This is a genomic window from Streptomyces sp. NPDC002265, assembly GCF_040296125.1.
Lineage (GTDB): Bacteria > Actinomycetota > Actinomycetes > Streptomycetales > Streptomycetaceae > Streptomyces.
On sequence record NZ_JBEOWS010000038.1, the window covers coordinates 1 to 43,115 of the forward strand.

The following is a 43,115-nucleotide window of genomic DNA, read 5'->3' on the forward strand; positions in this document are numbered from 1 at the left end:
AACCAGTTCGTTTGGGGCGAGCCCGGCCGGGCCGCTCAGTCGGTCCGGCCCTGCTGCGGGTACACCAGCCCCACGCCGTGGGCGAGCCGGGCCACCGCGAGCCGGAAGAACGGCTCCCGATCCTCCACGACCCGGTTGAACTGCCCGAACAGCTCGAAGCCGATCAGCCCGTAGAGCTGCGCCCAGGCCGCGACGAGTGCCGTGACCACCTCCGGCGGCAGATCGGGGGCGAGGTCGGCGGTCATCCGCTCGGCCTCGGCGCGCAGTTCGGCCGGCAGCGGCGGCTTGGCCACCCCGAGTCCCCGGTGCGCGTCCCGCACGATGCCGATGAGGAGGAGGCCGACCCGCGCGGCGGCCGGAACGGTCGTCTGCGGCGCGGAGTATCCCGGCACGGGCGACCCGTAGATCAGCGCGTACTCGTGCGGGTGGGCGAGCGCCCAGGCGCGCGCGGCCTCGCACACCGCGGTCCATCTGCGCAGCGGACCGGCCTCGGCGACCGCGGCCTCCGCGGCCTCCGCGCTCTCGCCCAGGGAGTTGTAGGCGTCGATGATGAGGGCGGTGAGCAGGTCGTCACGGCTGGGGAAGTAGCGGTACAGCGCGGACGAGACCATCCCCAGCTCGCGCGCCACGGCCCGCAGCGAGAGCTTCGCGGCGCCGTCCGCCGCGAGCTGTCTGCGCGCCTCGTCCTTGATTGCCGCGGTGACTTCGACCCTGGCGCGGGCGCGGGCGCCACGGGTCGCTCCGCCCGGGGCACCGCCTCCAGGGCCGTGTCCCGTGCCGTGTCCGGTGCTGTCTCCGGTGCCGTGTGGGGGGTTGCTCATACGAGCGAGTGTCCCACGTTTTGGGAGCAGTGCACACAACCGAGAGCACTGCAACGAAGCAAGAGCACCGCCATGAAATGAGAGCGCCGCAAAAAAACGAGAGCAGTGCTCTTGCTATGGAACACCGATCTCCGGCAGACTGCCTATCAAGCGAGAGCAGTGCTCACGCAATGCGCTCCCCGAGAGCTTCCAGGAGGAAGTAGCCATGTCCACGCACGCCATGAAGCCCGGCTGGTTCACCATCAACGTCTTCAACCGTGCCGTCGCCTGGATCACCCGCCGCGGCATCAGCGTCTGGGGCTCTCGGGTACTGGCGGTCCGCGGCCGCAAGAGCGGCGAGTGGCGGACCACCCCCGTGAACCTCCTGACGGTGGACGGCCGTCAGTACCTGCTCGCCCCTCGCGGTCACGTCCAGTGGACGCACAACATGCGGGCGGCCGGCGGCGGTGAACTGCGCCTGGGCAAGAACGTCGACGAGTTCACCGCGACCGAGGTCGCCGACGACGACAAGGTCCCGCTGCTGCGCGCCTACCTCAAGCGCTGGAAGGCCGAGGTAGGCGTCTTCTTCAAGGGCGTCGGGCCCGACTCCCCCGACGCCGAACTGCGCCGGATCGCTCCGGACCACCCGGTCTTCCTCATCAGCCTCAAGAGCTGAACGAGCATCAGGAGCCGGTCTCGTCCGCCTCGCGGACCTCGTCCGCCTCGCGCGCCTCGGCGCCCTCGCCGTCCGCGACAGCGGCGCCGCCCCCGGCGCTCGCACCGCGCGCACCACGCTTGTTGCCCGTATCAGCCACACCGTCGGCGTCGGCCGCGCCACTCGCCGCGTCCGCCGTGGGCCGGCGGTCCAGCGCGGTCAGGGCGCGCTGGGCGAGGGGGTGGCCGCGCATGAGCTCACCCAGGGTCGTCGCGCCCCGGGTGATGTCCGCGAACGCCCGCCAGGCGGGCCGGAATCCCGTGAGAGCCGCGTGGAAGACGCCGGGCCGCCGCTCGAACACCGCCAGCATCCGCTTGCCGACGCTCATCTCCACACCCAGCCCGGCCTTGATCGCGAAGGCGTAGTTCAGGGCCTGCCTGCGGGTGTCCACGCCGTCGTGCGCCTCGGCGATGCGGACCGCCCATTCGCCCGCGAGCCGTCCGGAGCGCAGCGCGAACGAGATGCCCTCGCGCGTCCACGGCTCCAGCAGCCCGGCCGCGTCCCCGCACACCAGGACCCGACCGCGCGACAGCGGCGAGTCGTCGGCCCGGCAGCGGGTCAGATGCCCCGAGGAGATGCTCGGTTCGAAGCCCGCGAGGCCGAGCCGGGCGATGAAGTCCTCCAGATAGCGCTTGGTCGCGGCGCCTTCGCCACGGGCCGAGATCACACCGACCGTCAGCGTGTCGCCCTTGGGGAACACCCAGCCGTAGCTGCCGGGCATCGGTCCCCAGTCGATGAGGACCCGCCCCCGCCAGTCCTCGGCGACCGTGTCCGGCACCGGGATCTCCGCCTCCAGGCCGAGGTCCACCTGGTCGAGCTTGACTCCGACATGCGCCCCTATGCGGCTGGCGCTGCCGTCCGCGCCGACCACCGCCCGCGCGAGCACCGTCTCGCCGCCCTGGAGGACGACGGCGACCGTGCGCCGGTCCGGTACGGCCGAACCGTGCTGCTCGACCCGCTGCACGGTGACGCCGGTCCGCAGCTCGGCGCCCGCCTTCTGGGCGTGCTCGACCAGCTGCTGGTCGAACTCGGGCCGGTTGATCAGCCCGAACAGCATCCGCTTGGAGCGCCGGGTCCGGGTGAACCGGCCGTTGTTCGAGAACGTGACCGCGTGCACCCGGTCCTGCAACGGCAGTTCGAAGCCGGGCGGCAGGCTGTCCCGCGACGGTCCGATGATGCCGCCGCCGCACGTTTTGTAGCGGGGCAGCTCCGCTTTCTCCAGCAACAGGACGCGCCGCCCCGCGACCGCCGCCGCGTAGGCGGCCGAGGCCCCCGCGGGTCCCGCGCCCACCACGACGACGTCCCACACCTGCCGCACGTCGTCCGCCGAAGAGTTCTCGGAGTTCTCGCTGCTCACGATGGTCTACTGCTCCCGATCAAGCCGCTGCCGCACCTGTCCCCCGCATCCTACGGCGGCCGTGGCCCCGGACCGCTGTGGGAGTATCGGAGGCGTTTGCGCCCTGCACCCCAGGTGCGCATACGCTGACACGATCATCCGTACTCACACGTACAACGTCGCACCCACGAGGAGCGTGCCCATGTCGTCGAATCCGGTCGCCGAGACCGTCGCCTCGCTGATGCCCAGGGCGAAGGCCGAGCTCACCGAACTGGTGGCTTTCAAGTCGGTGGCGGACTTCGACCAGTTCCCCAAGAGCGAGAGCGAGGGCGCCGCGAACTGGATCGCCGACGCCCTGCGCGCCGAGGGCTTCACGGACGTGGAACTGCTCGACACCCCCGACGGTACGCAGTCGGTCTACGGCTACCTGCCCGGCCCTGAGGGCGCCAGGACCGTCCTGCTGTACGCCCACTACGACGTGCAGCCGCCGCTGGACGAGGCCGCCTGGTCCACCCCGCCGTTCGAACTGACCGAGCGCAACGGCCGTTGGTACGGCCGCGGCGCCGCCGACTGCAAGGGCGGCGTGATCATGCACCTGCTCGCCCTGCGTGCGCTGAAGGCGAACGGCGGTGTCCCGGTGCACGTCAAGGTGATCGCCGAGGGCTCGGAGGAGATGGGCACGGGCGGCCTGGAGCGGTACGCCGAGCAGCACCCGGACCTCCTGGCCGCCGACACGATCGTCATCGGCGACGCGGGCAACTTCCGCGTCGGCCTGCCGACCGTCACCACCACCCTGCGCGGCATGACGATGCTCAACGTGCAGGTCGAGACGCTCGAGGGCAACCTGCACTCGGGCCAGTTCGGCGGCGCCGCGCCCGATGCGCTGGGCGCGCTGATCCGCGTACTGGACTCGCTGCGCGCCGAGGACGGTTCGACGACGATCGACGGGCTCGCCCCGACGTCCCCGTGGGACGGACTCCAGTACGACGAGGAGCAGTTCCGCAAGGACGCCAAGGTGCTCGACGGCGTCGGACTGATCGGCTCCGGCACGGTCGCCGACCGCATCTGGGCCCGTCCGGCCGTCACGGTGCTGGGCATCGACTGCCCGCCGGTCGTCGGCGCGACCCCGTCCGTGCAGGCGAGCGCGCGGGCCAAGGTGAGCCTGCGGGTGCCGCCGGGCGTCGACGCGGCCGAGGCGACCAAGCTGCTCCAGGCCCACCTGGAGGCGCGCACGCCGTGGGGCGCGCGGGTGCGTACGGAGCAGGTCGGCCAGGGCCAGGCGTTCAGCGCCGAGACGTCCAGCCCGGCGTACACGGCGATGGCCGAGGCGATGGCGGTGGCGTACCCGGGTCAGCAGATGCAGTACGCCGGCCAGGGCGGCTCCATCCCGCTGTGCAACACCCTCGCCTCCCTCTACCCGGACGCGGAGATCCTGCTCATCGGTCTGAGCGAGCCGGAGGCGCAGATCCACGCGGCGGACGAGAGCGTGTCCCCCGACGAGCTGGAGCGGCTGTCGGTGGCCGAGGCGCTGTTCCTGCTCAACTACGCGGCCGGCTGAGCCACCCGGTCCACACCGGTGGGCCCCTCGCCTTGGGGCGAATCACAGGGGCCCACCGTCACATCTGCGGGCGGGACGGCACGCCGACCGCCGTACCGGGCCGCACACCGGTCCCCGGTCATCGGCCGCTCCAGGCCGTGCGTCGGTCACCGGCCGCCGTGCCGGCCCGTACGTCAGCCGCCGACCGGTGTACCCGCCTCCAGATACAGGGCCGCGCCGCGTTCCTTCGCGCGCAGGGCCCAGCGCAGCCGCTCGTAGCGGACGGGCGGGAGCAGGTCGGCGGCCTCCTGTTCGGTGACGAAGCGCCAGGCGCGCAGTTCGGGGCCGGGCAGCAGCAGCCCGGCGGCGCGGTCCGGGGCGAGCCGGCCGCCGTCGAAGAGCAGCCGCAGGCCGCCGTAGCCGGGCGGTACGGGCCGTTCCCAGTCGACGACGAGGAGGCGGGGCATCTCGTCGAGGTGTACCCCGGTCTCCTCCGCCACTTCGCGTACCCCCGCCTGGGCCGGGGCCTCGCCGGGTTCGACGACGCCGCCGGGGAACTCCCAGCCGGCCTTGTAGGTCGGGTCGACCAGGAGCACTCGGTCCTGGTCGTCGAAGAGCAGCACGCCCGCGGCGGTCGTCTCGGCCGTCGGTTCGGGTGTCTGCACGATGGCGCAGGTGGCCACGGCCCCGCTGCCGACGGCCTCGGCGATACGGACGGCCGTCTCGTACGGGGTGAGGGCACTGGTGTCGACGAGGTGCGCGTCGGCGGTGAGCCAGCCGGCGAGCGCGGCGCGGTAGGGCTCGATGTGGTCGTACGACCACTGGCGTACCCGTATCTCGCCGTCGGGCAGGTCCGGTGGAAGTTCGCGGTCGGCTATGCGCTCGCGCAGGATCGTTTCAGCCGGGGCGAGCAGGACATGGCGCACCGCGAGCCGCCGGGCGGCGAGACCGCCGAAGATCTCGTCGCGGTACTCCTGTCGCAGCAGGGTCATGGGGACCACCAGGGTGCCGCCGAGCTCGGCGAGCATCGCGGCCGCGGTGTCGATCACGAGTCTCCGCCAGATCGGCAGGTCCTGGAAGTCGCCGACCTCGGCGAGGTGTTTGGCCGGCAGCAGATGTGTGAGTGCCGCCCCGATGACTTCGGGGTCGAAGAGTGTGCTGTTCGGGATCAGTTCGATCAGTTCCCGCGCGGTCGCGCTCTTCCCCGCGCCGAACGCACCGTTGATCCAGACGATCACGGTTCCCCCTCTTCCGTTGGCCCCCTGTGGCTTGCCCGCTCCACCCTGCCACGGAAACCAGCTCCCGTTGAGGGTGCCCGGACGCGGGCCCGGAGCCCCGGTGCGGGGCTCCGGCACAGGTTGCCGCGGGAGACCGGTCCTGGGGAACCGGCGCCGGCCGCGCGCCGCGGCCGTCAGCCGCCGTGCCCCAGGGGGTTCTCGCCGAGGTCGACGCTCTCACCGGCCACGACGTGGTCGAGGGTGCCGACGGTGTCCCGTACGTTCAGGTCGGTCAGATCCTCGGCGGCCGCGCTGTGGGACGGGGTGATCGCGGCGACCACGAACCCGGTGGCGAGGGAGGCGATGGCAAGCATGCTGCGCTTCTTCATGCCCGGCTCAACTCCGCAGGGGGGCGCGGGGTCACGCCCTTGTCCGGACGAACGCACCCGACGGCCCCGCGACGTCCGCCCCGGCGGTCGCCGTGGGTCCGTCAGACCCCGGCGGTCGCCGTGCCCGCCGCCCCCGCGAGTGCGGCCGCGGCCGCTCCCACCAGGCCGGCGTCCGTGCCCATCTGGGCCGGTGCCACGGTCAGGCGCTGCACGAAGGACAGGGTCGCGTAGTCGCCGAGGGCCTTGCGCAGCGGCGCGAAGAGCACCTCCCCCGCCTTGCCCACTCCCCCGCCGACGACGGCGATGTCGATCTCCACGAGCGTCGCGGTGGCCGCGATCCCGGCCGCCAGGGCCTGCGCCGCCCGTTCGAAGGAGGCCACGGCGACCGGGTCCCCGGCCCGCGCGGCGGCGGCCACCGCGGCGGCGGAGGTGTCGCCGTCCGGGCCGGGGCGCCAGCCGTTCTCCAGGGCCCGGCGGGCGATGTTGGGGCCGCTCGCGATGCGCTCCACGCACCCGCGCGCGCCGCACGGGCACAGGTCGCCGTCCAGATCCACGCTGATGTGACCGATGTGGCCCGCGTTGCCGGTGGGGCCGGGGTGGAGCTGGCCGTTGAGGACCAGACCGCCGCCGACGCCGGTGGAGACGACCATGCACAGCGCGTTGGCGTGGCCGCGGGCCGCGCCCTGCCAGTGCTCGGCCGCGGTGATCGCCACCCCGTCGCCGATCAGCTCGACGGGCAGGCCCCCGGTCGTCGCCCGGACCCGTTCGACGAGCGGGAAGTCGCGCCAGCCGGGCACGTTCACCGGGCTCACCGTGCCCGCGCCCGCGTCCACCGGACCCGCGCTGCCGATGCCGACGGCGCGGGTACGCTCCCACAGCGGCGACGCGCCGAGTTCGCCGAGGACCTCCTCGACGGCCCGCATCACGGTGTCGCCGTCCTCCCGCGCGGGCGTCGGGCGCTGCGCCCGCACCAGGATCGTGCCGTGGCCGTCGACCAGCGCTCCGGCGATCTTGGTGCCGCCGATGTCGAGCGCGGCCACGAGGTGGGTGTGCATCAGTGTCGGATCTCCCCGTCAACCATGAGAAAAGGCTGGCCGGTCCAGCGTTGGGGGACGTGGGCCGAGATTGCGGTGGACAGTCTCTCCCGCATCTGACAACGTTGTCCAGGCCCTATGCTCGACGCCACATCCTCATACATGCCCGTGGAGCGATGCACACCCCCCGTGGCCGACAGGACAGGACGTACCGTGCCCGACACGCCCCGCCGATCCGAGAGCCGTTACGGCAACCGTCCGACCATGAAGGACGTGGCCGCACGCGCCGGGGTAGGACTGAAGACGGTCTCCCGCGTCGTCAACGGCGAGCAGGGGGTCACTCCGGAGACCGAGCGCCGGGTCCAGGAGGCGATCGACTCCCTCGGCTTCCGGCGCAACGACAGCGCACGGGTGCTGCGCAAGGGCCGCACCGCGAGCATAGGCCTGGTGCTGGAGGACCTGGCCGACCCGTTCTACGGACCGCTCAGCCGCTCGGTCGAGGAGGTGGCCCGCGCGCACGGCGCCCTGCTGATCAACGGCTCCAGCGCCGAGGACCCTGAACGCGAGCAGGAGCTGGTGCTGGCGCTGTGCGCCCGCCGGGTGGACGGGCTCGTCATCATTCCCGCGGGTGACGACCACCGCTATCTGGAGCAGGAGATCAGGGCGGGCGTCGCCACGGTCTTCGTGGACCGGCCGGCCGGGAAGACGGACGCCGACGTCGTCCTGTCCGACAACTTCGGCGGCGCCCGCGACGGCGTCGCCCACCTGATCGCCCACGGACACCGCCGGATCGGCTTCATCGGCGACATGCCCCGTATCCACACGGCCGCCGAGCGGCTGCGCGGCTATCTGGCGGCCATGGAGGACGCCGGGATACCCGTGCAGGACTCCTGGACGTCCCTGGGCGTCACCGATCCGCTGCGGGTGCGCAGGGCGGCGGAGGACATGCTCCGCGGGCCCTCCCCCGTCACGGCGGTCTTCGCGGGCAACAACCGGGTGAGCGTCACGGTGATCCGGGTTCTCGCCGAGCAGACCCGCCGGGTGGCTCTCGTCGGCTTCGACGACATCGAGCTCGCCGATCTGCTGCACCCGGGTCTCACGGTCGTCGCCCAGGACGCGTCGGTGCTCGGCCGCACCGCCGCCGAGCGTCTGTTCGGCCAGCTGGACGGCTCGCTGATCGTCCCGGAGCGCATCGAGCTGCCGACGCGTCTGATCACTCGCGGCTCGGGCGAACTGCCCCCGGCGGACTGACCGGGCCGCGACCCGGACGACGGGACCCGGACAACAGGACCGGGACGACGAGACCCGGACGACGGGACCCGGACGACGGGACCCGGACGACGGAGCCCAGGGCGACCGGAGCGGCCCCTGGGCGGGACCGCGGAGGCCAGGACCGGTGCCGCCACCCGGCGGCAGCCGTCAGACCGCCGCGCCGCCCCGCCGCGGCGCCGCGAAACCGTCCAGCTCGGCCCGGGTCAGGCCGGTCGCGCCGGTGACCTCCGCCAGGTCCAGCGCGCCGCAGTCGAGGCCGCGCAGCAGATGTCCGCTCAGGGCCTTGGCGGTCGCGGGCTCGTCCATGACGTCGCCGCCGGCGCGGTGGACGTAGCGGGCGAGCCGGGCCGCAGTGCGCTCGAAGCTCTCCCGGTAGAAGGCGAAGACGGCCGCGTACCGGGTGGGGAGGTGGCCGGGGTGCATGTCCCAGCCCTGGTAGTAGGCACGGGCCAGGGCGCGCCGGGTGAGGCCGTAGTGCAGGCGCCAGGCGTCGTGGACCTGTTCGGCCGGGCCGACCGGCAGCACGTTGGTGGAGCCGTCCGAGAGGCGTACGCCGGTGCCCGCGGCCGCGACCTGCATGACCGCCTTGGCGTGGTCGGCGGCCGGATGGTCGCTCGCCTGGTGGGCGGCGGACACACCGAGGCAGGCGCTGTAGTCGAAGGTGCCGTAGTGCAGGCCCGTGGCGCGGCCCGCGGCGGCCCGGATCAGGCGGGCGACGGTGGCGGTGCCGTCGGCGGCGAGGACGGCCTGGCTGGTCTCGATCTGGATCTCGAAGCCGATCCGGCCGGGCCCGAGACCGCGCGCCTTCTCGAACGCCTCCAGGAGCCGCACCATGGCGGTGACCTGCTCGGGGTAGGTGACCTTGGGCAGGGTCAGCACGAGCCCGCCGGGCAGCTCTCCGGCTTCCGCCAGGCCGCTGAGGAAGACGTCGAGGGTGCGGATGCCGCGGTCGCGCACGGCGGCTTCCAGGCACTTCATCCGGATGCCCATGTACGGGGCGGCCGTGCCGTCCTCGTACGCCCGCGCGATCAGACGGGCCGCGCGGGCGGCCGCCTCGTCCTCCTCGGCGTCCGGACGGGGACCGTAGCCGTCCTCGAAGTCGACGCGCAGGTCCTCCACCGGCTCGCGCTCCAGCTTGGTCCGCACGCGCGCGTACACGGGCTCGGCGAGTGCGTCGTCCAGGCCGAGGACCGCGGCGAAGGAGGCCGCGTCGGGCGCGTGTTCGTCGAGGGCGGCCAGCGCCCGGTCCCCCCAGGAGCGGACGGTGCCGGCCTCGAAGACGTCCCCGGGCACATAGACGGTGTGGACGGGCTGGCGGGTGCCCGGGTCGCCCGGGTAGTCCCGCTCCAGTGCGGCGTCGACCGGCGCGAGGAAGGCGCCGATCTCCTCGCCGACCGCGCCCGCGAGGCTCGTCGTCACCTTCTCGTCCCGGCTCATCGCGCACCCTCCGGTTTCCGCAGTACGGAATCAACAATCCGTTGAATGAACTTGTCGGGCGAACTTATCCAGCGGACTTTCCGCGGGTCAACACCCTGTCCACGCCCCTGTCCCTCCTGGTTCACCGCGCTCCGGCGCCCTCTTCCCTCCAGGCCTCTTCCCCTTCATCCTGGCTCCCGAGGGGAGGGGACACACATGGCGATCACCCCAGGGCCCACACGTCGGGCGGGGCTGCGGACCCTGGTGGCCGTCGCGGCCACCGTGGCCGCCGTACCCCTGCTCGGCACCGTAGGGACCTCCGGGGCGCGCGACGCGGGCCCGACCGGGAACCGGGACGAGGCCAAGGACGCGGGCCCCGCGCGCGTGAAGGCGCGAACCGTCCCCCCGTTGCGGGTCATGACGTTCAACCTGCGGGTCGCCGGCAGCCACGAGCCCAACAGCTGGGCGGACCGCCGGCCCGTGATGCGCGCGCTGCTGCGCCGCGCGGTCCCGCACGTCATCGGCACCCAGGAGGGACGGCTTCCCCAGCTGAGCGACATCGAGGCCGACCTCGGGCCGCACTACGCCTGGCTCGGCACCCCCGGCGGCGGCCGCGAGGAGTCGGTGGCCGTCTTCTACGACACCCGTAGGCTCGCGCCCGTCGAGCACACCACCTTCCGTCTCTCCGACACCCCCGACGTGCCCGGCTCCAACACCTGGGGGGCCGCCTTCCCCCGGCTGGTCACCCGGGTCCGCTTCCGCGATCTGCTCGATGCGGGGCGGCAGTTCCACGTCCTCAACACCCACCTCGACCACCGCAGCGAGTACGCGCGCGAGCGTGCCGCCGCCCTCATCGCCGAGCGGGTCACCGCCCTCGGCGACAAGCTCCCGGTCCTGGTCACCGGCGACTTCAACGCCGCGGCCCACGGCGGCCCGGTCTACGACACCCTGCTGGGCGCCGGGCTCCTGGACACCTGGGACACGGCGCGGCAGCGCGGGCCCGCCTACGGGACGTTCCACGCCTTCGGGTCACTGACGCCGGACGGCGAGCGCATCGACTGGATCCTGGCGACACCGGGTGTGACGGTGCATCGGGAGTCGGCCGACACGTTCTGGGTGCGGGGCCAGTGGCCGAGCGACCATCTGCCGGTGCTGGCCTCGCTGAACCTGGGCTGAGCCGCACCCGGCACGAGTCGAGCCCGTGATGGGCCGCCTCCGGAACGAGTTGCCTCGGCACGAGCCGGGTTTGGCACCAGCCGGGTCCGGAACGGGCGAGGCCCCCGTGACCGGTGTGGTCACGGGGGCCTCGGACAGCCTGGCGCGGATCAGCCCTTGCGGGTCTTGACCTCGTCGGTGAGCTGCGGGACGACGTCGAAGAGGTCGCCGACGACGCCGTAGTCGACCAGGTCGAAGATCGGGGCCTCGGGGTCCTTGTTGATGGCCACGATGGTCTTCGAGGTCTGCATGCCGGCGCGGTGCTGGATCGCGCCGGAGATGCCGGAGGCGATGTACAGCTGCGGCGAGACCGACTTGCCGGTCTGGCCGACCTGGTTGGTGTGCGGGTACCAGCCCGCGTCCACCGCGGCGCGCGAGGCGCCGACGGCGGCACCGAGCGAGTCGGCGAGCGCCTCGATGATCGCGAAGTTCTCGGCACCGTTGACACCACGGCCGCCGGAGACCACGATCGCGGCCTCGGTCAGCTCCGGGCGGCCCGTCGACTCACGCGGCGTACGGCCGGTGACCTTGGTGCCGGTCGCCTTCTCGGAGAAGGACACGGACAGCGCCTCGACCGCACCGGCGGCCGGGGCGGCCTCCACGGCGGCCGAGTTCGGCTTGACCGTGATGACCGGGGTGCCCTTGGAGACACGGGTCTTGGTGGTGAAGGAAGCGGCGAACACCGACTGGGTGGCCACCGGGCCCTCGTCGCCGGCCTCCAGGTCGACGGCGTCGGTGATGATGCCGGAACCGATGCGCAGCGCCAGACGGGCGGCGATCTCCTTGCCCTCGGCGGAGGACGACACCAGCACGGCGGCCGGGGAGACGGCCTCGACGGCGGCCTGGAGGGCCTCCACCTTCGGTACGACGAGGTAGTCGGCGTACTCGGCGGCGTCGTGCGTGAGGACCTTCACCGCGCCGTGCTCGGCGAGCGTGGCGGCGGTGTTCTCGGCGCCGGCGCCGAGCGCGACGGCGACGGGCTCGCCGATCCGGCGGGCGAGCGTCAGCAGCTCCAGGGTGGGCTTGCGGACGGCACCGTCCACGTGGTCGACGTAGACGAGGACTTCAGCCATGGGATTGCTCTCCTGCGGGGATGAATTGAGGGGCGGTCAGCTGCTGCGGGGCCTTAGATGAACTTCTGGCCCGCGAGGAACTCGGCGAGCTGCTTGCCGCCCTCGCCCTCGTCCTTGACGATGGTGCCCGCGGTGCGCGCCGGGCGCGCGGCCGCGGAGTCGACGGCCGTCCAGGCGCCCTCGAGGCCGACCTCGTCCGCCTCGATGTCCAGGTCGGACAGGTCCCAGGACTGAACCGGCTTCTTCTTGGCGGCCATGATGCCCTTGAAGGACGGGTAACGCGCCTCGCCCGACTGGTCGGTGACCGACACGACGGCCGGCAGGGAGGCCTCCAGCTGCTCGGACGCGGCGTCGCCGTCGCGGCGGCCCTTGACCGTGCCGTCCTCGACCGACACCTCGGACAGCAGGGTGACCTGCGGGACGCCCAGACGCTCGGCCAGCAGCGCCGGGACCACGCCCGCGGTGCCGTCGGTGGAGGCCATGCCGGAGATCACCAGGTCGAAGCCGGCCTTCTCGATGGCCTTGGCCAGCACCAGGGAGGTGCCGATGACGTCCGTGCCGTGCAGGTCGTCGTCCTCGACGTGGATGGCCTTGTCGGCACCCATCGACAGCGCCTTGCGCAGCGCGTCCTTGGCGTCCTCGGGGCCCACCGTCAGAACGGTGATCTCCACGTCGTCGTCCGAGTTCTCGGAGATCTGCAGCGCCTGCTCGACCGCGTACTCGTCGAGCTCGGAGAGCAGACCGTCCACGTCGTCCCGGTCCACGGTCAGGTCATCGGCGAAGTGCCGGTCGCCAGTGGCGTCGGGCACGTACTTCACAGTGACAACGATCCTCAAGCTCACGCCGGCTCTCCTACTGCATCGTCTCTATTTCGGCTGCCTACTTGCAGGCAGCATAGGCGCCCCAAGCGGCCGATCCCGGTCGGGGCGGCCCGCGCTCCGAACGAAATATTACTCGTCAGTACACCCAGTTCGTTCCCGCTAAGCAAGCGCTTTGAACTGTGACCTTCGCAACGCAGCGTAATCGGAAGTCGACGACTTCGCAGGGGCAGGGTGCTGTGATCAGTCACGCAGTGCGTTGAACCGGCCCTGGTGGTAGACGAGCGGACGTCCGGGGCCCGTGGGATCGCCGACGGTGACCTCGGCCAGCACGATGCGATGGTCGCCCGCGGGCACCCGGGTGACGACGCGGCACACCAGCCAGGCGGAGACGTCGTCGAGCAGGGGGACGCCCTCGGGACCCTCGCGCCAGGCGGTCGGCGCGCCGAACCGGTCGGCGCCGCTGCGCGCGAAGGTGCCGGCCAGCTCCCGCTGGTGCTCGCCGAGTATGTGCACGCCCACATGGGTGGCCGTGGAGACGGCCGGCCAGCTGGAGGAGCCGGTGCTGATCCCGAAGGAGAGCAGCGGGGGCTCGGCCGACACGGAGGTGAGCGAGGTGGCGGTGAAGCCGACCGGCCCCGCCGCGCCACGGGCGGTGATCACGGCGACTCCCGCCGCGTGCCGCCGGAAGACGGAACCCAGCAGGTCGGGCGAGGCGAGGCGGGAGGCTGCGAGGTCGGGCGTGGCCGTCATGGAGTTGTCCTTCTGCGGCAGGGGCGTGGGCGTGGGGCCGTGACTGCTCAACAGTCCGGACAGCACGCGCTCGCGGTGCGGGCGAGGTCGATGTGCACCCGCCCGAAGAGAAGGAGTTCCCTAGGCATACGGTCAGGCTGACGATAGGTGCCACGCACAGTCAAGTGCGTACCGGCATGTGGGAGATGTCTCACCGTGTCCCACCGTGCGCCCCCTGCGCCGGGTCCGGGGCCGTCAGACGGCTTCCCCCAGTGCCGCGATGACGTCCGCCTTGCGCGGCTGGCCCGCGGCACGCCGCACGATCCGCCCGTCCGCGTCCAGGACGAGCACGGTCGGGGTCTTGAGGACGCCGAGTTCGCGTACGAGGTCGAGCCGGGCCTCCGCGTCGATGTCGACGTGGGCCACGCCCGGGACCAGCGCGGCCACCTCGCCGAGGATCCGCCGGGTGGCCCGGCAGGGGGCGCAGAAGGCGCTGGAGAACTGTACGAGCGTGGCCCGTTCGCCGAGTTCCCCGCCCAACCGGTCGGCCCCGAGCCGCTGTCCGTCACCCTGCCCGCGCACCCGCACTCCCCCGCTCCGCCGCCGACGCGGCACCCTTGGACACCCGCCCTCGCGGGCACCGCCCCACGCGGCACACGTCCGGGCGTCAACTCCACCAGCGTCCGGGGGAGCGCAAAGATTCCCGGGTCCGCGACACGCCGAGTTCGCGCGGGTGTCGGGCTCGCGGCGACCGGGCGCCGCGTTCACGCCGCCTTCCCGGATGGCGCGTTCGGGTACTGCCTGGGCCACGAGTTGTACCTGCTCACCCGGCGCGTCACGGTGCGCGTGAAGTAAAGGCGGGTTAAAAGCGCAGGTGGATCATGGGGCCGACGTGACGAGGATCTCGCCGCACCCGGGCACCAGGACTGGCTCCCCGGCCGTTATTCGGGCACGATCTGCGGGATGCCGTAAACCTACGGCTGCGTAAGTTTCCGGCTGGGAGATCCCTTCCCAGGCAGAGTAAGGAAGGGCCCACCCCGTCCATGGCTGAACTGGTCTACCGCCCCGTCGTCGGTCTCGCGCGCACGCTGTTCAAGGTGTGGGACCTCAAGATCGACTGCAAGGGGTCGGAGAACATCCCACGTTCGGGCGGCGCCGTACTGGTGAGCAATCACATCAGCTATCTGGACTTCATCTTCGACGGTCTGGCCGCTCTGCCGCAGAAACGTCTCGTTCGTTTCATGGCGAAGGAGTCCGTCTTCCGGCACAAGGTGTCCGGTCCGCTGATGCGCGGCATGAAGCACATTCCCGTGGACCGCGAACAGGGCGACGCGGCGTACGCGCATGCCCTGGAGTCGCTGAAGTCCGGTGAGATCGTGGGGGTCTTCCCGGAGGCCACCATCTCACAGTCTTTCACGCTGAAGAGCTTCAAGTCGGGTGCCGCACGGCTGGCCCAGGAGGCGGGCGTCCCGCTGGTCCCGATGGCGGTCTGGGGTACGCAGCGGCTGTGGACCAAGGGGCACCAGCGCAACTTCAAGCGCAGCCACACCCCGATCACCATCCGTGTCGGCGAGCCGGTGGAGGCCCCCCGCGACCAGTACGCGGGCGCCATCACCCGCCGACTGCGCGAGCGTGTCCAGGAGTTGCTGGAGGCCGCGCAGCGCGCCTATCCCGTACGCCCCAAGGGTGCGGACGACACCTGGTGGATGCCGGCCCACCTCGGCGGCACGGCGCCCACTCCCGAAGAGGTGCGGGCCGCCGAGGCGCGCTGACGCCGCCGCGCGCCCGGCCGGTCCGGGCGCAACGTGCCGGTACGGCCGGTCGGCCGGACCGCCGGGGTGACACGCGCTCGGACCGCCGGTCCCGGCCGGCCGGGCCGGACCGCCGCCACCGGCCGGAGCGCCGACGCCGGCGGGCAGCAAGGCGCTCACCCGCCCGTACGTCAGCCCGTACGCCAGCCCGTCCGCCCGTCCGTCAGCCCACGTGCCGGAGCGTGATGCGGGCGCCGGGGCTGAACTTCTCCAGCAGTTCGGCGAGTTCGGTCGCCGCCGCCTCGACGTCGGACAGCGGCATCGGGGCCATCCCCTCCAGCAGGAAGATGCCCGAGGTGGTGGTCTCGGTGAGCCGGGTGCGCGGGCCCTGGCGCCAGTTCCAGCGACGGCACGTCACCCCCGCCTCGTCACGCCACACCACTTCGCCGGCGTCGGGGTGCTCCACGCTCTCCTCGCCGCCCGAGACGGTCGCGAAGTCCTCGTCACCGGCGGCGCGCACCAGGCTCATACCGCCCTGGATCCGGTCCATGTCCTCTCCCCCGACGGGGATGAGGTGGGCGACGCTGACTGCGTTGTACAGGTCGACGAACAGATTGACGCGCGGCAGACCCGCGTCCGTCAGCGCCCGCCTGGCCAGCGCCTCGGCCGAGTTGCGGGTACGCGACGGCTTCGAGCCGAACGCCGTGTACACCTCCCGCCAGGCCGCCATGTGCGGGTCCTCGTGCGGAGCGCGGCCGTCCAGCCGGGCCGCGAGCCGGCGGGCCGCGTCGTCGAGGACCGCCGCACTGGCGTCCGTGCCGGGCCCGTTGACAAGGCCGTGCGCCTCGACGGCGACACAGGTGAACCCGGGTGCGAGGGTGCGCACGTCGTCGGACACGATCAGGGAGAGGGTCATCGCCTGCCTCAGAGTGCGGTGGGAAGCGTCTTCCAGAGGTGCGGCCGGTCGGAGGCTGCCATGAGCGCACCGAGCGCGGCCGGGTGAGGTTCAGAGTACAGGACCGGATAGTCCAACTCATTGGACTGCGGATCGGCGACGAAGGCCAGCCGCTCGCCGTCGAGGGAGAACCGGGCGTCCACGCCCGGCTTGTTGCCGCGCGGGTCCTGCCGGTGCCAGGAGCCGTGGAACCGCACGGCGACCAGTCCGTGCACGACATGGCCGCCGTCGTCGTCCGCCAGCCGCTGGTAGGCGAACCCGGTGGGGATGTCCTCGGCGCGCAGCAGTGCGGCCAGCGCATGGGCCTTGGCGTAGCAGATCCCGGTGCGCTTCTCCAGGACGTCGGAGGCGCGCCAGGTGACGCGCGGATCGCCGGAGTCCTGGGAGTGCGGAATGGTGTCGCGCACGAACTCGTACGCCGCTCGCGCATAGGCATACGAGTCGACCGCCCCCTCGGCGAGCCGGGCGGCTGTCTCCCGCACACGCGGATGGTGGTGGTCGACGACCTCGTCAGCCGCCAGGTAAGCGGACAGATCTGGGGTGTTCTGGATCAGCTCCATGAGCGCAGAGCATAGAAATGCGATCACCCGAGAGTCAATGACTTTTCAGGTGACCGCATATCTATGCATCACTGCGGGCGTCACCGCGCACATCACCGCGCACATCGCTGCACGCGTCGTCAGTGCGCCATCTCCTCCTTGAGCGCCGCGACGAACGCGTCCACGTCCTCCTCGGTCGTGTCGAACGCGCACATCCAGCGCACGTCGCCGGCCGCCTCGTCCCAGAAGTAGAAACGGAAGCGCTTCTGGAGGCGCTCGCTCACGTCGTGCGGCAGCCGCGCGAAGACACCGTTGGCCTGCACCGGGTAGAGGATCTCCACCCCGTGCACGGCACGGACGCCCTCGGCCAGCCGCGTGGCCATCTCGTTGGCGTGGCGGGCGTTGCGCAGCCACAGGTCCTTGGCGAGCAGGGCCTCCAGCTGCACCGACACGAAGCGCATCTTGGAGGCGAGCTGCATGGACAGCTTGCGCAGGTGCTTCATGCTGCGGACGGCGTCCTGGTTGATGACGACGACCGCCTCCCCGAACAGGGCACCGTTCTTCGTGCCGCCCAGGGAGAGGATGTCGACGCCGACCGCGTTGGTGAACGCGCGCATGGGCATGTCGAGCGACGCGGCCGCGTTGGCTATCCGGGAGCCGTCCAGGTGCACCTTCATGCCGTGCGCGTGGGCGTGGTCGCAGATCGCGCGGATCTCGTCCGGCGTGTAGAGGGTGCCCAGCTCGGTGCTCTGGGTGATCGAGACGACCTGGGGCATCGCCCGGTGCTCGTCGTCCCAGCCGTACGCCTGCCGGTCGATCAGCTCGGGCGTGAGCTTGCCGTCCGGCGTCGGCACGGTGAGCAGCTTGAGGCCGCCCATCCGCTCCGGGGCGCCGCCCTCGTCGACGTTGATGTGGGCGCTCTCGGCACAGATCACCGCGCCCCACCGGTCGGTGACCGCCTGGAGTGCGACGACGTTCGCGCCGGTGCCGTTGAAGACGGGGAACGCCTCCGCCGTGGGCCCGAAGTGGCTGCGGATGATCCGCTGGAGGTTCTCCGTGTAGTCGTCCTCGCCGTACGCGACCTGGTGGCCGCCGTTGGCCAGGGCCAGGGCGGCCATCACCTCCGGGTGGGCGCCGGCGTAGTTGTCGCTGGCGAATCCGCGGATCTGCGGATCGTGGTGGCGGCGCGCGTCGGTCTTCGGAGGGTTCACGGCTTCTCGGTGAGCCACAGACGGTTTCCGTTCACTTCTGCGGCGGGCCGGTTCCAGACGTCGACGATGGCCTCGGCCAGGTCCTTGACGTCCGTGAAGCCCGCGAACTTCGCGTTGGGTCGCTCGGCGCGCATCGCGTCGTGCACCAGCGCCTTCACGACAAGGATGGCAGCCGCGGACGTGGCACCCTCGGCGCCCTCGGAGAGCCCCGCCTTGCGGAAGTAGTCGGCCATGGCCAGCGTCCACGCCTCGGCGGCGGCCTTGGCGGCGGAGTACGCGGCATTGCCCGCGGTCGGGTTGCTCGCTCCGGCCGCGCTGATCAGGACGTACCGACCGCGGTCGCTGCGCTGGAGCGCCTCGTGGAAGGCGAGGGAGGTGTGCTGCACGGTCTTGACGAGCAGCAACTCCAGGAAGTCCCAGTCGTCGAGGATGGTCTTGGTGAAGGTCTCGCTGCCGCGCCAGCCGCCGACGAGGTGGACGAGGCCGTCGATACGGCCGAAGTCCTTCTCGATGTGGGCGGCCCAGTCGCGGGTGGACTGCAGGTCGAGCAGGTCCACCGTGTCCCCGGTGACGGTGGCGCCACCGGACGCGTAGCGGGCCGTGTCCACGGCCTCGGAGAGCCGCTCGGGGTCGTTGTCCGCCCCGACGACGGTGGCGCCCGCCTCGGCCAGCCGGAGCAGCGCCGCACGTCCGGCGGGTCCGCCCGCGCCGGCCACCGCGATCACAGCACCACTGAGAGCACCGTTCCCCACCATGTTCTTCGCCTCCTGAGCAGTGTTCTCGGTGCCGCGCTCGCTCACGCGGCGACCCGCTCGGCGCCGTCCGCCGTAATGCCCCGGGTTGAGGCGATCACGTTCTTGAGCTTCTTGGACAGGGCCTCATAGAACATGCTCAGCGGAAACTCGTCCGGAAGCACGTCGTCCACGAGTCGGCGCGGCGGCTGCGTCAGGTCCAGGGCGTCCGGACCCTTGGCCCACGTGGAGCCCGGGTGCGGGGCGAGGTATCCGGAGACCAGCTCGTACCCGGCGAACCAGTGCACCAGCTTGGGGCGGTCGATCCCGTCGCGGTACAGCTGCTCGATGTCGGCGCACAGCTGGTTGGTGACCTGCGGGGCGCGCTGCCAGTCGATGTGCAGCTTGTTGTCGGTCCAGCGCACGACGTCGTGCTTGTGGAGGTAGGCGAACAGCAGCTGGCCGCCCAGACCGTCGTAGTTGCGCACCCGGTCGCCGGTGACCGGGAAGCGGAACATCCGGTCGAACAGCACCGCGTACTGCACGTCCCGGGCCTGCGGGACGCCGTCGGCCTCCAGCTTCACGGCCTCCTTGAAGGCGGTGAGGTCGCAGCGCAGCTCCTCCAGGCCGTACATCCAGAACGGCTGGCGCTGCTTGATCATGAACGGGTCGAACGGCAGGTCGCCGTGGCTGTGGGTGCGGTCGTGGACCATGTCCCACAGGACGAAGGCCTCTTCGCAGCGCTTCTGGTCGTGGACCATGGCGGCGATGTCCTCGGGCAGCTCCAGGCCCAGGACCTCGACGGCGGCGTCGGTGACGCGACGGAAGCGGGCCGCCTCGCGGTCGCAGAAGATGCCACCCCAGGTGAATCGTTCCGGCGCCTCGCGGACGGCGATGGTCTCCGGGAAGAGCACGGCGGAGTTGGTGTCGTAGCCGGCCGTGAAGTCCTCGAAGGTGATCCCGCAGAACAGCGGGTTGTCGTAGCGGGTGCGCTCCAGCTCGGCCAGCCAGTCCGGCCAGACCATCCGCAGGACGACGGCCTCGAGGTTGCGGTCGGGGTTGCCGTTCTGGGTGTACATCGGGAAGACGACCAGGTGCTGGAGGCCGTCCTCGCGCCGCGCGGCGGGCTGGAAGGCCAGCAGCGAGTCGAGGAAGTCCGGCACCGCGAAGCCGCCGTCGGCCCAGCGGCGCAGGTCCTTGACGAGGGCCTCGTGGTACGCGACGTCGTGCGGGAGCAGCGGCGAGAGTTCCTCGACGGCGTCGGCGACACGCCCGACGGCGAGTTCGGCCTCGTCCTTGCCGGGCGCGCCCTCGGCGTCGAAGTCGATCGAACCGTCCTTCGACTGCCATGGCCGGATCTGCTCCACGGCATCCTTGAGCACGGGCCACGCCGGGTGCTCGACCACCCTGCTCACGGGAGGAACCCGCTCCTCCGAACCCACCTGCACAAGAATTTCCGGCATTTCCCATCCTCCACGGGAGAACATCACGTAAGGAGACCGTATACATACGAGGTTCCCTCCAGCAAGTGGATCCTCGGGAAATTATTCTGCGTACTCCGCATGTCACCGCACTTTTTCCTGTGCGACACCGGAACGGCCCACGCTTCCGCTACCCGCTCGGACACGGCGCACACCCGGCACCGGGAACCGGATCCGGCCACCCCGCGGAGCCCGATCCACCGGCGACTCGCCCACCGCGGGGGCCGCCCCGGCGCCACGGACCGGCTCCGACCCGGACGCCACACCAATGCCCTGCGTACGAGCGGGTCCATCGCGGGGCCTGGCCACTAGGCTGCGGCTCTGCCGCGTGGACAGTGCCGTCCGCTCCGTCCGCCTCTGCTCCGCGCGTGCGCCGAGCCGCCGTCGACGGAAGCGAGTTGAACCTTGAACTTCCTTACCATCGGTCATCGCGGGGTCATGGGTGTCGAGCCCGAGAACACCCTTCGTTCCTTCGTCGCAGCCCAGCAGGCGGGGCTGGACGTCATCGAACTCGATCTGCACCTGAGCAAGGACGGCGCCCTCGTCGTCATGCACGACGCCGACGTGGACCGCACGACCGACGGTTGCGGCCCGATCGCCGAGATGACCCTCGGGGAACTGCGCGGCCTGGACGCGGGCCGCGGTGAGCGGATCCCGGTCTTCGAGGAGGTGCTGGACGCGGTGCGCACACCGCTCCAGGCCGAGATCAAGGACGTGGCGGCCGCCCGGGCGCTGGCCGAGGTCATGACCCGGCTCGATCTGCTGGGGCGCGTGGAGGTGTCCTCGTTCCACGACGAGGCGATCACGGAGATCGCCCGGCTGGTGCCCGGCGTCCGCACCGCGCTCGTCGCCAGCCGGTACGGCGTCGACATCGTCCGGCGGGCCGTCGACGCCGGGGCCTCGACGGTCTGCCTCAACATCCGCCGCCTCACCCTGGAGATCGTGGAGCGGGCCCGGGAGGCGGACCTGAGGATCATCGGCTGGGTGGTGAACACCCAGGACCACCTACGGCTGGTGCGCGCCCTCCAGCTGGACGGCGCGACCACCGACTACCCGGACATCAAGCGCACCGGCCGCTTCACCGCCTGACGGCAGGAGCGGCCGGGGACGGCGGTGCGGTGCGGCGCGGTCGGGCGCGCCGCACGACAGCCGGCCGCCTCGCCCGCACGGGACGGGCTACGCCGCCAGCTCCTTGACCAGCAGCTCGAACTCCAGGTCGTCGCGCTGCGGGATGCCGAAACGCTCGTCGCCGTACGGGAACGGGGTCATCCGGCCCGTACGGCGGTAGCCGCGGCGCTCGTACCAGGCGATCAGGTCGTCGCGCACCGAGATGACGGTCATGTGCATCTCCGCGACACCCCAGGTCTCGCGGGCCAGCCGCTCCGCCTCCGCGATGACGGTCTTGCCGAGGCCGCCGCCCTGCAGGGTGGGGCTGACCGCGAACATGCCGAAGTAGGCGTGGGCGCCGCGGTGCTCGATCTGGCAGCAGGCCAGCAGCTCGCCGTCGCGCTCCGCCGTCAGCAACCGGCTGTCGGGCGACGTGATGACCGCCAGCACGCCCTCCGGGTCGGTCCGCTGACCTTCGAGGATGTCCGCCTCGGTGGTCCAGCCGGCCCGGCTGGCGTCCCCCCGGTACGCGGACTGCACGAGCTCGACCAGCGCGTCGACGTCGGCTGCGGTGGCGTCGCGGAAGGTCGGTCCGGTGGTGGCGACGGTGTCCATGGGCGGGTCTCTCCGATCTGTGGCGCGGCTCGGCAGGGACGAGGGTAGCTCGCCGGTAGGCTCCGGCTGCATGGTGCATGTACTGAGCAGCCGGACCCTCCTGTGCCCCACCGACCCCGACGCCTCGCGCGCCTTCTACGGCGAGCGGCTGGGCCTGGCCGTCTACCGCGAGTTCGGCACCGGTCCGGAACGCGGCACCGTCTACTTCCTCGGTGGCGGCTTCCTGGAGCTCTCCGGGCGCGCGGAGACCGCGGCGTCCCCTCCCCTGCGGCTGTGGCTCCAGGTCGCGGACGTCGCCGCGGCACACGCCGAGCTGGAGGCCCGCGGCGTCGAGATCGTACGTCCGCCGCGGACGGAGCCGTGGGGACTGGTCGAGATGTGGATCGCCGACCCGGACGGCACCCGGATCGTGCTGGTGGAGGTACCGGCCGAGCATCCGCTGCGCTACCGGCCGGGCATCTAGAGCCTGCCCTGGACGGCAGAGCCGGCGGCCACACCGGTGCCACACCGCGGTGCCGGGTCCGGCAAGGGCGCTGCCGCCGGAGTGTGGCACCGAGTGCCGGATGGCCGGTGGCGGGAGGCGGGGCTAGCGTGCTGAAGGGGCCCCCATCGGAAGGAACGCCATGAAGCTCGACAAGCCGGTGCCCGGCGGGCCCTGCTGGACCGAACTGGGGACCAGCGATCTGGAGGGCGCGAAGCGGTTCTACGCGCAGGTGTTCGGCTGGCGGCCGGAGACGGATCCGCGGCCGGAGGCGGGCGGCTACACGATCGCTCGCCTGGGAGACGCGGCCGTCGCCGCCCTCTCGCCCCTGTACCAGGAGTCGCAGCCCGTCGCGTGGAACGTGTCGTTCGCCGTGACGGACGCCGACGTCGCCGCGCGGCTGCTGGCGGAGGCGGGCGGCAAGGTCCTGGTCGGGCCGATGGAGGTGTTCGACGCGGGCCGGTTCACGGTGGCCCTGGATCCGGGCGGCGCGGCCTTCCAGCTGTGGCAGGCAGGGGCGTTCCCGGGCGCGGGGGTGTTCAACACGCCCGGCTCGCTCGGCTGGGTGGAGTTGCTGACCCGTTCGCCCGAGCGCGCCGAGACCTTCTACACGACGCTGTTCGGCTGGACCGTGAACGCCTCCGAGCACTACACGCAGTGGGGCGTCCACGGCGCCGACTTCGGCGGCATGATCGCGATGGACGACAAGTTCCCGCCCGAGGTGCCGCCCCACTGGCTGCCGTACTTCGCGGTGGAGGACGTGGACGCGACGGCGGCGACCACGACGGCCGGCGACGGCAGCGTGCTCATGGAGCCCACCACCATGGGGGGAGGGCGACGGCTCGCGGTGCTGCGCGATCCGCAGGGCGCGGTCTTCGGGGTCTACTCGGGAGGGGCCGAGGGCTGAGAGCCGAGAACTGAGAGTCGAAGGCTGAGAGTCGAAGGCTGAGAGCCGAGGGCTGAGCACGCCCCACGTCGCGAACCGTCGAATCCGCTGCCGCGCGGACGGCCGAGCCCGCCTGAACGGCTGAGGCGGGACGCCTGCGGGCGGCTTGGGGGCGCGCTGCGGGCAGACTGCCCGTCAGGCCCGCAGCGCGCCCATGTGGCCCTCCAGTCGGCCCAGCAACTCGGCGAGGAGCGCGGACAGTTCACTCTGACTCGGCGGGTCCAGCACCTCCAGCACGGCAGACTCGTAGGCCAGTTGCTCGGGCAGGATCGCGTCGACGAGATCGCGGCCGGCGTCCGTGAGACGGACGTGGGCGACGCGACGGTCCCGGGTGTCGCCGCGACGCTCCACCAGGCCGCGCTCGGTGAGCTGCTTGAGGCGTTTGGTCACCGCGGCGCCCGAGGAGAAGGTCTCGCGGGCCAGCTCGCTGGGGGTCAGCTCGTGCCCCGTGCGGCGCAGCGCGCCGAGCAGATCGAACTCGGGGCGGCTGAGACCGGCCCGGCGCAGCGGGGCGTCCTCGGCCTGTTGCAGCAGCGCGGCGCAGCGGTTGACCCGGCCGATGATCTCCATGGGCCCGGTGTCGAGTTCGGGGTGCACGGCCTGCCACTGCCCCACCACGGCGGCGACCGTGTCCCCGCGCGGTGCCCCGCCGGCCCCGGCCGCGCCGGCCCCTTCCGTCGGTCCACCCTGCGTCGGCGTCATGACCGTACGTCCTCCGCTCTGCCGCTCGTGCGCCGGTCCAGGAGCAGTCCCTGGCGCCGTACCGTAGCCGCGAGCGTACGGTGTCCGCTCTGCTCGGCGAGCACGACCCGCTCCATGGGGAGTGCGCGCTGCCACCACTCACCGGCGGCCGCGTCCGCGGTGGCCCGCAGGTCGACCAGGGCACCGGCCAGTACACGCCGGGCGGACTCCAGTGCGCCGGGGGCGACGCGCGGCTCGGCCGACAGCCGGGCGGCGCGCTCCCGGGCGAGCTCCGAGGCGGCCAGCGCCTGTTCGAGGCGGTCGCCCGAACGCCGGTTGGTGACGGCGATCGCGGCGACGAGACCGACCAGCGCACCGATCAGGGTGTCCAGGACCCGTTCGGTGATCAGCTCGCCCGCGTCCTGCGTCCGGGCGAATTCGGTGATGAGCAGCGCCATCGGGGTGACGCAGATGCTGCCGAGCCAGTAGTTCCGGCTGATCAGCGCCTCCGCGCCGAAGTTCAGGACGAGGCAGCACAGCACGAGCGCCGCCTGGTGGAGGTGGGCCAGCGGGACGAGCGCGGCGAAGACGAGCACCCCGACGAGGTTGCCGACCACGCGCTGGACGCCCCGGCTCCAGGTGAGGGTGAGGTTGGCTTGGTAGAGGGAGGCCGCGGTGACCAGGGCCCAGTAGGGGCGGCCGACCCCGAGGGCGAGGGAGGCGTATCCGGCGAGGGCGCAGCCGACGGCGGTACGGACGGCGAGGGGGGTGAGCGGGCCGAGCCTGGTCCACAACGGCCGGTTTCCGGCCCTGAGTTCGGCTTCGACGCCGAGGAGTTCGTCGGCGGTGGCGGCCGGCTCGCCGACCTGCGGTACGGGGCCGCGTCCGCGCAGGGCGCGCGCCCAGGCACGCAGCCGCTCGGGATCCGTGTCGCCGGGAGCGGCGAGCGCGACCTCGGCGCGGACCACGAGCCGTTCGAGCGCGCGCCGGGACCCGGAGCGGGCACCGGCGGCGAGCAGGGTCTGCCAGGCGGCGTGCACGGCGGCGGCCGTCGCGGCCCGGGCCCGCGACAGACCGGCACCCGCGGCCGCCGCCGCGCCCGTGTCCGTGTCCGCGCCCGCACCTTCGGTCGTACCGCCGGTCGCGCCTGTCCGCGCCGCGGCGCCGGCCGCGACGGCGTACGCGGCCGCGGCTTCGAGGGCCTGGGCGGTGGCCCGTCGCTCCGGGCCGTGCGGTCGTACGAGCCCGGGAGCCATGCCGACGATCCAGGCCCAGGCGCCCGCCGCCAGGGCCAGGGCAAGGTGGCCGGGGACCTGGCCGAGGGACTGCGGGGCGAAGAGGGAGGCGGAGCTGATGAAGGTGAGGACCACGTTGCCGGGCGGTCCGACCCGGCTCGCGTCGCACAGCACCTTCTGTACGGCGGCCAGCAGCGCGCCGACGGTGACGAGGACGACGGCGTTCGCGGTCAGCGAGGCGGCGAGCAGCGAGACGGCGAGGCCGCCGGTCATGCCGAGCACCACCAGGGCCAGGACACGGCCGCGGGCCGCGTACGGACGGTTGTGGGCGTACAGCGCGCACAGGGACCCGGCCATCGTGTACATGGCCAGGTCGAGGCGGCCGAGCGCCAGCAGGGCGAGGTTGGGCGGGGCGACCGCGGCGACCGCGCTGAGGGCGGGCTTGAACCAGATCTCGGAGGGCCGGCCGAGGCGCAGCACACCGGCCAGCGGGAGGCGCCGGGGGCGTGGGGTGGCGGGGGTGGGGGTCGCACTGCTCATACCGACAAGGTTAGCAGGTGTTTTACCTGTAAATAATTTCCACGGGCCCGGTCGACACCCTGGGTGACCTGCCGTGCTCCGCCGAGTGCTCCCCGTGTACACCCTTGCGCTCGCTTGCGCTCCGCCTGACCTGGGCATCCCTTGACCGACCGTCCAGGACCGCCGAGCGGGGAGGCGCGTGTGCATGGACCGGCGTCACCCGGATGGCTGCTGGTCGCGCTCTGCGCGGCGACCGGGGCCTACTGCCTGCTGCGGATGCGCAGCAGGGTCGAGGAGCAGCGCCGGGCCGCGGGCGGCGAGGCGCTCATGGGCTTCGGCATGGCCGTGATGGCCGTTCCGGCGGCCGTGTTCACCCCGCCGTCCTGGGCCTGGCCCGCCTACGCGGTCGTGTTCGGCGCAGCAGGGGTGCGCGCTCTGTGGGCGGCGCGGTCCGACGCACACCATCTGCATCATCTGGTGGGCACGGCGGCCATGGTGTACATGGCGGTCGTGATGGCGGCCGCCCCTGACCGCCACCACGGTCACGGCGGGTCCGGACTGCCGTTGGTGACAGGGGTGTTGCTGCTCTACTTCGCGGGATACGTGCTGCTGTCCGGCACCCGGCTGCTGCCCGTCGCGGGCGGCACCGTCGGCGGAGGGTGGGGCGACCGGCCGGAGTTGGCGCGGGCGTGCCGGCTGTCGATGGGGATCGGCATGGTGGCGATGCTGCTGACGCTCTGAGCCCGCGGGCACCCGCCGAGGTCCCGGGACACCCGCACCGTCCGAAACCGGCTCGGATGGCGTGAAGCCGCCAACGTCCTTGCCGCACGCAATCGTTGCTTGCGTCACTTTGCCCGGACGGCCCGTACCCCTGGGCCCTACGGCGCTCATAGGGTGCTCCCATGATGGTCCCCGCGGCACTGTTGCTGCTCGGCGCCCTGACCGCCGTCCTCGCCCCCCGGCTGCTCGCCCGCGCGGACTGGACGGAACGGGAACCGGTGGTCGCGCTGTGGATGTGGCAGTGCGTGGTGGTGGCCGTACTGGTGTGCTGTGCGCTGTCGATGACCCTCAGCGCCGCGGCGGCCTGGCAGGCGGTGCGCGGCCGGGTCTTCGGGCCGGCACCGCGCGCGGTGGTGGAGGCCTACGCGCTCGGCGCGGCGGGCCCCTGGACGGCGAAGTTCGCGGCGACGATCGCAGTGGCACTCGCGTGCGGCGGGCTGTGGAGCGCCGCGATGCTGGTCCGGGAGGTCGGCCGGGCCCGGCTCGGGCGACGCCGTCGCCGGAGCGAACTGCTCGTACGCGCGCCGCTGTTGCCCGGCGAGACCGCGCCCGGCGACCGGCTCGTGGTACTGGAGGGCGAGCGGCCGGACACCTGGTGGCTGCCGGGGCCGGCGCCCCGGCTGGTGGTGACCACCGGTGCGTTGCGCCGTCTCAAAGGGCGCCGGCTGGAAGCCGTCCTCGCCCATGAGCAGGGCCACGCACAGGCCCGGCACGACTGGCTGCTGCACTGCTCGGCCGCGCTGGCCAACGGGTTTCCGCAGGTACCGGTGTTCGCCGCGTTCCAGGCCGAGATGCACCGGCTGGTCGAACTGGCCGCCGACGACATGGCCTCCCGCCGCTTCGGCCGGCTGACGACCGCCCTCGCGCTGGTCGAACTCAACGAGGACCGGGGCGTGTTCGGTCCCGGCCCGGCCCCGCACGCCCATGTTCCGCAGCGCGTCGACCGCCTCCTCGCTCCCGCGCGCCGGCTCACCGCCGCGCACCGTCTGCGGCTGACGGCGGCGGGCGCGCTGGTGCCGCTGGTCCCGGTCCTGGTGGCACTCGTACCGGCACTGCGGACACTCGGCTAGCACCTGCACGGCCGACTCCCACGCCCCGCTCGCACGCTCGACTCGCGCAAGCGACCTGCGGGCCGGGTCCCCGCGGCCAGGCCCGGACGGCAACCGGGTAGGGTCCCGCGCATGAGCGCCGTCCTGTCGGACTTCCGCGGCGCTCTCCGCCGTATCGAGTCCGTCGGCCCCTGGCTGCGCGCGGCGCTCCCCGAGGCCGATCTCGCCCTCTCCGGGACCGAGTTGACACGGGACACCGGAAACACCCAGGACACAGCACACATCGCCTAAGGCAACTACCAGTGCGGGAAGGACGCCCGCCTCGGACGATCCCCCGCGTCGCCCGAGGCGGACGACAGCCCGGCCGGCCCCGCACAGGGGTCGGCCAGGACGCGTTGAGTATAGTTGGCTGTCGGCCAGTCAACGCAGGAGTTCCAGCATGTCCCCGCGCAGCGCCTCGGTCAATGAAGAATTGCGGCGACGTTCCCGGGAACGGCTGCTTCAGGCAGCGGTCGAACTGGTCCGGGAACGCGGGTACGAGGCCACGACGCTCGGCGACATAGCCGACCGTGCGGGATCCGCGCGGGGCCTGGTCTCCTACTACTTCCCCGGCAAGCGCCACCTCGTGCAGTCGGCCGTGCACCGGCTGATGCACCGCACCCTGGACGAGGCGCTGGAGCGCGAGCCGCACACCGAGGACGGGCGGGAGCGGATGGCACGAGCCGTCGACGCGGTCCTCGGACTGGCCCGCGACCAGCCCGTGCTGATGCGCCAGCACATGGCGGGCCTGCTCCAGGCCGAGGGCTTCGTGCAGTGTCCGGAGCAGCAGCGACTGGCCGAGCTGCTGCGGGACACCGTGGTGCGGCGCGGCTCGCAGAACGTCGACGCCGACTACCCGATGCTGCGCTCCCTGCTGATGGGCGCCGTCTACGCGATGGTCATGCCGAACATCCCCCTGCCCATCACGCCCCTGCGCACCGAACTGTTCCAACGCTACGGACTGGACTGGGAGATGGGGGTCCCGCCGGACACCGAGGCGCCCGGCGGGACGGAGCAGACGGATCTGTCGCGCTTCTTCGCGACGGACGGACGGCCGGCCGATCAGTCGAAGTAGTCCGGCTGGGTCTGCACGTTCAGCTCGCGCAACCGCACCCGCTCGGCCGGATCCGTGCGCCGGTCGTCGAGCTTCAGTACGTCGAGGCCCTTGGCGATGTCGTTCGAGTAGATGTAGCCGTTGTAGTAGTACGCCGACCACGAACCGCCGATGGAGAGCGTGGTCGTGGACAGCGGACCGCGCTCGAAGTAGGCGATCTCCTTGGGCGCGGTCGAGTCGGTGAAGTCCCATACCGAGACGCCGCCCTGGTACCAGGCCTGGACCATGATGTCCTTGCCCTTGACCGGGATCAGCGAGCCGTTGTGGGCCACGCAGTTCTCGGTGTCGGCCTGGTGGCGGGGGATCTTGTAGTAGGCGCGGAAGACGAGCTTGCGCCGGTCGCCCTTGCCGACGATGTCGTAGATGCCGTCGGCGCCGCGGTCGGGGCCCACGGTCGCGTTGCAGGTGGCCGCACCGCCGCCGCCGAGTTCGTCGGTGAACACGACCTTGTTCGCCTTCTGGTTGAAGGTCGCCGAGTGCCAGAACGCGAAGTTGACGTTGTCCTCGACCTGGTCGATGACCTTCGGGTGCTCGGGGTCCTTGATGGAGAACAGGATGCCGTCGCCCATGCACGCGCCCGCGGCCAGGTCCTTGTCCGGCAGCACCGTGATGTCGTGGCAGCCGGTGGTCTTGGAGACACCCGGGTTGGTGGGCGAACCCGGGTTGCCGCCGCCGTCCGGGCCCTCACCGGGGAACAGGACGGGGAAGCTCACCACCGCCGCCTTCTCGGGGGCGTTGCGCGGCACCTTGATCACCGAGATGCCGTCGTGCGGCGGCCGGCAGTCGGGGTAGGTGGCGCTCGGCGAGTACGAGGAGACGTAGATGTAGACGTTTTTGCGCTCGGGCACCAGGGAGTGGGTGTGTGAACCGCAGGCGGTCTCGACTGCGGCGACGTACTTCGGGTTCGCCTTGTCGCTGATGTCGAAGATCTTCATGCCCTCCCACGACGACTTCTCGGTCGCGGGCTGCGTGGTGCTGTTGCAACTGCTGTCGCTGCGCGAGGAGTCGGTGGACAGGAACAGCAGGTTGCCGGAGACGGAGACGTCGTTCTGCGAGCCGGGGCACAGCACCTGGGCGACCGTCCTCGGCGCCTTCGGGTTGCCGATGTCGAAGATCCGGAAGCCGTCGTAGTTGCCGGCGAAGGCGTATCTGCCCTGGAAGGCAAGATCCGAGTTGAGTCCGGTGAAGGCCTCCTTGGGGACGTTGGCCAGGTGCTCGATGTTGGCGGAGTGGACGATCTCGTCCTGGCCGGGTATCTCGCCGTCGGCGATCGCCCGTGCCGCCCGGGCTCCGGCGCCGGAGGAGATCTCCTGGCGCGCCGCCGGGCCGTCCCCCGGGTCGGGGGTGGCGGCCGCCGGTACCGCGGTGAGCAGCGCGGCCACGAGTCCGGCCACGACCGCGCCGACTCCGGTTCTTCTGTGCCGTGTTCGGGGATGGTTCGACAGGGTCACTGCATCCTCCCTCGTCGCATGCACACGGGAACGGTTCACGTTCCCCCGAAGTATCGTCTTCGTCATGCACATACCAAAAGAGGGCAACGGGACAGTCAGGGAACCGCCCGATCCATGACACGCGGGGCACCTCTCCCGCCCCGCCTTCCCTGTCCGTACCAGCCTGCCCCGCACTTCCCGTTGCTCAACCCGCCTGCCACAGGAGGTCGTTGTGCTCCCTCGCCACTCGTCCCGTACGTCCCTCGCCCTGGCCTGCGCGGCCGCCGTGTCCGCACTCGCGCTCGGGGGCTGCGACCCGGCCCCCGTCTCCGGGCCCGAGCCGAACGGCACCGGCGGCCCTTCGGTGATCGTGCCGGGCGGGCCCGGCGAGGCGAACCGGACCCTGTCCGCCGAGGAGGCGGCCCGGCAGCGCGCCGACGACGACACCCCCAACGCGGCGGATCTCCGATACGCGCGCCACATGATCGAACACCACGCCCAGGCCCTGGAGATGACCCGGCTGGCCCCCGGCCGCGCGCAGTCGACCGGCGTCAAGCGGATCGCCGAGCGGATCGCGGCGGCCCAGGGACCGGAGATCACCGCGATGGAGAGCTGGCTGAAGCCCTACGCCGAGAACGGCGGCGCCGACGCGCACGAGCACACCTCGATGCCCGGCATGGCGACCACGGATCAGCTGACGGAGCTGCGCGCGGCCAGGGGCAAGGCCTTCGACGAACTGTTCCTCACCTTGATGATCGCCCACCACGAAGGGGCGATCAGCATGGCCACGGAGGTGAAGGCGCAGGGCAACAACGTCCGGATCGAGGAGATGGCCGACGACGTGATCGCCCAGCAGACGAGCGAGATCACCCGGATGCGGAGGATGCGGGAGACGGAACAGCCGTAGGGCCGGAAGCCGCGCGCCGCAGGATCCGCCCCCGTCAGCGCCGCGCGTGGCGCGGTGCCAGGTACCCGGCGTCCCGGGCCTGCGAGATCATCCTCAGCGATCTTCGACGGCTGCGCCCGGTCGCGCACATCACCGCGAGCACGGGGTCGGCACCCTCCCGCTGGGCCGCCCGGTACTCCTGCGCGACCAGCCACCGCCCCTCGCTGCCGCGCGGCCAGCCGGGCCGGGCGCGACGCGCGCCGGAGGGCACGGCGCCGGGACCGGGACCGACGCCGAGGCCGAGGCCAAGGCCAAGGCCAAGGCCGCAGACGGTCTCACCGATGCCGCACTCGGGCGCCCCGGCCGGACCCTGGCCCGCCCCCCGCTCCCGTTCGGCGGGCGGCCCGCACACCTCGTACAGCGGACCCCTGATCCAGTCCGGAAGAACCGCGAGGTCGCCGAAGGAGAGAGGCGGCTGCGCCCGGACCTCCTCGATGGAGACGCGGCCGCCGGACAGCACGGCGAGCGCGTCGACCCGGGCTCCGTCGGCGAAGACCAGCCTGACGTCGAACCACGCGGTCGACTCCGCCCCCTCCCGCAGCTCCCACGCCGGCCACACGGACACGACACCGTCCGAGGCGGAGCGATCCGAAAGATCAAGAAAGGATGCATCCAGCACACACGTGACGTAACCGCATGATCACATTCCATAAGAACGGACACGCGCACGCCCGAACGCCACAGCACCCTGTCAGCGCAGCCGCCGCGGTGCGATGCTGAAGTCGTCAGCGACCTCCTCCGATCCCCCGTACCCCTCGGACAAGGAGTTCCGCCGTGCTGCGTGTCGCCGTCGTCGGCTCCGGGCCGAGCGGGTGCTATACCGCCCAGAACCTCGTCGAGCAGGACCCCCGGGCGTACGTCGACGTCCTGGACCGGCTGCCGTGCCCGTACGGCCTGGTCCGCTACGGCGTGGCACCGGACCACGAGAAGATCAAGTCGCTCCAGAAGAACCTGCGCACGGTCCTGGAGCACGACCGGGTGCGCTTCCTGGGCGGGGTGCGGGTCGGCGCTGACGGGATCCCGGCCGCCCGGCTCCGGGAGCTGTACCACGCGGTGGTGTACTGCGTGGGCGCCGCCGCCGACCGGCACCTCGGGATCCCGGGCGAGGACCTGCCGGGCAGCTGGTCGGCGACGGAGTTCGTGTCCTGGTACAGCGCCCACCCCGACGCCGCGGACGACCCCTACGTGGCCGGGGCCCGTGCGGCCGTGGTCATCGGCATGGGGAACGTCGCCGTCGACGTGGCGCGGATGCTGGCCCGCGGCCCGGCCGAACTCAGCCCCACCGACATGCCGCAGGCCGCGCTGGCCGCGCTGGCCGCGAGCCGGGTGCGGGACATCCGGATGGTGGGCCGCCGCGGCCCTTCCCAGGCCCGCTTCACCACCAAGGAGCTGCGCGAGCTGGGCTCCCTGCCGGACACCGGAATCACGGTGGATCCCGCCGAGCTGGCCGTCGATCCGGCGTACGGCGATCCCGGCGGCCTGCCCGCCGCGCAGCGCCGCAACATCGAGGTGCTGCGCGACTGGGCGGCGCGACCGCCGACGGGATCCGCGCGCCGGATCGGGCTGCGCTTCTTCCTGCGGCCGGTGGAAGTGCTCGCCGACAACGGGCGCGTGGGCGCGGTGCGTTTCGAGCGCACGGAGCCCGACGGACACGGCGGGGTGCGCGGCACCGGCCGGTACGAGGACATCGAGGCGCAACTGGTGCTGCGGTCGGTGGGCTACCGCGGACTGCCGCTGGAGGGCCTGCCGTTCGACGCGGACCACGGCACGGTCCCGCATCTGGCCGGACGCGTCCTGCGCGCGGGAGCCGTGGTGCCGGGCGAGTACGTGGCGGGCTGGATCAAGCGGGGGCCGACCGGGGTCATCGGCACCAACCGGCCGTGCGCGAAGGAGACGGTGGCCTCGCTGCTCGCGGATGCCCCCGCGCTCGGCGCGAGGGAGCTGCCCGAGGATCCCCTCACGGCTCTGCGGGCCGAGGGGGCCGAGCCGGTCACCTGGGCGGGCTGGCTGGCGATCGAACGCGCCGAGGCCGAGCTCGGGGCCTCCCTGGGGCGGGGTGTCGTCAAGCTGCCGGACTGGGAATCGCTGCTGACCGCGGCCCGGACCCCGGCCGGCCCGGGACGTCCGTAGCAGCTCGCCGCCGGCTCGCGGCGCCTTCCACCCCGCCGGACGACAGCCCCGCGCCCTGCGCCCACCGGACCGGAAACCCGGCCGCCCCGACTTCGAAGTCTGTCATGGGAGCGCTCCCGCGCCTGACCTGGAAAGCCCTCACCGTCGTCAGGGAGAGCCGGAACACGTTCTGCGCGAGGCGTTGACTAGAAAGCGCTTGCACCCTACGTTCCGTTCAACAGTGTGACCGACACCTCGGGCTCTAGCCAGGAAAGGGCCACGCTGACCGCACGCAGCGTTCTACATGGCGTACGTCATGCACATACATGACCACCCTGACCCCCACTGAAGGGACGCACCCGCATGCGCACTCGCCTCCAGCGCACCCGCGCACGGAGCTCCGCACTGGCCGCCGGCGCCGCCGCTCTCGCCACGGCCGTCGTCCTCGTCCTCCCCCAGCCGGCCGGGGCGGCCGACACCTCCCCGGTCGGGTTCGGCGCCGGGACCACCGGCGGCGGCGGCAGTACGGCGGTCACCGTCACGACACTGGCCGCCTTCAAGACGGCGGTGACGGGCGACTCGGCCAAGGTCGTCAAGGTCAACGGCCTCATCCCGCTGAGCGGTCAGGTCGACATCGGGTCCAACACCACGGTCCTGGGCGTCGGTTCGGCGTCCGGCTTCACCGGTGGCGGGCTGCGGCTGAAGAAGGTGACCAACGTCGTCATCCGCAACCTCAACATCAGCAAGCCGGTGGCGCCCGCCGACGGCATCACCGTCCAGGCCTCCACGAAGGTGTGGGTCGACCACAACTCCTTCTCGTCGGACCGCGACCACGACAAGGACTACTACGACGGCCTGCTCGACATCACCCACGGCTCGGACTACGTCACGGTGTCCTGGAACACCTTCAAGGACCACTACAAGGGCTCGCTCGTCGGCCACAGCGACAGCAACGCGAGCGAGGACACCGGGCATCTGCGGGTGACGTACCACCACAACTACTTCAGCAACGTCAACTCGCGCATCCCCAGCCTGCGTTTCGGCACCGGGCACTTCTACGACAACTACGTGGTCGGCGCCGACACCGCGGTGCACTCGCGCATGGGCGCCCAGATGTTCGTCCAGAACAACGTGTTCCGCTCGACCGCCGTCGCCGTGACGACGAGCCGCGACAGCGACGTGGACGGCTACGCCAATCTGAGCGGCAACGACCTCGGCGGGGCCGCCACCGAGATCTCCCAGGTGGGCACCTTCACCAGCCCGCCCTACAGCTACACCGCCGAACCCGCCTCGACCGTCGTCGCCTCGGTGACGTCGGGCGCGGGCACCGGAAAGATCTGACCACCCCCCATCCGGAAGCAGGTATCGGGACATGACCTCACCCGCACGGCCACGCGCCCGAGGGCGCGCCGTCACCGGCTCGCTCGCCGTCCTCGGCCTCTCGCTTGGCATGATCACGACAAGCGGCGCGCTCACCCCCGCGAGCGCGGCCACCTGGCCCACCGCGAGCGGCAGCCAGGCCGTCTCGTCCACCATCTCGGTCTCCGGCACCAAGGACTACGGGATGCTGCGCCTCTACGGCACCGGGGACCTGGGCAGCGGCAGCCAGGACGAGGACCAGGGGCCGATCCTGGAACTGGCCGCCGGCACCGTCCTGAAGAACGTCATCATCGGCGCCCCCGCCGCCGACGGCATCCACTGCCTGGGCAGTTGCACGCTCCAGAACGTCTGGTGGGAGGACGTCGGCGAAGACGCGGCGACGTTCCTGGGCTCCTCGGCGTCCAACGTGTACACCGTCTCCGGCGGCGGTGCGAAGGAAGCCAGCGACAAGGTGTTCCAGTTCAACGGGGCCGGAACCCTGAACGTCTCGAACTTCGCCGTGCAGACCTTCGGCACCTTCGTCCGCTCGTGCGGCAACTGCAAGACGCAGTACAAGCGGACGATCAACCTCAACACCATCGAGGCGACCTACAAGGGCAGCAAGCTCGTCGGCATCAACACCAACTACGGCGACAGCGCGACCTTGAAGAAGATCACCATCGTCGGGGACTCCAGCAAGAAGATCGTCCCCTGCCAGAAGTACATCGGCAACAACACGGGCGCCGAGCCGACCACGAACGGCTCGGGCCCCGACAGCACCTACTGCAAGTACGCCACCTCGGACATCACCTACAAGTGACCGTCCGCGCGGCGGCCGCACGGCACCGGGTTCACCGGGCGCCCGCGGCCGCCGCGCCGCCGTCCCGGCGGCCGTGCTGCCGCACCGTCCGTGCCAACTCCCCCTGATAGTCCGTGTACGCGGACCGCAGCGCCGCCCCCGGCCAGTCGTCCGGCAGGAGTTCGGCGGGCAGCACGGGGTCGGCGAGCAGATGGCGTACGACCGCCGCGAAGCCGGTGAGGCGGTCGGCCGGGCGGTCGGCGCGCGCCACATGGGCGAGCAGGGACCGGGCGGTGGCGGCCCAGGCGTCCAGCGGCCACAGGCTCGCGGCCAGCCCGGCCGAGGTGCGGTCGGCCGCCGGGCCGTCGGCTGCCCTGCCATCGCCCGCGCCTGTGCCCGCCCCGGCCCGGTCGGCCGCGGTTCCCCCGGGGCGCGCGGTGTAGTGCTGGGCCACCGGCTCCAGGTCCTCCGGCAGCGTGCGCAGCAGATTGGCGGGCCGCAGCCAGACGCCCTCGCGGAGTTCGGCCAGCCGGAGCGCGGTCAGCCGGGTCCTGAGGTCGGCGCGTTCGGCGGGGCCGCGCCCGGTCGCCGTGATCACCACCATCTCCCAGTCGCCGTGCCACGCGCGCGTGCGGGGCTGCACGGCCTCGTCCTGGCGGCGCTGGCGGGACAGCAGTCGGTCGCTGAGACCGTAGACGGCGTCCGTACGCCGCAGATCGCCCGCCGCCACCATCCGGCTCAGCGCCGCACGGAGCGTCGACCCGCCGACGCCGAAGGGCTCGACGGCGCTGACGAGGTCGCGCACCGGGAGCTCGGGCGGGTGGGCGCCGAGCAGCAGGCTCAGCACGACCGAGCGCGCGGACAGGGGCCGCAGGTCGACCTCGCCGGGCTCGGCCGGCACGTTCATCCGCAGGGGCACGGCGCTTACTTTACGTGCGCCCGCATATTGCATCATTGCTACAACCGCAGCGAAGGTGCAACATGAGGGCATGGTCTCGACACTCGCGCACGAGCAGCCGCCGCACGACGCCCCGCACCCGGCCCCGGCCGGCGCCGGCCCCCGCACCACCCGTGATGCCACCCACGACGTCACCAACCAGGCCCCTCCCCTGACCCCGTACGACGCCTCCGCCGACACGGCGCTGCTGGAGGGGCTGCGCCGGGAGGGGGCCGGCTGGGCCGAGGACGACGTCCGGCGCCTCGGCGTGCTGGCCGGCGGCGCCGAGGCGCAGGAGTGGGCCGAGCTGGCCAACCGCCACGAGCCCGAGCTGCGCACCCACGACCGCTACGGCCACCGCGTCGACGAGGTCGACTTCCATCCGAGCTGGCACCAGCTGATGCGGACCGCGGTCGCCGAGGGCCTGGCCGGCTCGCCCTGGGCGGACGAACGGCCCGGTGCCCACGTGGCCCGTACGGCCGGCGGCCTGGTGTGGGGGCACACCGACGCCGGGCACGGCTGCCCGACCTCGATGACGTACGCCGCCGTTCCCGCCCTGCGCCGCCAGCCGGACCTCGCCAAGATCTACGAACCGCTGCTGACCAGCAGGGAGTACGAGCCGGGGCTGCGGGTGCCGACCGAGAAGCGCGGGCTGCTCGCGGGCATGGGGATGACCGAGAAGCAGGGCGGTTCGGACGTCCGCACGAACACGACCGTGGCCACGCCCACCGCCGAGCCGGGCGTGTACACCCTGCGCGGGCACAAGTGGTTCACGTCGGCGCCGATGTGCGACGTATTCCTGGTGCTGGCCCAGGCCCCGGAGGGTCTGTCCTGCTTCCTGGTGCCGCGGGTCCTGCCCGACGGCAGCCGAAACACCTTCCGCATCCAGCGCCTGAAGGAGAAGCTCGGCAACCGGTCCAACGCCTCCTCCGAGCCGGAGTTCGACGGGACGGTGGCGTGGCTGGTGGGGCCCGAGGGCCAGGGCGTCAAGACCATCATCGAGATGGTCAACTGCACGCGGCTGGACTGCGTGATGATGTCGGCGGCGCTGATGCGCAAGACGCTCGTGGAGGCGGGGCACCATGTGCGCCACCGCAGCGCGTTCGGCGCGCGACTGCTGGACCAGCCGCTGATGCGCAACGTCCTGGCCGACCTCGCGCTCGAGTCGGAGGCCGCGACGACGCTCACCCTGCGGCTGGCGGGCGCGGCGGACCGGGCGGTGCGCGGGGACGCCGGTGAGCGCACGTTCCGCCGGATCGCCACCGCCGTCGGCAAGTACTGGGTCACCAAGCGCGGTCCCGCCTTCACGGCGGAGGCGCTGGAGTGCCTGGGCGGCAACGGCTACGTGGAGGAGTCGGGCATGCCCCGGCACTACCGCGAGGCGCCCCTGCTGTCGATCTGGGAGGGCTCGGGCAACGTCAACGCCCTGGACGTGCTCAGGGCGCTGGGGCGTGAGCCCGGTGCCGCGGACGCCCTGTTCGCCGAACTCGACCTGGCCCGGGGTGCGGACGCCCGCCTGGACGCGACGGTGTCCCGGCTCAGGAGCGGTCTGGCCGGTGCGTCGCCGTCCGGCGCCCGTCGGCTGGTGGAGCTGATGGCCCTCGCCCTCCAGGCCTCCCTGCTGGTGCGGTACGCCCCGCCCGCGGTCGCCGACGCCTTCTGCGCGACCCGGCTCGGCGGCGACTGGGGGTACGCCTTCGGCACGCTGCCCGACTCGGCGGACCTCGACGCGATCCTGAGCCGGGCGCTGCCTGACGGGGAGTGAGGCTCAGCCCGTCCGGTGTCCCCAGAGCGGGTCGAACCGCGCCCAGTCGACGTCCCACTGGTCCATGCGGCGGCGTTCCAGTCGGGCGCGGACTGCGCGGCCGACGATGAAGGGGACGGCTGCGGTGCTCACGCCGGCCAGGCCGCCGATCAGCGAGGCCCGCAGCCGGGCCTCGTAGGGGGTGGCGGGCCTGCTCACCAGGGCGCCCCGGCGGTCCGTCCAGACCACGACCGGGGTGCCCGCGGCGCTGCCGGGCCGGACCCGGACGAGTCCGGAGTGCGCCGTCCCGTCGACCGCGGTCCAGGCCGCCCTCCCCCACACCCGGTCTCCGCTGGCGGTGCCGGTGTGTGCGTCGGCCGTGCCGGGCGCGCGCTCGGAGAGGTGGGCGACGGCGGGGCGCCAGTCCTCGCGCTCGCGGGCCAGTTCGCCCTCGACGGACCGGGTCGCCGTCAGCCCGGCGAGCACGCCGGCCAGGACGGTGAGCACCCAGGCTCCGAGCAGGACCCAGCCCTCCATCGCGTCGGCACGGCGTCTGAGCGGATTGCGCCGCCAGCGCCACAGCCACACCTTCGGACCACGGAACGCCATCGAAGGCTTCCTCCTCGTGAGCGCACGAACATCCCGGACCGCCCTCCCATACGGGAGAGGCGGCCGCGATGCTCAGGGCGAGTCCTCCGGCTCGACGTTCCCACGGGTCCTTCGACCCGCGCAGGCGTCTGTCCGAAAGTGCCCGGAAGCTGTTCGTCCAACAGCGCAGACTGGCGTCCCTCGACCGACACCGCGCCCTGTGACCTGCACGGACATCGGCTGCCGGGTGACTGTCAGAGGCGGGGTGCAGACTGGCCGATGTCCGGGAGCACTCTGTCGCGGAGGTGATCGACATGTCCGAGGTACTGCTCGCCGTGGGTACCCGCAAAGGCCTGTTCATCGGGCGGCGGCGCGGCGGCGCATGGGAGTTCGACGAGAGTCCGTACTTCAACGCCCAGGCCGTGTACTCGGTGGCCGTCGACACCAGGGGTACGACCCCGCGGCTGCTGGCCGGCGGCGACAGCGCCCACTGGGGCCCGTCCGTGTTCCACTCCGACGACCTGGGGCGGACGTGGACCGAACCGGCCCGGCCCGGCCCGCCGTCAGGTTCCCGAAGGACACGGGGGCTTCGCTGGAGCGGGTGTGGCAGCTGCACCCGGCGGCGGCCGAGCCCGATGTGGTGTACGCGGGCACGGAACCCGCCGCGCTGTACCGCTCCGAGGACCGCGGCGAGAGCTTCGGACTCGTCCGGCCGTTGTGGGAACATCCCACGCGCTCGCGCTGGGTGCCGGGCGGCGGCGGTGAGGGCCTGCACACCGTGATCACCGACAGGCGGGACCCCGCGGCCGTGACGGTGGCCGTCTCCACGGCGGGAGTGTTCCGCACGACCGACGGCGGCGCGAGCTGGGCGCCGTCCAACTCCGGTGTCTCGGCGGTGTTCCTGCCGGATCCGAACCCCGAGTTCGGCCAGTGCGTGCACAAGATCGCCCAGGACGCGGCGACCCCGGACCGCCTGTACCTCCAGAACCACTGGGGGGTGTACCGCAGCGACGACGCGGGCGCCCACTGGACCGACATCGGCGAGGGGCTGCCGTCCACGTTCGGGTTCGCCGCCGCCGCGCACCCCCATCGGGGCGACACGGCGTACGTCTACCCGATCAACGCCGACGCGGACCGGGTGCCCGCCGACCGGCGGTGCCGGCTCTTCCGTACGGCGGACGCGGGCCGGAGCTGGGAACCGCTGTCGGCGGGCCTGCCCCAGGAGGACCACTACGGCACGGTGCTGCGCGACGCCCTCTGCACGGACGACGCCGACCCGGCGGGGGTGTACTTCGGCAACCGCAACGGCGAGGTGTACGCGTCGGCCGACGACGGCGACAGCTGGCGGCAACTGGTGTCCCATCTTCCGGACGTGCTGTGCGTCCGGGCGGCGGTCGTCGCCTGACCGAAGAGACCCGGGCCGAGAGACTCGACAGAGAAAACCTGACAGAGGAAAGAGGAGACAGAAGCACCTGATGGAACCGACGCACTGGATGATGAAGCCTGTCGGGCCGCCCTTGTACGGCCTTGGCCACCGGTTGATCGCCATAGCCCGTACGGCAGTAGGGTGACGCCCGTGGCACCACGACCCTTGCACGAGATCGTCGAACCCGGCTGGGCCCAGGCCCTCGCACCCGTCGCCGGGAAGATCGCCGAAATGGGCGACTTCCTGCGCGCGGAGATCGCCGCCGGACGCACCTACGTCCCGGCCGGAGCGAACGTCCTGCGGGCCTTCCAGCAGCCCTTCGACGAGGTACGCGTCCTCATCGTCGGCCAGGACCCCTACCCGACCCCGGGACACGCGGTGGGGCTGTCCTTCTCGGTCGCGCCCGACGTACGGCCGCTGCCGGGCAGCCTGATCAACATCTACCGGGAGCTGAACACCGACCTGGGGCTGCCCCAGCCCTCCAACGGTGATCTGACACCGTGGACCCGGCAGGGCGTACTGCTGCTCAACAGGGCGCTCACCAACGCCCCGCGGGAGCGGGGCGCGCACCGGGGCAAGGGCTGGGAGAAGGTCACCGAACAGGCGATACGGGCCCTTGCCGCGCGCGGCAAGCCTCTCGTGTCCATCCTGTGGGGCAGCGACGCCCGTAACCTGCGCCCGCTCCTGGGGCAGCTCCCGACCGTGGAGTCGGTCCACCCCTCCCCGATGTCGGCCGACCGCGGATTCTTCGGCTCCCGCCCCTTCAGCCGGGCCAACGACCTGCTGATCGGCCAGGGCGGTCAGCCCGTGGACTGGCGCCTGCCGTGACGGACCGGGGCGCCCCGGCCGGTCTGCTCGCCGTGGACTCCGGAGGCTCCGGACTGCGTGCGGCCCTCGCCGCCGCGGACCGGGGCGTCCTGGCCCGGCGGGCGTCCACCGTGCCGGTGCGCACCGGCGCGCGGGGCATCGACCCGGAGCACCTGATGGAACAACTGGTGCCCATGGTCCGGGCGTTGACGGCCGAGACCGGAGTGCGAGAGCTGGCCGCGGCCGTCGTCGGCGCGGCCGGGCTGAGCACCCTGGGCGACGCGCTGCGCGACGAACTCCCCGGCGCGCTGGCCCGGGAGTTCGGGGTGGCGAAGGTCGCCCTGGCGGCCGACGCCGTCACCGCCTACGTCGGCGCTCTCGGGCCGAGCCCGGGGGCGGTGATCGCCGCCGGGACCGGGCTGATCGCGATCGGCACGGACCTCACCGGCTGGCGTCGCGCGGACGGCTGGGGACATCTGCTGGGCGACTGCGGCGGCGGCGCGTGGATCGGACGGGCCGGCCTGGAGGCCGCGCTGCGCGCACACGACGGGCGGCCGGGCGGCTCGGCCCGGCTGCGGGCCCGCGCGGAGGCGGAGTTCGGGCCGCTTCCCACCCTGCCCGGCCGGCTCTACCCACGCACCGACCGGGCCGCCGTCCTGGCCTCCTTCGCGCCCGCGGTGGCCGACTGCGCGCACCGGGGCGACCCCGTCGCCCTGGACATCCTGGGCGCGGCCGCCCGGCAGATGGCCGAGTCCGCGGCCGCCGTCTGCCCGGCCTCGGGCGAACCCCGGATCGCCCTCACCGGTGGCCTGTTCCGGATGGGCGACCCCCTGCTCCGCCCGCTGGAGATCGAACTGACGCAAAAGCTCCCCCACGCGCACCAGGTTCCGGCCGACGGCGATCCCCTGCACGGATCGGTCCGCATGGCCGCTGACCTGGCAACTGACGCACTCACCCTGCCGAGTGACGGAACAATGCTGTACGTGGCCCCCAAAAAGGGGATTACCCCCGTGCGGGACAATTCGCCCGGAAGTCACGCCGATCACTTCTGATCCGCACGTAACTCATCAGACAAAACCGGACGGATACCGCTCACCTGCACCCTCCCCGAACAGGGGAACCCGGTAAGCCAGTAACATGCGGCGCCATGAGCTCCCCCACTGGGCCCGCGTCCGGCCTGCCTGTACGAATGCCGCGCCCCCGCCAGCCTGGGCGGCACCGGCGACCCGAGCCCCTGGCGGCTCCCGAAGGCGCGCCCGCGCTTGTCCTGGCCGTGCCGGGCACCCCCGGTACCGCCACGCGCGGACTCGCCGAGGAGGTCGTGAGCATCGCCCGCTCCGAGCTCCCCGGCCTCGACGCCCGCATCGGTTACCTCGACGGGGACGACGCGGAGTTCCCGACCCTTCAGTCCGTGCTCACGCACGCCGCCGAAGAGCGCACCGCCCGCTACGAGCAGGCCCTCGCCGCCGGTGTCGAGGTCAAGGAGCCCGACGGCCCCGTCGCCGTCGTCGTGCCCCTGCTGGCCGGTCCGGACAGCGCCCTGCTGCGCCAGGTCCGCCAGGCCGTGATGGAGAGCCGGATCGCCGCCGATCTGACCGACGTCCTCGGCCCGCACCCGCTGCTGGCGGAGGCGCTGCACGTGCGTCTGTCCGAGGCGGGTCTGGCCCGCGCGGACCGCGCCCGTCTGTTCACCGTGGCCACCGCCGCGGACGGCATCATCCTGGCCTCGGTCGGTGGCGAGGAGGCCGTGCAGGCCGCCGGGATCACCGGCATGCTGCTCGCCGCGCGCCTGGCCGTGCCGGTGATCGCCGCGGCCCTCGACCAGGAGGGTTCGATCGCCTCCGTCGCCGAGCAGCTTCGTGCCTCGGGCTCGCAGCAGCTGGCGCTGGCGCCGTACCTGATCGGCCCCGAGATCGACGCGGCCCTGGTGGCGGACGCGGCCGAGGAGGCGGGCTGCTCCGCCGCCGAGGCGATCGGCCCCTACCCGGCCATCGGCAAGCTGGCCCTGGCCCAGTACAGCGCGGCCCTGGGCATCGCCCCGCAGCAGCCGCAGGGCACGCCGGCCCGCTGACCCGGACGCCTGACCGCGACACACCGGAAGGGCCCGCTCCGTACGCCGGAGCGGGGCCCTCCGGTCAGCCGCGCGGGCCGGCCCCCCCCGGCGGCCGGGGGCGCGGGGCAC

42 protein-coding genes and 2 pseudogenes are annotated in these 43,115 nt (G+C 72.4%); 22 read left to right on the forward strand and 22 right to left on the reverse strand.

Annotation, left to right across the window (positions count from 1 at the left end; all coding sequences use genetic code 11):
* Window positions 1–35: 35 nt before the first annotated feature.
* On the reverse strand, window positions 36–821 hold the full coding sequence (locus ABT085_RS09810; protein ID WP_351604095.1) for a TetR/AcrR family transcriptional regulator: 786 nt from the start codon (window positions 819–821) through the stop codon (window positions 36–38).
* A 205-nt stretch (window positions 822–1,026) separates the two neighbouring features.
* On the opposite strand from ABT085_RS09810, the gene ABT085_RS09815 reads away from it, so the two are divergent.
* The gene (locus tag ABT085_RS09815) at window positions 1,027–1,476 is read left to right on the forward strand and encodes a nitroreductase family deazaflavin-dependent oxidoreductase (RefSeq protein ID WP_351604097.1); all 450 of its coding nucleotides are present in this window, start codon (window positions 1,027–1,029) and stop codon (window positions 1,474–1,476) included.
* A gap of 7 nt (window positions 1,477–1,483) precedes the next feature.
* On the opposite strand, the gene ABT085_RS09820 is transcribed toward ABT085_RS09815, so the two are convergent.
* On the reverse strand, window positions 1,484–2,872 hold the full coding sequence (locus tag ABT085_RS09820) for a geranylgeranyl reductase family protein (RefSeq protein ID WP_351604099.1): 1,389 nt from the start codon (window positions 2,870–2,872) through the stop codon (window positions 1,484–1,486).
* 181 nt (window positions 2,873–3,053) lie between these two features.
* On the opposite strand from ABT085_RS09820, the gene ABT085_RS09825 reads away from it, so the two are divergent.
* Window positions 3,054–4,409 (forward strand): dipeptidase, encoded by a 1,356-nt coding sequence (locus ABT085_RS09825; RefSeq protein ID WP_351604101.1) that lies wholly within the window; start codon window positions 3,054–3,056, stop codon window positions 4,407–4,409.
* A gap of 173 nt (window positions 4,410–4,582) precedes the next feature.
* On the opposite strand, the gene ABT085_RS09830 is transcribed toward ABT085_RS09825, so the two are convergent.
* The 3 genes from ABT085_RS09830 to ABT085_RS09840 form a co-directional block, all read right to left on the reverse strand.
* Window positions 4,583–5,626 (reverse strand): NUDIX hydrolase, encoded by a 1,044-nt coding sequence (locus ABT085_RS09830; RefSeq protein WP_351604103.1) that lies wholly within the window; start codon window positions 5,624–5,626, stop codon window positions 4,583–4,585.
* Window positions 5,627–5,799: 173 nt separating this feature from the next.
* Window positions 5,800–5,994 (reverse strand): hypothetical protein, encoded by a 195-nt coding sequence (locus tag ABT085_RS09835; RefSeq protein WP_351604105.1) that lies wholly within the window; start codon window positions 5,992–5,994, stop codon window positions 5,800–5,802.
* Between the two features lie 101 nt (window positions 5,995–6,095).
* Window positions 6,096–7,049 carry an ROK family protein gene (locus ABT085_RS09840; RefSeq protein ID WP_351604107.1) on the reverse strand — a complete coding sequence of 318 codons (954 nt, stop codon included), beginning with the start codon at window positions 7,047–7,049 and terminating at the stop codon, window positions 6,096–6,098.
* Between the two features lie 192 nt (window positions 7,050–7,241).
* Here ABT085_RS09840 and ABT085_RS09845 point away from each other — a divergent pair, with 192 nt between their 5' ends.
* Window positions 7,242–8,279 (forward strand): LacI family DNA-binding transcriptional regulator, encoded by a 1,038-nt coding sequence (locus ABT085_RS09845; RefSeq protein WP_351604109.1) that lies wholly within the window; start codon window positions 7,242–7,244, stop codon window positions 8,277–8,279.
* Between the two features lie 168 nt (window positions 8,280–8,447).
* Here ABT085_RS09845 and ABT085_RS09850 read toward each other — a convergent pair whose 3' ends face one another.
* Complete coding sequence (locus tag ABT085_RS09850; RefSeq protein WP_351604111.1) at window positions 8,448–9,737, reverse strand: DUF6986 family protein; 1,290 nt, start codon at window positions 9,735–9,737, stop codon at window positions 8,448–8,450.
* A 195-nt stretch (window positions 9,738–9,932) separates the two neighbouring features.
* Between ABT085_RS09850 and ABT085_RS09855 the strand changes: the two genes are divergently transcribed.
* Entirely contained in the window at window positions 9,933–10,892 is a 960-nt protein-coding gene (locus ABT085_RS09855) for an endonuclease/exonuclease/phosphatase family protein (RefSeq protein ID WP_351604113.1), read from the forward strand.
* 149 nt (window positions 10,893–11,041) lie between these two features.
* Here ABT085_RS09855 and ABT085_RS09860 read toward each other — a convergent pair whose 3' ends face one another.
* The 4 genes from ABT085_RS09860 to ABT085_RS09875 form a co-directional block, all read right to left on the reverse strand.
* Window positions 11,042–12,004 carry an electron transfer flavoprotein subunit alpha/FixB family protein gene (locus ABT085_RS09860; protein WP_351604115.1) on the reverse strand — a complete coding sequence of 321 codons (963 nt, stop codon included), beginning with the start codon at window positions 12,002–12,004 and terminating at the stop codon, window positions 11,042–11,044.
* A gap of 53 nt (window positions 12,005–12,057) precedes the next feature.
* Window positions 12,058–12,846, reverse strand: a complete 789-nt coding sequence (locus tag ABT085_RS09865) for an electron transfer flavoprotein subunit beta/FixA family protein (RefSeq protein ID WP_162468893.1) — start codon at window positions 12,844–12,846, stop codon at window positions 12,058–12,060.
* A gap of 219 nt (window positions 12,847–13,065) precedes the next feature.
* On the reverse strand, window positions 13,066–13,575 hold the full coding sequence (locus ABT085_RS09870; protein ID WP_351604117.1) for a flavin reductase family protein: 510 nt from the start codon (window positions 13,573–13,575) through the stop codon (window positions 13,066–13,068).
* A gap of 234 nt (window positions 13,576–13,809) precedes the next feature.
* Entirely contained in the window at window positions 13,810–14,169 is a 360-nt protein-coding gene (locus ABT085_RS09875) for a TlpA family protein disulfide reductase (RefSeq protein WP_351604119.1), read from the reverse strand.
* Between the two features lie 120 nt (window positions 14,170–14,289).
* On the opposite strand from ABT085_RS09875, the pseudogene ABT085_RS09880 reads away from it, so the two are divergent.
* A pseudogene (locus ABT085_RS09880) lies at window positions 14,290–14,409 on the forward strand (DUF4395 domain-containing protein); the annotation flags it as partial.
* Between the two features lie 188 nt (window positions 14,410–14,597).
* Window positions 14,598–15,326 (forward strand): lysophospholipid acyltransferase family protein, encoded by a 729-nt coding sequence (locus ABT085_RS09885; protein ID WP_351604121.1) that lies wholly within the window; start codon window positions 14,598–14,600, stop codon window positions 15,324–15,326.
* Window positions 15,327–15,528: 202 nt separating this feature from the next.
* Here the strand turns inward: ABT085_RS09885 and ABT085_RS09890 are convergent, their stop codons facing one another.
* The 5 genes from ABT085_RS09890 to ABT085_RS09910 all read right to left on the reverse strand — a co-directional run bounded on the left by ABT085_RS09890 (window position 15,529) and on the right by ABT085_RS09910 (window position 20,204).
* On the reverse strand, window positions 15,529–16,221 hold the full coding sequence (locus ABT085_RS09890; protein ID WP_351604123.1) for a B3/B4 domain-containing protein: 693 nt from the start codon (window positions 16,219–16,221) through the stop codon (window positions 15,529–15,531).
* An 8-nt stretch (window positions 16,222–16,229) separates the two neighbouring features.
* Window positions 16,230–16,820: a transglutaminase domain-containing protein gene (locus ABT085_RS09895; protein ID WP_351604125.1), complete on the reverse strand. Its 591-nt coding sequence runs from the start codon at window positions 16,818–16,820 to the stop codon at window positions 16,230–16,232.
* 119 nt (window positions 16,821–16,939) lie between these two features.
* Window positions 16,940–18,010 carry a threonine aldolase family protein gene (locus ABT085_RS09900; RefSeq protein ID WP_351604127.1) on the reverse strand — a complete coding sequence of 357 codons (1,071 nt, stop codon included), beginning with the start codon at window positions 18,008–18,010 and terminating at the stop codon, window positions 16,940–16,942.
* Window positions 18,007–18,765, reverse strand: coding sequence for an SDR family NAD(P)-dependent oxidoreductase (locus ABT085_RS09905; RefSeq protein WP_351604192.1), 759 nt, complete (start codon window positions 18,763–18,765; stop codon window positions 18,007–18,009). Before ABT085_RS09905 ends, ABT085_RS09900 begins: the two co-directional genes overlap by 4 nt.
* Window positions 18,766–18,806: 41 nt before the next feature.
* Window positions 18,807–20,204, reverse strand: a complete 1,398-nt coding sequence (locus tag ABT085_RS09910) for a DUF6421 family protein (RefSeq protein ID WP_351604132.1) — start codon at window positions 20,202–20,204, stop codon at window positions 18,807–18,809.
* A gap of 423 nt (window positions 20,205–20,627) precedes the next feature.
* Here ABT085_RS09910 and ABT085_RS09915 point away from each other — a divergent pair, with 423 nt between their 5' ends.
* Complete coding sequence (locus ABT085_RS09915; protein ID WP_351604134.1) at window positions 20,628–21,311, forward strand: glycerophosphodiester phosphodiesterase; 684 nt, start codon at window positions 20,628–20,630, stop codon at window positions 21,309–21,311.
* Window positions 21,312–21,398: 87 nt separating this feature from the next.
* On the opposite strand, the gene ABT085_RS09920 is transcribed toward ABT085_RS09915, so the two are convergent.
* Window positions 21,399–21,944: a GNAT family N-acetyltransferase gene (locus ABT085_RS09920; protein WP_351604136.1), complete on the reverse strand. Its 546-nt coding sequence runs from the start codon at window positions 21,942–21,944 to the stop codon at window positions 21,399–21,401.
* A 70-nt stretch (window positions 21,945–22,014) separates the two neighbouring features.
* On the opposite strand from ABT085_RS09920, the gene ABT085_RS09925 reads away from it, so the two are divergent.
* Both ABT085_RS09925 and ABT085_RS09930 read left to right on the forward strand, forming a co-directional pair.
* On the forward strand, window positions 22,015–22,407 hold the full coding sequence (locus tag ABT085_RS09925) for a VOC family protein (protein WP_351604138.1): 393 nt from the start codon (window positions 22,015–22,017) through the stop codon (window positions 22,405–22,407).
* A gap of 160 nt (window positions 22,408–22,567) precedes the next feature.
* Window positions 22,568–23,332, forward strand: coding sequence for a VOC family protein (locus ABT085_RS09930; RefSeq protein ID WP_351604140.1), 765 nt, complete (start codon window positions 22,568–22,570; stop codon window positions 23,330–23,332).
* Window positions 23,333–23,506: 174 nt separating this feature from the next.
* Here the strand turns inward: ABT085_RS09930 and ABT085_RS09935 are convergent, their stop codons facing one another.
* The gene (locus ABT085_RS09935; RefSeq protein WP_351604142.1) at window positions 23,507–24,073 is read right to left on the reverse strand and encodes a MarR family winged helix-turn-helix transcriptional regulator; all 567 of its coding nucleotides are present in this window, start codon (window positions 24,071–24,073) and stop codon (window positions 23,507–23,509) included.
* The gene (locus ABT085_RS09940; RefSeq protein WP_351604144.1) at window positions 24,070–25,827 is read right to left on the reverse strand and encodes an FUSC family protein; all 1,758 of its coding nucleotides are present in this window, start codon (window positions 25,825–25,827) and stop codon (window positions 24,070–24,072) included. The genes ABT085_RS09935 and ABT085_RS09940 overlap by 4 nt, the downstream gene beginning before the upstream one ends.
* Before the next feature lie 180 nt (window positions 25,828–26,007).
* On the opposite strand from ABT085_RS09940, the gene ABT085_RS09945 reads away from it, so the two are divergent.
* The 4 genes from ABT085_RS09945 to ABT085_RS09960 all read left to right on the forward strand — a co-directional run bounded on the left by ABT085_RS09945 (window position 26,008) and on the right by ABT085_RS09960 (window position 28,749).
* Window positions 26,008–26,547 carry a DUF5134 domain-containing protein gene (locus ABT085_RS09945; protein WP_351604146.1) on the forward strand — a complete coding sequence of 180 codons (540 nt, stop codon included), beginning with the start codon at window positions 26,008–26,010 and terminating at the stop codon, window positions 26,545–26,547.
* A 161-nt stretch (window positions 26,548–26,708) separates the two neighbouring features.
* Window positions 26,709–27,656, forward strand: coding sequence for a M56 family metallopeptidase (locus ABT085_RS09950; RefSeq protein ID WP_351604148.1), 948 nt, complete (start codon window positions 26,709–26,711; stop codon window positions 27,654–27,656).
* Window positions 27,657–27,767: 111 nt separating this feature from the next.
* Window positions 27,768–27,926 (forward strand): hypothetical protein, encoded by a 159-nt coding sequence (locus ABT085_RS09955; RefSeq protein WP_351604150.1) that lies wholly within the window; start codon window positions 27,768–27,770, stop codon window positions 27,924–27,926.
* Between the two features lie 148 nt (window positions 27,927–28,074).
* Window positions 28,075–28,749 (forward strand): TetR/AcrR family transcriptional regulator, encoded by a 675-nt coding sequence (locus tag ABT085_RS09960; protein WP_351604152.1) that lies wholly within the window; start codon window positions 28,075–28,077, stop codon window positions 28,747–28,749.
* On the opposite strand, the gene ABT085_RS09965 is transcribed toward ABT085_RS09960, so the two are convergent.
* A complete protein-coding gene (locus ABT085_RS09965; RefSeq protein WP_351604170.1) occupies window positions 28,737–30,239 on the reverse strand; it encodes an LVIVD repeat-containing protein in 1,503 nt (500 codons plus the stop codon). The genes ABT085_RS09960 and ABT085_RS09965 overlap by 13 nt on opposite strands.
* 211 nt (window positions 30,240–30,450) lie before the next feature.
* On the opposite strand from ABT085_RS09965, the gene ABT085_RS09970 reads away from it, so the two are divergent.
* Window positions 30,451–31,125, forward strand: a complete 675-nt coding sequence (locus ABT085_RS09970; protein WP_351604172.1) for a DUF305 domain-containing protein — start codon at window positions 30,451–30,453, stop codon at window positions 31,123–31,125.
* 34 nt (window positions 31,126–31,159) lie between these two features.
* On the opposite strand, the gene ABT085_RS09975 is transcribed toward ABT085_RS09970, so the two are convergent.
* The gene (locus tag ABT085_RS09975) at window positions 31,160–31,729 is read right to left on the reverse strand and encodes a DUF6214 family protein (protein ID WP_351604174.1); all 570 of its coding nucleotides are present in this window, start codon (window positions 31,727–31,729) and stop codon (window positions 31,160–31,162) included.
* Between the two features lie 209 nt (window positions 31,730–31,938).
* Here ABT085_RS09975 and ABT085_RS09980 point away from each other — a divergent pair, with 209 nt between their 5' ends.
* From ABT085_RS09980 to ABT085_RS09990, 3 genes are all read left to right on the forward strand, one after another.
* The gene (locus ABT085_RS09980; RefSeq protein WP_351604176.1) at window positions 31,939–33,294 is read left to right on the forward strand and encodes an FAD-dependent oxidoreductase; all 1,356 of its coding nucleotides are present in this window, start codon (window positions 31,939–31,941) and stop codon (window positions 33,292–33,294) included.
* A 342-nt stretch (window positions 33,295–33,636) separates the two neighbouring features.
* Window positions 33,637–34,614, forward strand: a complete 978-nt coding sequence (locus tag ABT085_RS09985; RefSeq protein WP_351604178.1) for a pectate lyase family protein — start codon at window positions 33,637–33,639, stop codon at window positions 34,612–34,614.
* 31 nt (window positions 34,615–34,645) lie between these two features.
* On the forward strand, window positions 34,646–35,452 hold the full coding sequence (locus ABT085_RS09990) for a pectate lyase (protein ID WP_351604181.1): 807 nt from the start codon (window positions 34,646–34,648) through the stop codon (window positions 35,450–35,452).
* A 31-nt stretch (window positions 35,453–35,483) separates the two neighbouring features.
* Here ABT085_RS09990 and ABT085_RS09995 read toward each other — a convergent pair whose 3' ends face one another.
* A complete protein-coding gene (locus ABT085_RS09995; RefSeq protein WP_351604194.1) occupies window positions 35,484–36,344 on the reverse strand; it encodes a PaaX family transcriptional regulator C-terminal domain-containing protein in 861 nt (286 codons plus the stop codon).
* 76 nt (window positions 36,345–36,420) lie between these two features.
* On the opposite strand from ABT085_RS09995, the gene ABT085_RS10000 reads away from it, so the two are divergent.
* A complete protein-coding gene (locus ABT085_RS10000; RefSeq protein ID WP_351604184.1) occupies window positions 36,421–38,133 on the forward strand; it encodes a DNA alkylation response protein in 1,713 nt (570 codons plus the stop codon).
* A gap of 3 nt (window positions 38,134–38,136) precedes the next feature.
* Here the strand turns inward: ABT085_RS10000 and ABT085_RS10005 are convergent, their stop codons facing one another.
* A complete protein-coding gene (locus ABT085_RS10005) occupies window positions 38,137–38,721 on the reverse strand; it encodes an Rv1733c family protein (RefSeq protein WP_351604186.1) in 585 nt (194 codons plus the stop codon).
* A 293-nt stretch (window positions 38,722–39,014) separates the two neighbouring features.
* Between ABT085_RS10005 and ABT085_RS10010 the strand changes: the two are divergent.
* The 4 genes and pseudogenes from ABT085_RS10010 to ABT085_RS10025 all read left to right on the forward strand — a co-directional run bounded on the left by ABT085_RS10010 (window position 39,015) and on the right by ABT085_RS10025 (window position 43,004).
* Window positions 39,015–40,105: pseudogene (locus tag ABT085_RS10010) on the forward strand (WD40/YVTN/BNR-like repeat-containing protein).
* Window positions 40,106–40,276: 171 nt separating this feature from the next.
* Window positions 40,277–40,954, forward strand: a complete 678-nt coding sequence (locus tag ABT085_RS10015; RefSeq protein ID WP_351604188.1) for a uracil-DNA glycosylase — start codon at window positions 40,277–40,279, stop codon at window positions 40,952–40,954.
* Window positions 40,951–41,985 (forward strand): N-acetylglucosamine kinase, encoded by a 1,035-nt coding sequence (locus ABT085_RS10020; RefSeq protein ID WP_351604189.1) that lies wholly within the window; start codon window positions 40,951–40,953, stop codon window positions 41,983–41,985. Before ABT085_RS10015 ends, ABT085_RS10020 begins: the two co-directional genes overlap by 4 nt.
* A gap of 95 nt (window positions 41,986–42,080) precedes the next feature.
* Complete coding sequence (locus ABT085_RS10025; protein WP_351604190.1) at window positions 42,081–43,004, forward strand: sirohydrochlorin chelatase; 924 nt, start codon at window positions 42,081–42,083, stop codon at window positions 43,002–43,004.
* Window positions 43,005–43,115 lie beyond the last annotated feature (111 nt).

Excerpts from the sequence above, each read along its gene's own strand:
- ABT085_RS09810 (WP_351604095.1), bottom strand. The coding sequence starts at position 821 with ATGAGCAACCCCCCACACGGCACCGGAGACAGCACCGGACACGGCACG.
- ABT085_RS09815 (WP_351604097.1), top strand. The coding sequence starts at position 1,027 with ATGTCCACGCACGCCATGAAGCCCGGCTGGTTCACCATCAACGTCTTC.
- ABT085_RS09825 (WP_351604101.1), top strand. The coding sequence starts at position 3,054 with ATGTCGTCGAATCCGGTCGCCGAGACCGTCGCCTCGCTGATGCCCAGG.
- ABT085_RS09835 (WP_351604105.1), bottom strand. The coding sequence starts at position 5,994 with ATGAAGAAGCGCAGCATGCTTGCCATCGCCTCCCTCGCCACCGGGTTC.
- ABT085_RS09840 (WP_351604107.1), bottom strand. The coding sequence starts at position 7,049 with ATGCACACCCACCTCGTGGCCGCGCTCGACATCGGCGGCACCAAGATC.
- ABT085_RS09850 (WP_351604111.1), bottom strand. The coding sequence starts at position 9,737 with ATGAGCCGGGACGAGAAGGTGACGACGAGCCTCGCGGGCGCGGTCGGC.
- ABT085_RS09855 (WP_351604113.1), top strand. The coding sequence starts at position 9,933 with ATGGCGATCACCCCAGGGCCCACACGTCGGGCGGGGCTGCGGACCCTG.
- ABT085_RS09860 (WP_351604115.1), bottom strand. The coding sequence starts at position 12,004 with ATGGCTGAAGTCCTCGTCTACGTCGACCACGTGGACGGTGCCGTCCGC.
- ABT085_RS09870 (WP_351604117.1), bottom strand. The coding sequence starts at position 13,575 with ATGACGGCCACGCCCGACCTCGCAGCCTCCCGCCTCGCCTCGCCCGAC.
- ABT085_RS09885 (WP_351604121.1), top strand. The coding sequence starts at position 14,598 with ATGGCTGAACTGGTCTACCGCCCCGTCGTCGGTCTCGCGCGCACGCTG.
- ABT085_RS09890 (WP_351604123.1), bottom strand. The coding sequence starts at position 16,221 with ATGACCCTCTCCCTGATCGTGTCCGACGACGTGCGCACCCTCGCACCC.
- ABT085_RS09895 (WP_351604125.1), bottom strand. The coding sequence starts at position 16,820 with ATGGAGCTGATCCAGAACACCCCAGATCTGTCCGCTTACCTGGCGGCT.
- ABT085_RS09905 (WP_351604192.1), bottom strand. The coding sequence starts at position 18,765 with ATGGTGGGGAACGGTGCTCTCAGTGGTGCTGTGATCGCGGTGGCCGGC.
- ABT085_RS09910 (WP_351604132.1), bottom strand. The coding sequence starts at position 20,204 with ATGCCGGAAATTCTTGTGCAGGTGGGTTCGGAGGAGCGGGTTCCTCCC.
- ABT085_RS09920 (WP_351604136.1), bottom strand. The coding sequence starts at position 21,944 with ATGGACACCGTCGCCACCACCGGACCGACCTTCCGCGACGCCACCGCA.
- ABT085_RS09925 (WP_351604138.1), top strand. The coding sequence starts at position 22,015 with ATGGTGCATGTACTGAGCAGCCGGACCCTCCTGTGCCCCACCGACCCC.
- ABT085_RS09930 (WP_351604140.1), top strand. The coding sequence starts at position 22,568 with ATGAAGCTCGACAAGCCGGTGCCCGGCGGGCCCTGCTGGACCGAACTG.
- ABT085_RS09935 (WP_351604142.1), bottom strand. The coding sequence starts at position 24,073 with ATGACGCCGACGCAGGGTGGACCGACGGAAGGGGCCGGCGCGGCCGGG.
- ABT085_RS09940 (WP_351604144.1), bottom strand. The coding sequence starts at position 25,827 with ATGAGCAGTGCGACCCCCACCCCCGCCACCCCACGCCCCCGGCGCCTC.
- ABT085_RS09950 (WP_351604148.1), top strand. The coding sequence starts at position 26,709 with ATGATGGTCCCCGCGGCACTGTTGCTGCTCGGCGCCCTGACCGCCGTC.
- ABT085_RS09955 (WP_351604150.1), top strand. The coding sequence starts at position 27,768 with ATGAGCGCCGTCCTGTCGGACTTCCGCGGCGCTCTCCGCCGTATCGAG.
- ABT085_RS09960 (WP_351604152.1), top strand. The coding sequence starts at position 28,075 with ATGTCCCCGCGCAGCGCCTCGGTCAATGAAGAATTGCGGCGACGTTCC.
- ABT085_RS09985 (WP_351604178.1), top strand. The coding sequence starts at position 33,637 with ATGCGCACTCGCCTCCAGCGCACCCGCGCACGGAGCTCCGCACTGGCC.
- ABT085_RS09990 (WP_351604181.1), top strand. The coding sequence starts at position 34,646 with ATGACCTCACCCGCACGGCCACGCGCCCGAGGGCGCGCCGTCACCGGC.
- ABT085_RS10000 (WP_351604184.1), top strand. The coding sequence starts at position 36,421 with ATGGTCTCGACACTCGCGCACGAGCAGCCGCCGCACGACGCCCCGCAC.
- ABT085_RS10005 (WP_351604186.1), bottom strand. The coding sequence starts at position 38,721 with ATGGCGTTCCGTGGTCCGAAGGTGTGGCTGTGGCGCTGGCGGCGCAAT.
- ABT085_RS10025 (WP_351604190.1), top strand. The coding sequence starts at position 42,081 with ATGAGCTCCCCCACTGGGCCCGCGTCCGGCCTGCCTGTACGAATGCCG.